The organism is Pseudoteredinibacter isoporae, assembly GCF_040372805.1.
In the GTDB taxonomy this organism is placed as follows: domain Bacteria; phylum Pseudomonadota; class Gammaproteobacteria; order Pseudomonadales; family Cellvibrionaceae; genus Pseudoteredinibacter; species Pseudoteredinibacter isoporae_A.
In genome coordinates this window covers 1-57,671 of the sequence record NZ_BAABWJ010000005.1, presented here as the reverse complement: position 1 = coordinate 57,671, position 57,671 = coordinate 1, and the positions used below count along the sequence as shown (strand labels likewise).

The 57,671-nt window shown below is 47.7% G+C and carries 49 protein-coding genes and 2 pseudogenes (1 of these 51 running past the window's edge); 31 read left to right on the top strand and 20 right to left on the bottom strand.

The features are described from left to right. Window positions 1-437, bottom strand: the 5' end (the start) of a protein-coding gene (hpaE, locus tag ABWW03_RS11565) for a 5-carboxymethyl-2-hydroxymuconate semialdehyde dehydrogenase (RefSeq protein WP_353408493.1). The gene continues 1,081 nt to the left of window position 1, outside the view; only the first 437 of its 1,518 coding nucleotides appear in the window; it begins with the start codon at window positions 435-437; its stop codon lies beyond the left edge, outside the window. 178 nt (window positions 438-615) lie between these two features. Between hpaE and ABWW03_RS11560 the strand changes: the two genes are divergently transcribed. From ABWW03_RS11560 to ABWW03_RS11545, 4 genes are all read left to right on the top strand, one after another. Further along, entirely contained in the window at window positions 616-1,476 is an 861-nt protein-coding gene (locus tag ABWW03_RS11560) for a fumarylacetoacetate hydrolase family protein (protein WP_353408492.1), read from the top strand. 37 nt (window positions 1,477-1,513) lie between these two features. After that, window positions 1,514-1,963, top strand: a complete 450-nt coding sequence (gene hpaR / locus ABWW03_RS11555; protein WP_353408491.1) for a homoprotocatechuate degradation operon regulator HpaR — start codon at window positions 1,514-1,516, stop codon at window positions 1,961-1,963. A gap of 138 nt (window positions 1,964-2,101) precedes the next feature. Beyond that, the gene (locus tag ABWW03_RS11550; RefSeq protein WP_353408490.1) at window positions 2,102-2,386 is read left to right on the top strand and encodes a hypothetical protein; all 285 of its coding nucleotides are present in this window, start codon (window positions 2,102-2,104) and stop codon (window positions 2,384-2,386) included. A 171-nt stretch (window positions 2,387-2,557) separates the two neighbouring features. Then, on the top strand, window positions 2,558-3,112 hold the full coding sequence (locus ABWW03_RS11545) for a CBS domain-containing protein (RefSeq protein ID WP_353408489.1): 555 nt from the start codon (window positions 2,558-2,560) through the stop codon (window positions 3,110-3,112). 74 nt (window positions 3,113-3,186) lie between these two features. Here ABWW03_RS11545 and ABWW03_RS11540 read toward each other — a convergent pair whose 3' ends face one another. Continuing rightward, window positions 3,187-3,624 (bottom strand): DoxX family protein, encoded by a 438-nt coding sequence (locus ABWW03_RS11540; protein ID WP_353408488.1) that lies wholly within the window; start codon window positions 3,622-3,624, stop codon window positions 3,187-3,189. A 320-nt stretch (window positions 3,625-3,944) separates the two neighbouring features. Here ABWW03_RS11540 and ABWW03_RS11535 point away from each other — a divergent pair, with 320 nt between their 5' ends. Further along, entirely contained in the window at window positions 3,945-4,724 is a 780-nt protein-coding gene (locus tag ABWW03_RS11535) for a CPBP family intramembrane glutamic endopeptidase (RefSeq protein ID WP_353408486.1), read from the top strand. Between the two features lie 50 nt (window positions 4,725-4,774). Here the strand turns inward: ABWW03_RS11535 and ABWW03_RS11530 are convergent, their stop codons facing one another. Then, window positions 4,775-5,707 carry a hypothetical protein gene (locus ABWW03_RS11530; RefSeq protein ID WP_353408485.1) on the bottom strand — a complete coding sequence of 311 codons (933 nt, stop codon included), beginning with the start codon at window positions 5,705-5,707 and terminating at the stop codon, window positions 4,775-4,777. A 370-nt stretch (window positions 5,708-6,077) separates the two neighbouring features. Here ABWW03_RS11530 and ABWW03_RS11525 point away from each other — a divergent pair, with 370 nt between their 5' ends. Next, complete coding sequence (locus ABWW03_RS11525) at window positions 6,078-6,749, top strand: DUF5694 domain-containing protein (protein WP_353408696.1); 672 nt, start codon at window positions 6,078-6,080, stop codon at window positions 6,747-6,749. 405 nt (window positions 6,750-7,154) lie between these two features. After that, entirely contained in the window at window positions 7,155-8,192 is a 1,038-nt protein-coding gene (locus ABWW03_RS11520; protein ID WP_353408484.1) for a GGDEF domain-containing protein, read from the top strand. A gap of 107 nt (window positions 8,193-8,299) precedes the next feature. Here the strand turns inward: ABWW03_RS11520 and ABWW03_RS11515 are convergent, their stop codons facing one another. From ABWW03_RS11515 to ABWW03_RS11485, 7 genes are all read right to left on the bottom strand, one after another. Next, on the bottom strand, window positions 8,300-8,797 hold the full coding sequence (locus ABWW03_RS11515; protein ID WP_353408483.1) for an SRPBCC family protein: 498 nt from the start codon (window positions 8,795-8,797) through the stop codon (window positions 8,300-8,302). Beyond that, complete coding sequence (locus tag ABWW03_RS11510; RefSeq protein WP_353408482.1) at window positions 8,794-9,135, bottom strand: ArsR/SmtB family transcription factor; 342 nt, start codon at window positions 9,133-9,135, stop codon at window positions 8,794-8,796. The genes ABWW03_RS11515 and ABWW03_RS11510 overlap by 4 nt, the downstream gene beginning before the upstream one ends. 175 nt (window positions 9,136-9,310) lie before the next feature. Then, window positions 9,311-11,494 carry a hypothetical protein gene (locus tag ABWW03_RS11505; protein WP_353408481.1) on the bottom strand — a complete coding sequence of 728 codons (2,184 nt, stop codon included), beginning with the start codon at window positions 11,492-11,494 and terminating at the stop codon, window positions 9,311-9,313. Window positions 11,495-11,844: 350 nt separating this feature from the next. Beyond that, window positions 11,845-12,432, bottom strand: a complete 588-nt coding sequence (locus tag ABWW03_RS11500) for a transglutaminase-like cysteine peptidase (protein WP_353408479.1) — start codon at window positions 12,430-12,432, stop codon at window positions 11,845-11,847. A gap of 257 nt (window positions 12,433-12,689) precedes the next feature. Then, window positions 12,690-13,184, bottom strand: a complete 495-nt coding sequence (locus tag ABWW03_RS11495; protein WP_353408478.1) for a chalcone isomerase family protein — start codon at window positions 13,182-13,184, stop codon at window positions 12,690-12,692. Further along, window positions 13,174-13,695, bottom strand: coding sequence for a DUF2878 domain-containing protein (locus ABWW03_RS11490; RefSeq protein ID WP_353408477.1), 522 nt, complete (start codon window positions 13,693-13,695; stop codon window positions 13,174-13,176). Before ABWW03_RS11490 ends, ABWW03_RS11495 begins: the two co-directional genes overlap by 11 nt. Before the next feature lie 179 nt (window positions 13,696-13,874). Continuing rightward, entirely contained in the window at window positions 13,875-15,851 is a 1,977-nt protein-coding gene (locus ABWW03_RS11485) for a lipase family protein (RefSeq protein WP_353408476.1), read from the bottom strand. A 292-nt stretch (window positions 15,852-16,143) separates the two neighbouring features. Here ABWW03_RS11485 and ABWW03_RS11480 point away from each other — a divergent pair, with 292 nt between their 5' ends. Continuing rightward, the gene (locus tag ABWW03_RS11480; RefSeq protein ID WP_353408475.1) at window positions 16,144-16,863 is read left to right on the top strand and encodes a hypothetical protein; all 720 of its coding nucleotides are present in this window, start codon (window positions 16,144-16,146) and stop codon (window positions 16,861-16,863) included. A 204-nt stretch (window positions 16,864-17,067) separates the two neighbouring features. Next, entirely contained in the window at window positions 17,068-17,994 is a 927-nt protein-coding gene (locus tag ABWW03_RS11475; RefSeq protein ID WP_353408474.1) for a NosD domain-containing protein, read from the top strand. Window positions 17,995-18,057: 63 nt separating this feature from the next. Here ABWW03_RS11475 and ABWW03_RS11470 read toward each other — a convergent pair whose 3' ends face one another. Further along, window positions 18,058-18,450: a VOC family protein gene (locus tag ABWW03_RS11470; protein ID WP_353408473.1), complete on the bottom strand. Its 393-nt coding sequence runs from the start codon at window positions 18,448-18,450 to the stop codon at window positions 18,058-18,060. A 94-nt stretch (window positions 18,451-18,544) separates the two neighbouring features. Then, complete coding sequence (locus ABWW03_RS11465; protein WP_353408472.1) at window positions 18,545-18,997, bottom strand: YHS domain-containing (seleno)protein; 453 nt, start codon at window positions 18,995-18,997, stop codon at window positions 18,545-18,547. Window positions 18,998-19,256: 259 nt separating this feature from the next. On the opposite strand from ABWW03_RS11465, the gene ABWW03_RS11460 reads away from it, so the two are divergent. From ABWW03_RS11460 to ABWW03_RS11445, 4 genes are all read left to right on the top strand, one after another. Then, window positions 19,257-20,192 carry an AraC family transcriptional regulator gene (locus tag ABWW03_RS11460; RefSeq protein WP_353408471.1) on the top strand — a complete coding sequence of 312 codons (936 nt, stop codon included), beginning with the start codon at window positions 19,257-19,259 and terminating at the stop codon, window positions 20,190-20,192. Window positions 20,193-20,306: 114 nt separating this feature from the next. Next, window positions 20,307-20,543 carry a hypothetical protein gene (locus ABWW03_RS11455; RefSeq protein WP_353408470.1) on the top strand — a complete coding sequence of 79 codons (237 nt, stop codon included), beginning with the start codon at window positions 20,307-20,309 and terminating at the stop codon, window positions 20,541-20,543. A gap of 182 nt (window positions 20,544-20,725) precedes the next feature. Next, window positions 20,726-21,079, top strand: coding sequence for a DUF1428 domain-containing protein (locus ABWW03_RS11450; RefSeq protein ID WP_353408469.1), 354 nt, complete (start codon window positions 20,726-20,728; stop codon window positions 21,077-21,079). A 402-nt stretch (window positions 21,080-21,481) separates the two neighbouring features. Next, window positions 21,482-24,607, top strand: a complete 3,126-nt coding sequence (locus tag ABWW03_RS11445; RefSeq protein ID WP_353408468.1) for a ligand-binding sensor domain-containing diguanylate cyclase — start codon at window positions 21,482-21,484, stop codon at window positions 24,605-24,607. Window positions 24,608-24,677: 70 nt separating this feature from the next. Here ABWW03_RS11445 and ABWW03_RS11440 read toward each other — a convergent pair whose 3' ends face one another. Continuing rightward, window positions 24,678-25,112, bottom strand: a complete 435-nt coding sequence (locus ABWW03_RS11440) for a hypothetical protein (RefSeq protein ID WP_353408467.1) — start codon at window positions 25,110-25,112, stop codon at window positions 24,678-24,680. A 169-nt stretch (window positions 25,113-25,281) separates the two neighbouring features. Here ABWW03_RS11440 and ABWW03_RS11435 point away from each other — a divergent pair, with 169 nt between their 5' ends. Genes ABWW03_RS11435 through ABWW03_RS11425 form a run of 3 tightly spaced genes read left to right on the top strand, consistent with a single transcriptional unit; the run spans window position 25,282 to window position 27,670 of the window. Further along, entirely contained in the window at window positions 25,282-25,614 is a 333-nt protein-coding gene (locus ABWW03_RS11435; protein ID WP_353408466.1) for a DUF4242 domain-containing protein, read from the top strand. Between the two features lie 23 nt (window positions 25,615-25,637). Then, window positions 25,638-26,987 (top strand): cytochrome-c peroxidase, encoded by a 1,350-nt coding sequence (locus ABWW03_RS11430; RefSeq protein ID WP_353408464.1) that lies wholly within the window; start codon window positions 25,638-25,640, stop codon window positions 26,985-26,987. Between the two features lie 11 nt (window positions 26,988-26,998). Further along, window positions 26,999-27,670, top strand: a complete 672-nt coding sequence (locus ABWW03_RS11425; protein ID WP_353408462.1) for a Crp/Fnr family transcriptional regulator — start codon at window positions 26,999-27,001, stop codon at window positions 27,668-27,670. Between the two features lie 62 nt (window positions 27,671-27,732). On the opposite strand, the gene ABWW03_RS11420 is transcribed toward ABWW03_RS11425, so the two are convergent. The 6 genes from ABWW03_RS11420 to ABWW03_RS11395 form a co-directional block, all read right to left on the bottom strand. Further along, complete coding sequence (locus ABWW03_RS11420) at window positions 27,733-28,788, bottom strand: alpha/beta fold hydrolase (protein WP_353408461.1); 1,056 nt, start codon at window positions 28,786-28,788, stop codon at window positions 27,733-27,735. 10 nt (window positions 28,789-28,798) lie between these two features. Beyond that, window positions 28,799-30,994: a TonB-dependent receptor gene (locus ABWW03_RS11415; protein ID WP_353408460.1), complete on the bottom strand. Its 2,196-nt coding sequence runs from the start codon at window positions 30,992-30,994 to the stop codon at window positions 28,799-28,801. Between the two features lie 120 nt (window positions 30,995-31,114). Next, window positions 31,115-32,158, bottom strand: coding sequence for a helix-turn-helix domain-containing protein (locus tag ABWW03_RS11410; RefSeq protein WP_353408459.1), 1,044 nt, complete (start codon window positions 32,156-32,158; stop codon window positions 31,115-31,117). Window positions 32,159-32,170: 12 nt separating this feature from the next. Continuing rightward, on the bottom strand, window positions 32,171-32,539 hold the full coding sequence (locus ABWW03_RS11405; RefSeq protein ID WP_353408458.1) for a hypothetical protein: 369 nt from the start codon (window positions 32,537-32,539) through the stop codon (window positions 32,171-32,173). 233 nt (window positions 32,540-32,772) lie between these two features. Beyond that, window positions 32,773-33,585: a hypothetical protein gene (locus ABWW03_RS11400; protein WP_353408457.1), complete on the bottom strand. Its 813-nt coding sequence runs from the start codon at window positions 33,583-33,585 to the stop codon at window positions 32,773-32,775. A 35-nt stretch (window positions 33,586-33,620) separates the two neighbouring features. Next, window positions 33,621-34,124 (bottom strand): DMP19 family protein, encoded by a 504-nt coding sequence (locus tag ABWW03_RS11395; protein ID WP_353408456.1) that lies wholly within the window; start codon window positions 34,122-34,124, stop codon window positions 33,621-33,623. Between the two features lie 498 nt (window positions 34,125-34,622). Here ABWW03_RS11395 and ABWW03_RS11390 point away from each other — a divergent pair, with 498 nt between their 5' ends. The 8 genes from ABWW03_RS11390 to ABWW03_RS11355 all read left to right on the top strand — a co-directional run bounded on the left by ABWW03_RS11390 (window position 34,623) and on the right by ABWW03_RS11355 (window position 47,366). Next, window positions 34,623-35,549 carry a restriction endonuclease gene (locus tag ABWW03_RS11390; protein ID WP_353408455.1) on the top strand — a complete coding sequence of 309 codons (927 nt, stop codon included), beginning with the start codon at window positions 34,623-34,625 and terminating at the stop codon, window positions 35,547-35,549. 14 nt (window positions 35,550-35,563) lie between these two features. Beyond that, complete coding sequence (locus ABWW03_RS11385) at window positions 35,564-37,909, top strand: type I restriction-modification system subunit M (RefSeq protein ID WP_353408453.1); 2,346 nt, start codon at window positions 35,564-35,566, stop codon at window positions 37,907-37,909. Further along, window positions 37,909-39,303 carry a restriction endonuclease subunit S gene (locus ABWW03_RS11380; protein WP_353408451.1) on the top strand — a complete coding sequence of 465 codons (1,395 nt, stop codon included), beginning with the start codon at window positions 37,909-37,911 and terminating at the stop codon, window positions 39,301-39,303. Before ABWW03_RS11385 ends, ABWW03_RS11380 begins: the two co-directional genes overlap by 1 nt. Then, a complete protein-coding gene (locus tag ABWW03_RS11375; RefSeq protein ID WP_353408449.1) occupies window positions 39,300-39,845 on the top strand; it encodes a hypothetical protein in 546 nt (181 codons plus the stop codon). Before ABWW03_RS11380 ends, ABWW03_RS11375 begins: the two co-directional genes overlap by 4 nt. Before the next feature lie 131 nt (window positions 39,846-39,976). After that, entirely contained in the window at window positions 39,977-41,086 is a 1,110-nt protein-coding gene (locus tag ABWW03_RS11370; RefSeq protein ID WP_353408447.1) for a hypothetical protein, read from the top strand. Next, on the top strand, window positions 41,083-41,439 hold the full coding sequence (locus tag ABWW03_RS11365; RefSeq protein WP_353408445.1) for a hypothetical protein: 357 nt from the start codon (window positions 41,083-41,085) through the stop codon (window positions 41,437-41,439). The genes ABWW03_RS11370 and ABWW03_RS11365 overlap by 4 nt, the downstream gene beginning before the upstream one ends. A 17-nt stretch (window positions 41,440-41,456) precedes the next feature. Then, window positions 41,457-45,245, top strand: a complete 3,789-nt coding sequence (locus tag ABWW03_RS11360; RefSeq protein ID WP_353408443.1) for a type I restriction endonuclease subunit R — start codon at window positions 41,457-41,459, stop codon at window positions 45,243-45,245. 318 nt (window positions 45,246-45,563) lie between these two features. Then, complete coding sequence (locus ABWW03_RS11355; protein ID WP_353408441.1) at window positions 45,564-47,366, top strand: C1 family peptidase; 1,803 nt, start codon at window positions 45,564-45,566, stop codon at window positions 47,364-47,366. A gap of 84 nt (window positions 47,367-47,450) precedes the next feature. On the opposite strand, the pseudogene ABWW03_RS11350 reads toward ABWW03_RS11355, so the two are convergent. After that, window positions 47,451-47,759: pseudogene (locus ABWW03_RS11350) on the bottom strand (DDE-type integrase/transposase/recombinase); the annotation flags it as partial. Between ABWW03_RS11350 and ABWW03_RS11345 the strand changes: the two are divergent. The 7 genes and pseudogenes from ABWW03_RS11345 to ABWW03_RS11315 all read left to right on the top strand — a co-directional run. Then, window positions 47,746-48,015: pseudogene (locus tag ABWW03_RS11345) on the top strand (integrase core domain-containing protein); the annotation flags it as partial. The pseudogenes ABWW03_RS11350 and ABWW03_RS11345 overlap by 14 nt on opposite strands. Before the next feature lie 51 nt (window positions 48,016-48,066). Next, the gene (locus ABWW03_RS11340) at window positions 48,067-48,918 is read left to right on the top strand and encodes a hypothetical protein (protein WP_353408439.1); all 852 of its coding nucleotides are present in this window, start codon (window positions 48,067-48,069) and stop codon (window positions 48,916-48,918) included. A gap of 587 nt (window positions 48,919-49,505) precedes the next feature. Next, a complete protein-coding gene (locus ABWW03_RS11335) occupies window positions 49,506-52,106 on the top strand; it encodes a LuxR C-terminal-related transcriptional regulator (RefSeq protein ID WP_353408437.1) in 2,601 nt (866 codons plus the stop codon). A gap of 141 nt (window positions 52,107-52,247) precedes the next feature. Beyond that, window positions 52,248-53,816 carry a hydantoinase/oxoprolinase family protein gene (locus ABWW03_RS11330; protein ID WP_353408435.1) on the top strand — a complete coding sequence of 523 codons (1,569 nt, stop codon included), beginning with the start codon at window positions 52,248-52,250 and terminating at the stop codon, window positions 53,814-53,816. Continuing rightward, the gene (locus ABWW03_RS11325) at window positions 53,803-54,891 is read left to right on the top strand and encodes a DUF917 domain-containing protein (protein WP_353408433.1); all 1,089 of its coding nucleotides are present in this window, start codon (window positions 53,803-53,805) and stop codon (window positions 54,889-54,891) included. Before ABWW03_RS11330 ends, ABWW03_RS11325 begins: the two co-directional genes overlap by 14 nt. A 22-nt stretch (window positions 54,892-54,913) precedes the next feature. Continuing rightward, complete coding sequence (locus ABWW03_RS11320) at window positions 54,914-56,971, top strand: TonB-dependent receptor (protein ID WP_353408432.1); 2,058 nt, start codon at window positions 54,914-54,916, stop codon at window positions 56,969-56,971. Window positions 56,972-57,342: 371 nt separating this feature from the next. Continuing rightward, window positions 57,343-57,671 (top strand): hypothetical protein (locus tag ABWW03_RS11315; RefSeq protein WP_353408431.1); only part of this gene is annotated, 329 nt, incomplete at its 3' end.

The window sequence follows — 57,671 nt, the reverse complement described above, 5'->3', positions numbered from 1 at the left end:
TGATGAAGTGCCAGACCATTCTGCGCCTCCGGGGCTTTGTCCGCAAAGAATCGGAAGTTCGCAGCACCACGAATTGCCGCCTGCTTCATAAAACGAATGGCCTGGCCGCAATCTGAGGATTCAACCAAGGCAATCTCCTCGGCTCGGGCCTCGATCAAGTCGGCAAAGTGGTTCAACAACTTCTTGCGTTCCTGGCCGGGCATATCCCGCCAGGCAGGGAAGGCGTCCTCGGCGGCTGTGCAGGCAGCGTCCATATCTTCCACGCGTCCTGCGACCACCCTGCCAAGGCTTTCATTGTTGATAGGGCTGAGGTTGTCGTAAGTCTCGGCGTTACCATTAGCCACCATTTGACCATTGATAAAATGGCCGGTGGTGCTCTGAAGGAACCGCTGCAAGTAGTGCTCGGCGGTTTCTTTGTTGTGGGAGAAACTGGACATATAGCCTCCAAAAAACGTCTGAAATGTCTATGTTTTTAAGTTAACATGTTAATTAATATTTTGGCAATAGATTATTTTTAATCCATTTTTTAACCGTTTTCATTATTTTTCTCTGTCTTTTGATTTTAAATAGACTTAACATGTTAATTATATTGGGTGTTTCAAAGTTGGAGGCGTTATGCGATTTATCAGTTTTAAGACCGATGCCGGGGAATCCTGGGGGGTATTACAGGATGACGGGGTTGTTGATGTAGGGGGGAAATTGGGCGGAACCCTATTCAGCATCCTACGAGAAGGGCGTCTTGAGGAAGCGAAAGAGTGTGCCGCAGGGAGTCGAATTGACTTCAAAGAGGCCGATGTTGAGTTACTTCAACCGATTCTTACCCCTGAAAAAATTGCCTGTATTGGTGTCAACTACGCCAATCGCAATGCGGAATACAAAGACGGTTCTGAGCAACCCAAGTTTCCAAGCCTGTTTATGCGTACCAGTGATTCGTTTACCGCACATGACCAGCCCCTGTGGCGACCGCCCGAATCGGAGCAGCTGGATTACGAAGGCGAAATTGTGATTGTGATTGGCAAGGAAGGCCGGCGTATCCCTGAGGAAAAGGCCTATGAGCACATTGCAGGCCTAAGTGTTATGAATGAAGGCACCCTAAGGGACTGGGTGCGCCATGCCAAGTTTAATGTGACTCAAGGGAAAAATTTTATCAATTCGGGCAGTATTGGTCCTTGGATGGTCAGTGCAGATGAATTCACCGCTGAGCAGTATGAAAACATGCGCGTGCGCACTTGGGTTAACGGCGAGTTACGCCAGGATGACACGACCGCTAGTATGATGTTCCCATTTAAATATATCATTAGCTATCTGTCCAAGTTCTACCACCTGAAACCGGGCGATGTCATCGCTACCGGAACGCCAAATGGCGCAGGCGCCCGCTTTGATCCTCCGAAATACTTACAGCCTGGAGATGAGATTAAAGTTGAGGTGGACGGGGTAGGTACTTTGATCAATGGGGTGATCGACGAGCCCCTGTAGCCGGCCAGGCCAAACTGGCACCAGTAACAGAGGTTTTATGTCCGACCATTTACGCAGTTTCGACCGCTCCCTGCCCATGTCCCTACTGCGGGCGAGGGAAGCGGTGATGAAGAAGTTTATGCCTGCTTTAAAGGCGCACAACCTTTCTGCCCAGCAGTGGCGAGTCATACGGGCACTTGAAGCGGCGGGGGATATGGATATCTCAGAGTTGTCTGAGGCGTGCTATCTATTGATGCCGAGCTTGTCTCGAATTATTCAGAATCTCGAATCCCGGGGTATAGTGTTGCGCAAAAGCTCCAATAGCGATCAGCGCCGCTCCTTAATTTCTTTGACTGAGCCGGGGCACGAGATATTCACCGAAATTGCGCCAAAATCCAGTGAACGTTATGAGTTTATCAGTGAACGCTTTGGGCCTGGGAAACTGGAACTGCTGTATGAATTGCTGGAAGAGTTGGTCGAAAAAATTGAAGAAGGCGACGCAGGCTGAATGAAGCCCTTGAGCTTTACCTTCCTTTATACCGCCATCTCGAACCAAGTGGCGCTCATTGTGTCAGAATAATGAAGGCTGGCTGTATAGAAATATGGCTAGTCCACGAAAAACATATGATTGGGTAGTGAGTTTACCGTGACTGTGTACCGGATTCTTCTGTATATCTGCTTGTTGTTGGCGATCAGCTCTGTATCCCTTGCGGAGTCGTTGAAACCCGCTCATTCCGCAGAAATCAGTATCGAAGAATGGCTGGAATGCAGTGAAAGTGAAGACAGCCATGAGTTTGACGAGGCACCACTTTGGCACTCGCTGCTCACCACCACGCCCACACCGAATAGACCCACGCGCGCGCCAGTTTCCTCAAGTGTTCTCTCTTTTGCGCTTTCCTATCCAATTCGGGCGCCGCCTGAGCTGTCTTAGGTTTCCGTTCTAACACCGATTTTCCTTCCATGGAGCGTCGAGTGTTTCCATCAAAATACTTTGACAGTCAGCCACCACACGCGGGTGGCCCCAATACCGACCCACAGAGCCGAATCTGAAACAGTATTCAGTGTATGAACCGGCAGGTGGGCGTTGATAAAGAGGTACGCTATGAAAAAACTCACTCTTAACCCAGCTGTTAGAAATCTTGGATTGGCCGAGCCCGAGCGCTTGTCCGGTCTTACCCGGCAGTCAGCCGCTCTCGAATTCTTCACAGATTTTACTCAAGTACAGCCCTTGCTTATTGAATCGTCCACCTCAGCCGTTGAAGCTCAACGGCTGATGCAACAAGCCCATGTGCGTTTGAAGCTTGTTATCGATCGGGAGGGCGCTTTTCAGGGAGTGGTAAGCCTCGATGATCTTAAGGATCGGAAAATTGTGCAAAAAGTGTCCGAAGGAATAGGGCGTGATGATATTTCTGTCCGAGACTTAATGACGCCCGTTAAAGATCTTTTCACCCTGGACTTTGGTGAAGTGGCCGAATCCACCATCTCCGATGTCATCGAGTTACTGAAAGACTACGGCCAGCAGCACATTCTGGTCGTGGATCAGCACATGCACCAAGTGCGAGGTATCTTCTCGGCCAGTGATATATCGAGAAAGCTCCACCTGCCCATCGATATTCAATCGACGTCAAACTTCTTTAAGGTGTTTGCGCATATGTAATGCGGCGTCGGAGCGGTGACTCACGAAAAAAATGCAGCCACCGCTCCCGTTTGATGCCTGTCGGCCATTCTAATTTACGTTTCAGACGCGACCGATGAATCAGATTTTAAGATATTGGAAAGGCTGAAGGCGCGTTTGCAGCTGGCGCCAGCCAAAACCAGCAGGCCGGCCAGGATGCCCAGGTTTTTAATAAAGTTTTGCAATTCGTGGCGAGCTTCGAGCCCCTCGAAATTCCAAAAATCGTGCAACATGAAGTTTACCAGAACGATGTAGACCACAAACCCAAGGGCCACTAGGCGGACATGACGATTCGTGGCCAGAAGCAGAGCGCCGATCACATTGGCGAGCCCGGCTATGATCAACATAAGTTCCGGTGCGGGCACGGCATGGCGGTTCATCAGTCCCAGATGCATTTCGAATTGAGCAAATTTCATTACACCTGGTAATAGAAAATACAAGGCCAGAAGAAGCCGGCCGGAGACCAATAAGGCGTTGGAATTTGGAGTAGGCATACAATTCTCTTCTTTATCGTTATTTACACAGCCCAAGAACAATACAGGCCTTAAGAGCGCCTTTCAATACAGCACGGTTAGCGATGTACATTGCTCGGCCGAGGAGGGCAGTGCTGGGCCTTTTATGACGCATTTATGTCACTTATCGCGTGTATTAAGCGGCATGCGGATTCCGTATCGAATAATGACAAGCCGAACTTGCCTCCCCGTGTCTAATTTCCTCGTCTAAGCATGTGAGTTCAAAAGAACTTGATTCGCTCTTGGAGGGCGTCACTTTTCAAATGACGTTTGAGTTTGGAACACAATATTTGGGGGAAACTATGCAGTCTAAGTTCTGGGGGCCAATTGGTATATTTACAGTAACGTTTATATCGGTGCTGTTGCTAAGGGAATACAGCTATCATCAACTCTTTGCCCAAGGTATTACAGACTATTCCATTCATACCAGCATTGGCATCATGGCCAATATACTGATTGTTGCCATTTCCTATTGGCTCATCAAAGCGAATGACTTGTTTGCTATTGCGGGGTTAAAGGGCAAAAAAACGGAAAAGTGGTATTTGCTGCTGTTTCCTCTGGTGTACCTCGTGTCTTTGAATCTGCTGATTGCCGATGAACCGAGTGCAGACACTTTATTCAGTCAAACTGCGTTATTTATTGTGTATTGCTTGTCTATCGGCTTTGCGGAAGAACTGAGTATTCGGGGTTTCTTACAGTCTTACTTTGTTAAGTACTTTGGGGGCAGTAAAAAGGGTGTGTTGATGTCCATTCTGCTTGCTTCTTTATTCTTTGGTGTGGTCCATTTGATTAAGTTTGACAGCGGGCTTTATGGGGAAATTGCACAACTGTTTTACGCAAGCTTTATTGGGCTCATGTTTGGTATTCTTCTGATTGTTTGCAAACGAATTTACCCTTTGATCATTGTGCATGCATTGATCGATTTTTTTGCCGACATTGGGGAAGTAGGATTACCTGTCCAGCAAACCGTCGCGGACCCGGTGTCGATGGAGAATGCGCTGTTGATCGTTATTTTGACCCTGCCATGTCTGATCTACGCGCTTATACTGATGTATCGATATCGGTATGAAGCCATCGAATAGGGGCTAGTGAATAAAAATGGGGCTATCTGTAGCCCCATTTTTGAAAGAGCCTATTCCCCAAGACCGATCAAGACGATGTTCTTTCTTCCTCCTTCGAAATCAGGGTGTTTCAATCGAATGGAAGCATCGAGCTGATAAATAAATTTCAGGTGATCAATGACATTGCTGTGTATCGTAAGAAAGGTGTAGTAGGAGCCTTCTTCCCTTCCATTATCGCAGTTATAGTCACCGTTACTATGCAATCCTTTATGAAAATTAAAGGTCACATCACCGTTTAGGGTGCATTCTCCGAGTTCTGGGTCGTTCAGGGTCATTGAGAAGGCCGTTTCACTCACATCATAACTCACCTCAACTTGATTCATGTCGGTGGCGGGCTTGCCGGTGTGTTTATAAGTACGTTGTATCCCGAGGAAGGTTCGGTTAATACCTTCAAGGGTTTGTTGCTTGCTAAAATCAGGGTTCCCTTTGAGAAGGCCTCCGGCGACAAAGTTCTGCAGCGTCTCGACCCAGTAGAGTGACAGCTGGTCTCCAGGTTCAGGAAATCCATGCACCACCGCATCGCCCTTCAATCCACGAGCGTATTCAACGTTTTCCCCTGCAATACGTGTAGTGAAAAAGGTGCGTGTCTCCAGAGTTTCTCCATCCGCAATTACTCGAAGAGTGTGAACGCCGTCTTCGAAGGCTCCGTAGTTGACTAATAGTGAAAAACCCGTGCTGCTGTGTCCACACACTTCGGCCGTGTCTTCTCTCAGTGTGCCTGTCCCTGCTTGCCCAAAAGATTTTCCGTCAATGTAAATTTCGATGTCATTCGATGTGCAATGCCAGCCACTGATTGTGGATATGCCCGAGTTAGGTGAATTCAGTGCTGGGGTTTCTACAAAGCCTTTTGAAAAGCTGGAACTGCATACCAATGTGCATACCAAAAACGTCAATGTTCCTAGATGGAACCGTCTACCATTCGTCTCAAATATTTTTTTAATCATGTTGCCTCCGTGTTGCTCGCTATGGTTGTTGGTGAAATTACATAATGTGGGAATTTTGCTGGCTTGCAATGGCGTTGATCGTTGTAATTCTGCCGGTGGTCGGCCGTGGTCGCTCAACAGCGCTCTGATAAGTTGTCTTTTTGAAGCGTGTTTGCATCTCGACTCACAACTTTATCGTCTAAGGACTTGTTCGCTGGAAGCCAGTCTGAACGACTCACAGAGAAGAGTAAAATAGAGGAGAATCAAAAACGTGAAGCAGTTAATAGTCGGCACCTTGATGTTTGTGTGCACTCATTGTTCTTTTGCCAGCAATCAGGCGGAAATATTACCGTTTGGCGTTTTTCATTTTGAAAACCCCGGCTTGGACAAAGTGAAAGCTAAAGTTATCGATGTGTCGGAAAGAAAAAATCAAACTTATTTGGAAGAGTTGTCGTTACGTATAGCAGAGGGCTTTAAGCCAACACAAGTACTGATTGAATGTCGTAAAGACCAAAGCGTGAACGTGAACGAGGCTTATCAGCGTTATCTGATTGACCAGCATACTCTCACGATAAATGAAAATGAGCAGCTTGGTTTTCGAGTGGCGAAAAAGGCTTCTTTAAAAGAAGTTATCTGTTACGACGAGCGGGAAATCAGCTGGCAATCCACAGCGGTCTTTTCAGAAATCCCCAACACTTCGCCAGAAGTGGGTAAGGAGGTGGAGAATATGATTAAGAGCCTAACCATGGAGATCAATGAGCTTCATAAAACAGAAACTTTGAAAGGCATTCTCCGGTACTGCAACGACTCGGAGACGGAAGAACAAAACAAGTCTCTGTATTTGCTTTTGAATGAAGTTGGGGCGTTTGCTGGATATTCAGGTGCCGATTCCACAGCCAGCTGGTGGCATAGAAATTTCAGAATGTACGCCAATATTCAAAAATACGCACAAAAAGGGAATAGGGTGATGGTTATCGGAGGCGTTGGCCATACTTCTATCATTAAGGATTTGATTCGACTGGACAGCAAGCGCACCGAAGTTAAGGCTGAATCGTTTCTTTGACTGAAGCCTAATGACGAGCAGTGGGCCTTAATTCGAATGCTAATTGGCATGCCGCTTGTTAGCTGAAATTCAAAAGTTAGGCGTTCAGTCGGCATTCAGTTTTGCCTGGCCGCTGACGGGTGGCACCCCATATTAAGGCGCGTATGTCGACCAAAAAATGGCGATAGAATTTGATGTCTGCGCACAGGGGGCCATCCGGCAGTTGATTGTCGGATTCCTGTATGAAATGATCTATACTTTGATATGAACAGAGTTGGTGCGGGCTGCAATACCAACTTGGAGAGGTAAGGTAATTTATGACGTAGCAGGCTCGGAATAGCCTTCGACTCATTTTCTTTGTAGGTAATCGGCGTATCTGGAAACGCTGATCGCCCATTGTAGTAATTGTGCGAAGTATTTCCCTCTATGTATCAATTTGAATTGTCAAAATGGAATTCTGCTCAGGCGTTTCAGAGAGAAAACCGATTCAAGATTCGCGTCTGGTTGTTCATTATTACAATTTGTTGTTGTGTTTATACCCCTCTCACGCTGATTAACTATGCGTCTGGTCTTTACGTTATCTGCGCATTCAATGTCGCGTTTATCGTAAGCCTTCTGACCACCGGGACGTTTGTCTATCTCACCAAAGAAGAGCCGCCGGCTTTGGTCGTCCTCATTACGCTCGTGACCCTGGTTTTTTCGGCCACCATTCCAATCTACTTTATGGGAATTACTGGGGCGTTATGGTGCCACCCTATTATTGCTGCGGTATTCTTCGTGTTGCCCTGGCGAGTGGCATTTTTCACAAATACGGCGATTTTTTCGTTTGCCTGTGCTTTCTGCATTATGGTTCTTGAGCCCAAACTGTCTATCCGGATTATCACTTCATTGGTGGCGACCTACTTGTTGGTTGGCTTCTTTTCAGCGCGAATCCGACGAATTCAAAGGCAGCTTCGAGAAGCCTCAAATGTTGACCCGATGACTGGTGCCTATAATCGACGCTTGCTGCCTGACATGTTGCAGGACAGTTTTTCAAAGCTGAAATACGATCAGGAAAGTTCGGTGATTGCCGTCTTTGATCTGGATTACTTCAAGCATATTAATGACAACAGGGGGCATGCAGCCGGTGATCTGGCCATCATTGAAATGGTGGAAGAGATCAAAAGCAATACGCGAAACGTTGACAATGTTTATCGCCTGGGGGGCGATGAGATCTTGTTGCACCTCAGAGATATTGGTGAAGCGGAGGGCTATCGTTTGGTGAGTAAGCTGGTCGTTATCCTGGGTAACAATGAGGTAATTGGGACCAGCAGCAGCGCGGGGCTTGCCAGTTTATCCTCCGATATCAATGGTGTGGATGAGTGGCTGCACCGGGCAGACGTTGCGCTATACAAAGCCAAGGAATATGGTCGCAACCGTGTGGTGGCTTGGCGGCCGGAGTTGGAATCCATGACACTTCAATAGGCGGCTTCACGCTTTCATTATAAAGGGTCAAGAAATATAGACTCGCAGAACACTTTAGGCAAAATATCGTTCCCACGAGCTCTCATGGCAAGTGGGAACGGGATCAATTACCTCGCGAGATGTGCGGCTAACAGCTCAAAGCTGCGAGCCCAACCACCGGCACCCTGAGCATGGGAGGCTGTCCAGGCTTCCGCTTCTTCTGGGGTAGGATTGACAGGCTGCCAAATGAATTTCATGTGAGTGACGCCGTTATTTTCGCTTAACTGAATAATGGCTTCTATTTCCTTTGGCCAATTTGGCATTGGTGGTGGAAGAATGTCACCCTCTTCATTGGAACGATACTGCCGAAAGACGATGGTCGTGAACGGGTCAAGTTTTTGATACCGGGTGAGCAGCCACATGTCATGGCCGTTGGGCATCGTCATTTTGTGCAGAGAGGAACCGCCGGCTTTAATGTCGGCGGATACGTATTCGCAAACGACCTCGGCATTTGGGACCTGCCATTGGCACAAATGTTCGGCTTGCGTCCAGGCTTCATACACCAGCTGCATTGGCGCATTAAAGTCTCGCGTCATTACGGCCGGTTCTACTGAAATGTCAGTCATTGATTATCTCCTTTATTTTGTAACTGATTCAGGTAGGCATCGAGTTGATCGAATTGTTGATTCCAATACTTCTCAAATTGTTTGATCCAAAGTTGGATAGGCTGTAATTCTTGCGCATTGACACGGTAAATACGCTGGCGTCCTTCTCTTCGTTCTGAAACCAGGCCCGCGGCTTTTAAAACGCCCAAGTGCTTGGAAACGACAGGCTGGTTCCACTGGGTCGTCTCAACCAGCTCGCCAACGTTCATTTCGTTGCCAATCAGCACTTCGATGAGCTGGCGACGCTTGGGCTCCGCAATCGCGGTAAAGGTGTCATAAGTGTTGGCTGTCTTTGGCATGAGCTAATTATATTCCTATATGGGAATGTGTAAAGCTATCAATGTAAAATTTCAAATAATCAATATAAAACAACATGTTAAAGTGAATACATAAAGTTATACTTTATGTAAAAAGGTAAGCGGCAAAGAAAAGGCAGCGAAGTGATTCGCTGCCAATTGGACGATATTCAATTGTTTATGGGCGGGGGAACAGGGTCAAACCGGCCTCCGTCAGGCAGTCATCACCAAACTTTTGTCGGGCAAAGCCTGCAACGGCATTAATTGCTGTCATATAGGCACCTTCGAGCCATCCTCCCAAATGACTGTAGCTGCAACCGGCGAAATACACCTTGTAGGCGACCGTGCTGTCCTGCAGTCGATAGTTGTCGTATAGCAGGGAAACCAGCGTGTGCTCCTTTGGGTAATCCAGCTTAAATCCGCCTCGGGCCTGGTCCATTGACCAGTTATAAGCGTAACCGTTATTGCCATCGAGATTCTCATCGGCGATGAGTGAAGCAAGCCACCATTGATTGTCATTGCCATCAATTCGATCAACGGATCGCCTGAAGCTGGCCAGTATCTCGCCGTTACTGTCTTCAAGGCCCGGTTGAGACTGGCCCTCCGCCATAAAATGGTAGCCGCCGTTACTGCCTTCATCACCCCAAACATATGACAAGAGCACGTTTTTGGAGTCGACACCATCAAGAATATAGGTGGCCGCACAATCCGTGTCGTGCACCAGTTGTTTGATTTGTTCACCGTTCACGGAAGGGGCAATGGCTCGCCAGGCATCTTCAGATACACTGACAAAGTACTTCCCACTGCGCATCATATGGACAGATTTTAGGGCATTAATAAGGCTGTACTCTGGATTCTTAAATCCGGAAAAGGGCAGATGAATGTCATCCAGCACTTCCAGACCATTCAACTTGTTCAGTTGGGTGCCTTTGGGAATGATGGATTTTGCCGAGAAGGCTTCAAACAATTCTTGGGCACTGTGATGGGCGGTGCATACAAACACCGAGTCGAATATCTGGTGATGAATGTTGTTATCCGTATTGCTGTGATCCCGGTAATACAGAAGATTACTGGATTCGCCATCTTCAAGCGCCCCCAACAGTAAAACCTCACAGCTGGGTTTGGGTACGTAATGTAAGCTGCTGTTACGCACCAGTTGCATCAAACGAATACCTAAGTCGCAGTTGCCGTTTGTACTGTCGCCGGCGGAGTTCGGAAGTAAATACTCATCGGCGTAATTCCAGACCAGCAAGCGCGCAATTTCGATAAACGATACTGCATTTAACGGTCGGAATCCCCCAGAGCCGAAACCATAACGGCCGAAGAGTTCCAAATAGTAGGAAACGCTATTGGGGTAGTTTTCTGTGTCGGCCTCCACAATCGTTCGGATAGTGGACTCCACCAAAACGTTTAAGGTGATATCGTGTTCGCGAACGTAAGTTTCCCAGGCATTCTTCACGGACTGGGAAAAAACTTGCCGCTCTCGAATATTCGAAGAGCTGGCGTAGTGTGTCTCGGCGTACTCCAGAGCGGTAATCACGTTGCCATCTTGGAACAGGGCGCCTTCAGGGAGGGCGCTGTAGGGGCCGCCGCCAGGAATGAGTAATTCCTGGAACAGCTGGGCGTTCCATTGGCCCGGATCAAGATCAAGGCGTTCAACATCAACAAGGCTGTAGAGCAGGGGGGCATTACCCAGATTGATTCCAAAGGCGCCCCAGTGATTCCCATCGTTTGATTTTACGTCTTCGGACAGTGAGGTGATGACCTTGATGACAAAGTCATTCACCTTTTTGTAATCTGGATTTGGGCTACCACTGTTGTCGTATTTAACATCAATGTCTCTCCAGCAAAACTGGCTGGCGACATCTCCAGGATTTGGAAACACGGTTAAGGCTGCATCGATGTCTTCAGGGAAAGCCTTGTTTGCCATATTCCAAGTGCAAGTTGCAATGGATGGAAATCGCATACAGCCTATTTCCCGGTAAATGTTCTCACCTTCGGTGTCGGAACCGTTATGTGAATAGATGCGACCGAACTTTTCATCGTATGTCGCATGGCCTTTTTCCACGGTGGGGTCGTAGTAGAAATTGTGAACGGTAAGAGTGAGATTGGGGTTCTTGTCTGAAAGCTCCGCAAGAAAAACCATGGTGGCCATTGCGCCTGCGCCTCGGCCAACAACGGCGATGTCGATATCACCGCTTATATCTTCCAGAGCGTTAAACAGTCCTTCCTGAAAAATGCCCGCGTAATCCCCGAGAGGACTGTCTGGGTATCGGGTTTTTTGTGTTGCAAAAGCCCGTGATGTGGCCTTGAGTTGTTTTTCGCACTGGTTTCTTCCGAGTGTTCGGATTCCGTGAGTCATAAATTCGTACCATAGGTATTGTGAAAGTCTCCAAGTTATTACACAGCTGTCCGTTTGCTGCGCGGCCACAGTACGAATGAGGCTATAGGCACTCAAGTGAAATATTTATGTTAGTTGATGACAGATTTATGTCTGAGAGTTAAGAAGCGTTTAAGATGCGAGAATGTTGATTGGTAATGTTGCGAATGGCTGAATGTTTGAAAAAACGTTCTGAATCAGGGCGGATTATAAGTGAAAAATACTCCGCTTGAACGAATATTGAATTCGTAACTTTTTAGATAGTGCTAACAAACATATTTATAAGTAAACATGTTTGTCGTCAAAAATTCTCATCAGAAAGTTTGATGTATTCACTTTTTGTCGATGGAATAAGGATGATAGGCATTCTGAATGGCAGCCCATTTGTCACCGTGTTGGGGGAGTCCATCAAAACGGGTTTGAACTGTCCAGTTACCATTTTTATGAACATAAATATTGTTTTTTGAAAAGCTCACAAAAGGCAACAGGTCCTTGCGGCGATGAAGTGGAATAATTCGGTCGGTTTCAGAGTCCAGCACCACGGTGCTGTTGTCAAACATGTCACCACTTGAATGCAGTAGCACGGCGTGGGGCATGTTTTGTCGATTTTTAACCAGAACAAGACGCAGTTGCTGAGCTGGAACGCCCTGAGAGCGAAGAATTTTCATTTTTGCCAGGGCATAGTCTTCACAGTCACCTCCTTGGGCAAAGAAGCGTGTAGATGCCTGCCAATCGTCCTCTTTTTCAAATCGATAGGGGACGCTGTTAACCCAGACGTTAACGGACTGCAGCCTCTGGCTCTTTTCCTGATACGCACTAAAGCTATCCTCAACCCATATGGCTTCATCGCGTGATACGGTATAAGGATCACCGCTAAGTGAAACAGAAGCCAAAAATAAAAACGATGCCCCCGGAAACATACACTTACTCCTCATAGATACGGCTAAGAATGCCCAAACCCGGATGTTGTTAAAGGATTCGAAACGTTGACCTTGTAATCCATGATAAGCGAGCAAACTTAATGTAAATTGAATACAGTTTTGTAGGGTTATTGGGGTTTTTCTTAACGGGACATGAATGAGCGATGGGTGTCCCTGGTCGTTAATTTTTAGTGTTTTTGAAAGGCATTTTTCTGCTTGGGCTAATCAATGCTTGATTAAACTTGAGCGGCCTACTTCTACGATTCCCCAATCAGCTTTTTAGCTTGACGGGGGTACTGGCTGTTCGGGCCAATCCAGATGTTGATAAACGCTCGTGCAAAGCCAGGGGATTCTATAATTCCCAAGGACTGTTCGAACAATAGAAACTCACCCCGATCGTCCGTGTGTAAAATAAAACTCAATCGATCTCCTTCAGATATGTCCGGCCAGATTTTTTCCAGTTCTTTGAGCCAAAATTGACGTCTTTGCTCGTTGATGCCGGGAACCGTCTTCCACTGTTTTCGAGTTTCCTCCAACAAATGCTTGGCCAAAATATCCCGTCGATAATCAAGACTAAGCTTCAGGGGCGCCTGGTTGCTCTGATGCCTCCCGTCTTCGCTAAATAATGTCGCGTCGTAGATATCAAACCAGAGAACCGAAAAACGGGTTTTGCCCACAGCCTGAAGCGCGGCTTCGGCGTTTGAAAGAAACGGGCAGCTAAGAAGCAACAGCAGTAATATTTTAGTGATCATGGGTTCCTGAGTCTCGTTCACAATATTGGCAGTATTTGATGCCCAGCGGGAAAATGAGAAACCAGAGAAATACACACAATAAGGTTGTACTCAGCAGATTGAACCCAAGAGACACGGCTCCCAGGGCGTGGGCAGCCAGGTAGCTGCTTGAACCGCCTACTGCCCCCAGCATGGGCAGAACGCGAGGATATTGCCAAAGGGGTCTCAGGCTATGGCGTAATGTTGCAGAGAAGCACAACCACAACACAGCCAGCCAAAGGGGCAGGACAGTTTCAGGAAATACCCAAACTGAGGACAAGCTTAGCAAGCCGTCGATGGCAATGCCGGTCAAGGCTGTGCCTGCAACAATACGAAATTCCAGCGGTTTATTCGGGACAACAGCGAAGTGCAAGGCCAGGAGGGTCAAAGCCAGAGGGATGGCGCTGTCGCCGAAGACCACTAACGTCCACCAGCTCAATTGAAATCCGGCAAAGTTAATGAGCAAGAACGCTGGGTTATGCGAAGCGGACATCATGGTCTCGTATTGTCTTCGTTTGTGTTTATACGCAAGGGTTGGGTGTTCAGATCAATTTCAGCGGGGAGCTGGGCGTTCGAATAGAGCACAGAATCGTTTGGGACAAGGCGTTAAGACAGTATGTTAAGAGGGCCTATGACGGGCGCAGCCCCGGAAGAGTAGGGGCTGCCATTGTTTTACAGCTCAATGCTGAAGGAAAAGTAGCGACCATAGAGCTGTAAATAATCACTCATACGATGATCTGAACCGAGTTCCTTCAGTTTCTCTGTTGACGCTGTGTGATTTACGCTCAGTCGATCCATGGTTTTATATGAGGCCGAGGCGTAGAGAACCGCTTCGCCGTTATCATTAAAGTAAATTTCCTGGCCCGCATGAACATAGCTAAGCTTGTGTTCGCCTGGTAAGTGTGGTGGTGGCACCATCGCGACAACATCACGGTTGTTTACCGAGCGTATGTATCGGCCATAGAGTTTTCGTTCTAGATCTTCCATAAATCGCTCATTCCCCACTCGGGGTTGTCCGAAGGTGTATAAGCCATTGATGATTGGTGAGGGCGAAGAATGTGTGTTTGAGTATTCCGTAAGCAGCCGGTGGCTCGCTAGCACGGCCAGGGCACCACCCAGGCTATGTCCGCAAAAGACAATGGTGTATTTCTGAGACACATAAGACTCAAGTCGCTCTGAGAGCTGAGGCCAAATTGCGTCAATGGATTCAGCAAAGCCTCGATGTATTCGGAATTGCTGATCGTCTGCTTCGGTTTCACTGTCCGGCATCCAGCTCGCTTCGGTTTGGAGAAACTTCGCATCCGTCAACATATCCTGCAGCTTTTGCTCCGTTCCTCTAAACGCAAAGGCAACAAGACCTTGTTCGGCGCTCTCGGCGACAAGACACTGTGTATCAGTAGCTCGGTGCTCCAGCAAATCGGCATTCAAGCCCCAGTTTTTTGCTACTTCCCGACAGACATCTCCCTCTTTATAGGAGAGCTCACTGAGCTTGGCGGCCCAGACAAGGTTGACTGGGCTGTAACCCGTTTTACTGGCATTAAAACTGGAAAAATCACTGAAATCGACGTCTCTATCGGCTGGGATTGGCAGTCTCCGAAGCCGCTGATTGATGGTTACCGCGTCTGCGTTCTCCGGCTTGGCTGGGGCGCCTTGGCCTGGAGGTGGCAGTGCGGCATTCGAATCGTTGCGGTTGCTGTGTGAACCGTTATCGCCGCGCAAGCGTCTTCTGGCGCCCAGCAACTTTTTGAGTAGATCAAACCAGAACGGCGCGCCCAAGGACGTGGCAAAAGCGGTGAGAACAAAGCCAGGGACTTTTAATAGGAGAAAAAGAACCGTTTCCAACGCGCTTTTTCCTCTGAAATCCTCACTGTCCCAGCCCACGACAGGGCCGAGGTCAATAACCAAAGATTTGATTTTTTTCTCACAGTTATCGATGTCTTGAACGTTATTGTCCGGGGTTTCAGCATTGAGTTGCTGAACACAAGATTGAATAATCTCCGGCCGTTTGGCGATATCTTCGGCAATTTCAATATGGGCCTGCCGGGCATGAGGGTCGGCCATTAAGCGTTGAAAGATATGCAGGGTATCCGCGTTCACAGCACAGGCGACAATAAAGCCCACCCCGAGAAGATAGACATTGAGTTTGCGCTTGAACCAGCCAATGGAGCGATCGATACAGTCCCCAAACCATAAGCACAGTGAGGCTTCAAAGTGAGCGATATCCATGGCGGACTCTTGCCAGCGGCCATAGATTTCTTTTTTCCATCCGTCTGTCTGTCGATCCAAGCCCACCGCCAAAAGTGCGTCATGGAGCTGAATGGGCCGAGTTCGCAGATAGGAATATTTCCCTTGCACCAAAGTATCCAGCAAGCAGAATACAAAAGTTGTGTCTTTCATCTGTGACGGACCGCGAGGTTGGTCCTGTGGGTTTTTAACGGGGCGGGAGAGGGCTCTGACTCGTGAGTGTTCGTAAATGAGCTGTTGGGTTTTCGAGTCTGTTAGGGTGGTAATCGCGGCTTTCAGATTGTTGCCGTGAAGTTTGCCTAGCTGAATGGCGAGTATTTCAACCATCGCCGAAACAATCAGGCTCAACACGAGAAATACAGTGATCAAACCGATAAAAGCGTCCAGCATATCCATTGCAGTCATCGTTGTCTCCGTACCGCTGGTTCTTGTGTAATCAAATGTAGCTACCTATTTCGCGTAACTATATCCGATTGCCCGGAACTCTCAACTGATTTTTGTCGCATGGAGTCATGGTGAGTTGGGGGCATCCGTGCTTTGGAACACACCAGTATTAGTGATTGAGCTGAAAGACATCAGCCTCTACTCTCCGCCCCGGACTCTCAAATCATTTAATAGCTACGGTTAAACGCCTGTTATGGCGGGTTTGCCTGTGGCTGTAATGTATTTGCTTTTGCTGCAGTGTTTAGGAGCAACAATGAAAAAGAGTCTTCGCGCTTTCCTTCTGGGGGCCTCCGCCCTCATCATCAGTATGTCGGGCTTTGCTCAGGGCATCCTGGTTAACGCCAGTGATAACGTGGCTGCCAATCAAATTGTCGGGAACGGGCCCAACCACTCGGCCACCGCTGCGTCAAACAGCGGCCTGGGCACGTATCAGCGCGTTCAATTAAATCTGGATTCAGAATTGAATCGCATCGTCAATGTCTCAACAACCGATCCCTTCCTGGGTGGACCATTTACTTTTGTTGTCAGCGTACGGTCGACTACCGCGCCGTTTGCTGAGTTGGAACGAGTTCCAGCAACGATTTCCGCGGTGGGCAATAACTTTCTGGTTACGGATTTCTCGCTACCGCCTCCAGGGAATCAGCGCACGATTTATCGAAACGAGTTTCACTTTATCACTTCGGTACTCCCCGCCGGCAGTTACTATGTGGCGGTGCTGGCGCAAAACCCGAATTACACGAGCACCCTTGCTGATACCAGCCTGGCGGGTATCAGTGGCACATCGATTTTGAGCAGTTCCGTGCCCAGTGAATCATTTGGGGCTTTGATGATGAATGTGTATGCCGTTACTGGGACAACACCTGCGGCACCCGCCGCATCGACGGTGAATGCTGTTCCTATGTTGCCGCTGCCTTTGTTGATGTTGTTAGGGGGTGTCTTGATTCTTGCCCGAAAGAAATATCGTGTTGGATAGGTGCGACTGGTCTTCACGGGCAAGGCGACATGCTTGGGTTGTCACGCGCTTGCAGAGGCGGGTCTTACTAGAAGTGGGGGTTGTTCCTAAGGCCTGCTTTTCCCCAAAATGGTAAACGGTAGGCTGCTCTGTGTTTGGTGAACAGCGCGCTGCCCATGTTTTCTTGGTCAGAGAACTCAATTTAGTTAAACAGGGAGGTGCAACATGCAAGGTTTTGCGAAAATAATGGCGATCATGTCATGCTTTTCAACAGCTCAGGTTATGGCGTTGAGCTGTGGTGATGTGATCAGCAGTAACACAACATTAAACGACGATTTACTGAATTGCCCGGTTAATGGGTTAACGATTGCCGCTGACGGTGTGACTTTGGATCTGAATGGTCACACCATTGATGGTAGTGGCAGCGGTAATGGTATTACCGTCATGCCGGGTGTGAATAAAGTGAACATTATTGGTGAGGGTACCGTTAAAGACTTTTATACTGGCATTGTCATCAGCGGTGGCGTTAAACACTCACTGAATAATATACGAATCTGGGGAACACAGCAGGGTGCCTATTTTCTCGATATGTCTCAGAGTGTTGTGCAGCAATTGGATATCATCGGTGGTTTGAACGGTATTATTCTGGATGGTGACAGTAATGACAATGAGGTCATTGACAATGACGTAACGGCTGTTGTCAGTGAAGGGATTTGGATTCGAAAAGGCAGTTACAATATTCTGAGCGGCAATTACCTCTTGAATAATGAAACCGGAGTGGTCTTTAACGGCGGCCTCAAAAATGTCTTCAAATACAATCATGTCATTGGCAATGCCAACGGTGTGCTGATCGGGCCTGGCATTTCTTCATCAGGCGATTCGATCAAGCACACTGTTTACCAAAATAAGATCTACAACAACCACACCGGCATCTGGTTGAACAGTTATGCGACCAGCAATCAAGTGGTTGAGATTACAATCCAAAAAAATGCCGTGTTCGGAGGCGCCCACGGCTTGTATATCGATGGGCCGAATAACGTTGATAATGATGTCATCAACAACTATTTTGCCGATCAATCTGTTTACCCTATTCAAGACATAGGGACATCAACCCAGCTGCTGGGCAATCAGTGTAACGGGGTGGCGTGTTAAATAAGCATGAGTTTTTAAATGTCAGCAAAAGCGAGTGTTCATTATTCCGTTGGCATGCTCATATTAAACACCATCAAAGCCGTTAAAAATAGCTTCGAGTTTATTGCCGAATGGGTCGCGCACAAACGTCGTATACACATCAGGAATTGGGTAGGCTTCTCGTGGTCCGGGTTCTCCGGCGCATTCGCCACCATGGGCAAGTGCATGGGCATGAAAATGCTTGACGGCTTCCTGAGAGGGTGCGACAAAACAAATATGCGTGCCGTTTCCAGTACTTGGGGCTTCCTGATTCTCAGGTTTGAGCAGAAGAAACTGAATCCGGTCTTGGCCGTACGCTACAAAGGCTTCGCTTTTGGCCAGACAATTAATACTCAAGGTTTCCAGAAGGCCATCGTAAAACGCAGCGGCTTTATCGATACACGGTGCACCTAAGCTGAGGTGATCAATGATATTCATACAATATTCCTTATGATGATGTAGAGAGACTCGCGCGCATCTGAACGGTGCCAGAGGAATCGCCGATCAGATGCGCAGCAGATCTTAAGTGGTATTACAACGCAGCGGGGGATGTATCTTTAATGCTGTTCCATTTGGCATTGGCGGTCTTGATGCGGCCAGGAACGTCCTTCAGCCAGGCATCTTGAATACCAGCATCCAGATTCAGGTATAAGGTTCCATCGACGATACGCCATACCTCTGGGTCACCAATAAACTTCTTGCCTACTGATACGCCGAAGGCACAGTAGCCACCGTAGGCCGGCACGTACTTATTTGGAGAACGTTGAAAGGTCTCCAGATTCTCCTTGCTGGAAAACTGGTACGTTGCACCGTCATGGGTGGCCACAAAGTTACCATTGCCGCGAAGGGGGCGTTTGCCCGTGTGGTACGACACCACATCATAGCCTTGCACGGCTGGTGTGCTGTAGCTATGTGGGCCAGCGGCAGCGCCAGCTGAGAAGAGCATGGTGGCCACGAGTGCCAGGAAGAATTGTTTTATGTTCATCGTAAGTTTCCTTAATTGCTGATTTAGAATCCTGCTCAGAAAGCCATAACTTTCTGGGACGCCATCATCAGCGAGAAAACCCGGAACCCAAATAATCGAAACCACTTATTTAATACTAAATCGTATAAAAACATACTAAAGATACTTTTTCGTCTCTATTCAATACTAAATCGTCTCAAACTTTGTATGAACGAGTGATTCGTGTGGGCGCTTGTGGTAGGTTTTCAATTCCACGAACACGCAATCAATTGGACGACTGATGGATGCACTCACCGATATTCTGAAAACGCTACGACTGTCTAGCAGCTTTTACTTTCGCACCGAACTCACGTCTCCTTGGGGCGTTGAAGTACCGGCAAAAGATAAGGTAGCCCGCTTTCATGTCGTCATACGAGGACAGTGCTGGTTGCGTGTGGAAGGTGAGGAAGAGGGGATCCACCTTTCAAATGGTGATCTCGTGGTGATTCCTCATGGCGCATCCCATCAACTTGCGGATAACACTGGAACTGAGATTCGGCCACTCGACGATGTACTCAATGACGTGTCTTACGTGGGGAATGGGCCCCTGATCTATGGCGGCGATGGGCCCGGCTGTTGCCTGGTTTGTGGTGAGTTTGCGTTCAGCGATTTGGGTCAACATCCCTTATTGGAAAACCTACCCAAAACGCTTTTTGTGCCTGGTAATCAAAGCTATAACAGCCAGTGGCTGGACAGCGCTATCGGTTTTATCTCTCATGAAGCCAGCAATCTGGAACCCGGTGCTCATGCGATCATTGATCGCCTGTCTGAAATCATGTTGATTCAGGTAATACGCGCCACCCTGGATGCCAGCGAAGAAAAGATTCCCTTTCTTTCTGCCTTTGTGGATGCGCGTATTAATCAGGTTTTGGCGGCTATCCATGCAGACCCGGCCCACGAATGGAGCGTGGAAAACCTGGGGCAACTGGTGAATATGTCACGCTCATCATTTTCAAGCTGCTTTACGGAACTCACCAGCATGACGCCTCTGCAATACGTTATTTTCGTTCGCCTGGATAAGGCGAGTCGCCTGTTGGTTGAAACCACCATTCCACTAATCAACGTGGCCGAGAGCATCGGTTACCGCTCAGAAGCGGCCTTCAGTCAGGCCTTTAAGAAACAATACGGAATGAGGCCTGGAGAATTTAGGCGAAGTCATTCTGAAAAAGCAGCGTGAAGTGAAACGCCTGTTGAACGGGCGGGAAGAGACGGTTGTTCATCTACTATTGCCTGCATAAAAAGGTGATCGTTGCGGTTTATCCAGGCTGCACAAAGTTAACAAGGTATTTTTATGAGATTCATACGACAATCCATTGAAAGAGTCGTAGCCATTCCAATTGGTGCGCTTATCGGCGCAATATTGTTGTTGCTTCTCTACTTAACTTTCTTTGACTCTATCGAGTTACTGCCACTGAGCGCTCTGGCTCTGCAGCTGGCTCCCGGTGCTCTCGTTGGTGGGGTGCTTGCCGGTTTCTTTCCTCAGCTGTTTTTGTGGGTTCTGGGTGTTGAGCTGTCAGGAGGTGCATAGATTCTTTTGAGTGTGAGCGAGTTGTCGACAGAAGGACTTAGGTATTCTAATTTAAACGCCAAGTTATTAAAATTCGGAAGGCGTTTATAGCATTGTCATAATCCTTACATACAATGCTTTACTGGATATCGCTGTTCTGTGTAAAGACAGTATTTGAGTTCATAGCATAAGAGGAATTGATCATGTCATACGTTGATGGCTTTGTAGCCGCTGTTCCAGTCCAAAACAAAGCCGACTATCTTGAGCACGCTGAGATTTCCGCTGAACTTTTTAAGGAATACGGCGCGCTTAACGTTGTAGAAACCTGGGGTGATGATGTGCCTGACGGTGAAATTACCTCATTTCCTATGGCGGTGAAGGCTGAGGCAAATGAAGCCGTGGTTTTCTCCTGGGTGATATGGCCTTCGAAAGAGATAAGGGATGCGGGCTGGCAATCCATGATGGAAGATCCGCGTATGCAGCCCGAAGATAACCCTATGCCATTCGACGGCAAGCGCCTGATCTATGGCGGCTTTAATTTGCTTCTGGAAAAGTAAACCCAGATGGGCAATGTTCAAGGCGAGCGTTGCCCTTCTTGTTTTTACAGGCCTTCCGGGTTTGTCGAGGGTTTCCGGCTGCCCATGCTTCAGAGCTCACAGGAAGCAATGCTCGGCCTTTTTTACGGCTGCGTTAGTTTTAAGTTTGTGTTTTTGAAGCCCTCCATTTTAAGAAAAGCCACCAACCTGTCCTGAGGCGTAAAAATTACGACCTGACAAGTAAAAGACTGAAGCCGAATACGCGGTTTCGTCTTTTAGTCACCACTTTTTCTTTTATTCCCGCAAGTTGTCAGTAGAATCACTTGGTACTATCGTTCCAGTTGGCTTCGATACCTGAAAGATGCTGGACTATACTGTTGAGCAATCAATTATCCGTGACTTATTTGGTACGTCGAATCGTTAATGAATAGATTTTTCTGTTGGTTTCTGCTGGTTCTGTGGAGCGCGAGTGCAAGCGCGGGTTTGTTCGATCGCGGACATTACTTCTTTAAAAGCCTGACCCTTCATGAGGGGGTGAGCAGTGACGCCATAACCAGCATCACCCAGGATGCGGAAGGTTATATTTGGTATGGAACTCAACACGGCTTGTACAAATACGACGGTTACAAGTTCACGGAATATCAAAGCCAAAAAAATGACCCGACTACGTTATCTGGTGATTACGTTCGCTCCTTGTGGCCCGCCCGTGATGGCGGGCTTTGGATTGGCACCTTGTCCAATGGCGTGTCGCGTTATCACCCGGAGTCGAATCGTTTTACTCGGTTTATGAAAACAGAAGGACAAGAGAATTCTCTTTCTAACAATCGGGTTGAGTTTATTCTTGAAGATGAGGGGCTGGGCGTCTGGTTTGCGACGGACGCGGGCTTGGACTATCTCGATTTAGAAAGTAGTGTCATCACTCATTACAATGCAAGTAATTCGGAGCTTCCTCACAACCGAGTTAGATCGTTGGCTTTGGACCATCAAAACAGACTGTGGGTTGGCTCTTTTGACGGCCTAAGTTTTTTCGATAAAAGCAGCGGTACTTTTTCAACGCCAACATTCAGATCGGCGCGTGGGCTTTCACTCGGCAATAAAATCATCACCGCACTCCATTTGAGTGACGGGCGTCTTTGGGTGGGAACCTACCGAAACGGCGCGTACGTAATCGATCTGGAAACATTTGAACTGATCGAAATTGGCTACCGCCCAGGCTTGTCCAATCAGCTGAGCCATAAATGGGTATCGTCAATATTAGAGGTAGGAAAAGACGAAGTTTGGGTTGCCACCTTTGGTGGTGGCATCAACGTTGTAGAACCTGACACGGGCAGCGTTATCCGGACCATTAAAAACAGTCCTTTTATTGATCATAGTCTGAATGCAAATGAAGTTCGTCGCTTATTCAAGGATCGAGCCGGTCTGATTTGGATTACGACCTGGGGAGGCGGTATTAATCAGTACTACCAAACCAATAATTTATTTCGTATATTGAAACATGATACCAGCGACAAACATTCCCTCAGCCATGGGGATGTCTATTCATCGCTTAATGTGAGCGAACATGAGGTTTGGGTGGGCACCAGAGGGCGGGGCATTGATATACTGAACCCCAAAACCGGCTTGGTTTCCGCCCACCGTCCTTTGCCCGAGAGCCCAGATCATTTGGGCGATGGCAATATCCTTACCATGATAAAGGTTCCGAGTGGTCATATCTGGGTGGGCACACGCGAAGGCTTATACGAATATTCCCCCTCACAGTCACGGTTTCGGCGTAGAGTGGCCAGGACAGGCACCAACAGTTTCCGGTCTCTTTTTTATCAAGCACCGGGCTTGTTGTGGATAGGTACCAACGATTCGCTGATCCGTCACCCCTTGGGCACTGATGAATTTGAGATAATCGCTAGCGAGCAACGCCCCGACTATATTGATGTTATTGACGAAACGGGCAGCGGTCATCTGCTGGTTGGGGCCAGCAACGGTGTTTTTGCGCTTTCCCATGGAAGCAAATCGCTTCGGCCTCTCGTATTGCAAGCTTCAGAGCGCAAAGACGAAGCTGCGCCTGGTTCTTTCAAAATCAGTAGAAGCAAGGAAACCTGGTTCTTTTCAAACGCCGGAATAGAAAAGCTCACAAAGCTAATAGTCAAGGATGATCGGCTTGTGGCGGAAACGGCCTTTGTGGCTGAACACAAACTGATATCCGATAAATACCCACTGGAAGATGCCAAAGGTCGATTCTGGTTTGACCGTAATATGTTCGACCCTGAAACCGGTCGCGTACATTCGGTTTATCCGGAAGATGGTATTCGCGCCGGGGTGACCTGGGCTGGTATCAATACGGAAACGTCCAGGGGCACTTTGCTCTTCGGCACCACCAAAGGTTTGCTGATGATCAAGCCTGATCTTTTTCAAGAGCGAGAAGAATCAACCCAGGTACTCATCACCGACATAAGCATTGATGGCCAGCGGCAATCCGCTAGAGAAACCCTTCAAGTGCCAGCTCACAGCAAGAGCCTCAGTATTGAGTTTTCATCTGACGATTATTCGGCGCCGACAAAAAACACATTTCGGTTTAAGCTCGGGGGTTTTGATGATCAATGGATTGAAGTTGACTCGGGCCGGCGTGTGGCAACCTACACCAATCTTCCCCCAGGCAGCTACCGATTTGTCATTCAAACTCGCAGCCGTGCAAAAGACTGGCTGCCGCCACATGAACTGCGTATCGAGAAACACGCCAAATGGCATGAATACCTCTTGTTTAAAGTTCTGGGGGTTTTAGGCCTACTGGCGGCTATATATTACATTTATCGGTATAGAATTCTTGCGCTGGAAAAGCGAGAGTGGGAACTGGAAGCACTCGTTAGCCAGAAAACCGCAGAACTGGAAGATAAAAACCAAAAGCTGCAGGACGCGATCATTGAAATTAAGGCCCTGAGCCTTACCGATCAATTAACCGGGGCATACAATCGCCGTTTCCTGGATAATCAGGCTGCCATCGAGCGTTCCAGTGTCGTTCGAGGGCACGAGGACAAGCACCCCGACAGACGCTACATAGGTTACATACTGATTGATATTGATAACTTCAAATCCGTTAACGACGACCATGGTCATGACATCGGGGATCGAGTTTTACAGGAGGTCACTCGGGCGATCAAGCAGAGTTCCCGGCCTGCCGATCACCTGATTCGACTCGGCGGTGAAGAGTTTCTGTTGATGGCTCGAGTGAAGCGGAGCGCAGAGCTTAAAGAACTCGCTGAGCGTACTCGCCAGAGTGTTGAAAGGAAGACCATTGATATCGATGGCAACATGGCGATCAGTCGAAGCTGCTCAATCGGTTATGTGCACTTTCCCTTGATTCATACCGATGAAAACATGAATGACATACTGAAGCTGAGTGATAAATTACTCTATGTTGCCAAGCAAACCGGGAAAAATAAATGCGTGGGAATCAAGCCGTTTCCTGGTACGACGCTGGCACTTTCGGTCGACCGTATTATTAAAGAATTCGATACGCTGATTGCCTCAAAAACGATACAGCTTGACGGTGTGTAGTGTATTCCTAAAACCGAGCGGTGGATGCTCCTTGTGACCGTCCACATCCATAATAAGGTTGCGGCGATGTTCACATTAGAAAACACATCGCCAGGCCGGCATTTAACACCATCAAGGCGAAGTCTGTTACAAAGATAAACAGCATTAGGCCTTTCACTTGCCAAACCCCTTCGCCACGTCGATTCTGCAGTGCTACCGGCACGTTATAAGCAAACTGTGAGCCGTGAGCAACAGCGATAACAAACAGCAAAATTGCCCATTGTATGTTTTTATCAAACACCTCGGTATTGAGCAGCAGTAACACACTGAGTACCAGAAAGGCAAAATTGAAACCTGCGACAAATTTCCCTGAGTACACAAGGGTTTCCATCACCGGTGTGTCTCGATGCGCCTTGGGCACGACAATTTTCGCAAAAACCCTGCCGCGAATGTCAAAGGTGTGAAAGCCTCCCAAAAACCAGAGGGCATTCAGCAGTAAAACGATTTTCAATGCGATATCGAGCATTATTTCCTTCCTTTTACACCGGATTCTTATGATGACGTCGATCTGACAGCATTATCGGCATTCCGGGTGCCTATAGGCAAGCACTTGGGTGGCTCTGTAACTAAAGTTACAGATGTTCACTGAGTAACTCCGTACAGTGAGGTCTCTTATTCACCAGGAGGCAAAAATCATGTCTGAGTTCAAAATGTTCGTTGATACCCATAACCGAGAAAGTGGAACCTTTCCCGAGAAGATTACCGCTGAGGAGTTTTCAGCTTTTTATCAAAACTACCAAGTCGCCTGCGCTGAAGAAGAGGTGATCTCGCTGAAAATACTGAGCGATATGGATGGTGGCAAAGCATTTTGCCTGACTCTGGCCAAATCTGCTGAGGCGGTGAAGCGTGCCCATGAACGCGTAGGCTTACCATTCGACAGTATCAGTGAGGTAAAAGCCATCAGTCCTGAAGCTATGTTTCTGGAAGCAACGTTTCTTGAAGCCACGTTTCTGGAAGCCAAAGCTTAAGGGCAACAACGGTTGTATTTCGCATGTTTGAGTTTATCTTTCTCATCGTTTTACTGGCAACAACAGCGTCCTTTCCGCTGTTGTTGCTGGCCATACTCAAGCGCCGTTCAATACAGACCCGAGAGGCCAGGGCGATCTCTCCACTCATCGTAGCGGCCTTAGGGTTTCTGGGCTTGGCGTTCGTTCTGAAGCTACTGCTGTTATTTCGTATGGCACCGGATACGATGCGAGCGTTTATCAAGCAAGAGCGTTCTGTGACTGCGCTATCAGCACAAGCATTGGCAGCACAAACACGGCCACAAAAAATACCAAGGCAAAGAGCGTCGACAATATCAAAGCCTTATTCTGAGATACTGATGAGTGCACCGCCTGAGCGTCATCGCTGGCAAGCACTGCCCGCAATGGCACCATACCCTGCGGACAACCCTCCCAATCCTGCTAAAATCGCCTTGGGCAAGCGTTTGTTTAATGACCGTAATCTATCTCTTGACCGAAGTGTGTCTTGCGCCAGCTGTCACAACTTGTATGTGTATGCCGGTGCCGATGGTAAAACCCAGGCCGAAGGTATAGGCGGGCAGAAAGGCGTTCGCAACACGCCAACGGTATGGAACAGCGCTTTTCAGAGAAGTTTGTTTTGGGATGGGCGATCCAACAACCTTGAACATCAAGCCTTGCAGCCTATCCTTAACCCGATCGAAATGGGGCTGCCTTCCGAGCAGGCTATCGTCGAACGCGTCCGAAGTCAGGCTGACTACCACGACCTGTTTTTTCAGGCGTTTGGTGAACGAAACATCAGCAGCGTGAACATCGCCAAAGCCTTGGCCAGCTACGAGCGCACTCTAATAACGAACGACAGTCCGTATGATGATTTCGTTCGCGGCGACAGAGGGGCCCTTAAGCAACAACAGCTGAATGGTATGGTTTTGTTTGAACAGCTGGGCTGTGTGTACTGCCACGCCGGACCCAATTTCAGCGTAGCCAGTGTTTATAGCGAGGGTTTGGCGTTGCGCCTGTTTCCGGCAAAGCCGACGTCACTGACCCAATCCTTGACGTTAAACAATCCTGAAACAGGCAAGCCGACGGTTTGGCGGGTGCCGAGTCTGCGCAATGTTGCCCTGACCGGCCCCTGGCTGCACAATGGCAGTGTCGACACACTGGAGGAGGTTGTCCGAATGATGGCGGAAAGCCAATTAGGGAAGAGCGGCCACAGACGGGTTGTCTGGTCGGACAATGCTCTGAGCGTTATTGACAGTTCGCCACTGACAGATTCCGAGGTCCGCGATATTGTCGCTTTCCTCAAGGCGTTAAGCAGCAAGCGTTTGTTGGCGGCTAGCGAGACGCAGAATCCACCCCCTAACATTTCCGAGCCGTAGAATAGAACACTATGTCAGATCAGGGCGCGCCATCACACAGTCTGCAGTTGGGTGATCATATGAATGTGTCGCAGGCAACACAGCAACACATAAATCAGCACAGTCATTCGCTTTCACTCAGCAAAGGGCAATTGGCAATACATAAAGGCGATTCGGTCGCCGGAGCTTATATCGTCACTTCCGGGCAGTTGAGGGTGTTCAGTTATTCTTCACGGGGCAGCGAGGCCACGCTCTACATCCTAAACCCGGGAGAGACCTGTGTGTTTGCCCTAAACTCCTTGTTTAAAAACCTGAGATACCCGGCCTGGGTTGCAGCGGAGCAAGACACCGAATTGTTAGTGATCAGCGGCAATGCCTACAAGGAGCTTTTTAGAAAAGACCCCGGTATTCAAGACTTGACTCTGAATGCACTTTCAACGGCGGTTTATCAGTTGATGCAGGAAGTTGAGCAACTCCAGGGCTGGAACTTAAAACAACGTTTAATCAACTACTTGCTGAATATCTCAAACGCCGATGGTGTGGTATCACTCACGCAACAACAGATTTCCAATCATTTGGGTACCTCCCGAGAGGTGACAGCTCGTTTATTGGGCGAGCTAAGTACGGACAAGCTCATTACCACCGGAAGAGGGCGTATTGTTCTGAATGATTCACGGGGCTTGAGTCGACATTTAACGCCCTGAGCGCATTTCACAACGGGACAAGTTTATCTGGCATTGGGAGCGCTCACAGGATGCTCTCACGCTTAACAGCTTGGAGGTGTCTCCAAAAAGCCTAAAAACTGATTTAGGAATATATCAGGTTGTTCAATGAAAGGGCTGTGCCCCACGCCTTCCAGGCGAACCTCTTTAAACCTTCCGTACCGTTCCAATAGAGCTCTGGTTTGCGAGACCATTGGTTGCGGTGGGCAGGTCTCATTGCCGGGCCAGTCGGGCACTAAACCCTGGGAGCCTAGAAAAGCAATATCAGAATACGATTGATCACTGATGATTTTATCGTCAGAGCCATGCAGCCATAGAATTGGGGGCTTGTCCGCGATGTCGAGCAGCTTTTGGGCGTTGAAATATTTGGCGCTGATGGCATTAATTGGGCCAAATTTCCCCGGTGCTACATACGGCCAGTTTGGGCTTTCGACAAAATCTCCCGGATACCGATCCACTGCAATTTTTTGCTTTAAGGAAGCGAGGAGCAGCTCATCCTCTCTCGGCATACGCCACGGCTTCGCGAAGTAGCCATTGCGAATAACATTGCGCGGCGAAAAATCACTGTCAGTACCGGTATCGTGCCGTTTGATCTGCGCAATGAACTCCTTCGCAACAGTGCCACCGCCGCAGCCTGCAAAATCGCTGTAATTTGGGTTGCCTTCAAGGTCTTTGCTGCCACCAAATCCGAAAGGGCTCACCGGCGCAACCAGGCTCAGAGAGCGGACGCATTGAGGATGGTCGATGGCCAGCTGCATGACGGCGCCCGCGCCGGCGGACCAACCCAAAAAATGGGCCGATTCAATACCGAGCGCTTGCAGGAGTTCAAAGAGATCGTCACTCCAATCTCGAGCCCCGCGTCGAGCATCAATCACTTTATCCTCGGTATCGCCATAACCTCGAAGGTCCGGCGCCACACAGTGGTATTGCTCGGGCATTTCCAGCATCAGAGCCTCAAAATAATCGGCGGCTGAAAAATTACCATGAATAAAAAACACCGGCTCCCCGTCACAGTTGCCGCAACTTAATAGGTGTTGCTTAAGTCGAGGCGTTTCTACCGTGATCGAATCAATGCCGGCCAAACGTGACGATTGCATCATTCATTCGCGCCTAGAAATTATAGCTGGCCGACAGGGCATAGGTTCTGGGTGCGCTGTAGTAACCGAGCATTACACCTGGGAACGCTGAAATATCAAAGGCGTGGCTGCGATAGCGCTTGTCGGATAGGTTTTTTCCACCCAGCATAATAGTCCAGCGATTATCTTCAGCCGCCAACATAAAGGCTGCGTTCACCAAGCTGTAGCCATTTTGAGCCAAGGTTTCCTGGCTGTTCACTTCCAGATAGGTTTTGCTGCGGTAGCTGATATCCGTTAAAAAGCTGAGCTGCCCCCATTCCCAGGCCGCAAAGTCATAGCGCAAACCCAGTTGAGTATCCCATTCCGGAGCGTTCACCAATTCACGTTGATCTGAAATATCGATCAGCTGATTCGTTGACGGGTCGCCGGCAATGTATTCGCGGTATTCGGCGTCCAGGTAGCCAACGTTTACGTTGATGGTGAGTGCGTCGCTGAGCAGTGCGGTTAATTCCAGCTCCGCGCCTTTCATCACCGCTTCACCCGCATTGGTAAAGACTGGCAAAATGGAACCGCCGTCCGCACTGGCTTCAAAACTGCTTAACTGCAAGTCATCGTATTGGTTTCTGAAGATGGCCGCATTGATTCGCAGGCGATCGTCCCAAAGCTGGGTTTTCAGGCCGGCCTCCAAACTGACCAAGGTTTCTTCATCAAATGGCGTCAATGCATCGGATGTTACCCGGCCATTAAAACCGCCCGCTTTAAAAGCGGTTGAATAGCTTGCGTAGAGGTTGCTGTCTTCACTAAGCTGATATTTCAGACCCAACTTGGGAGAAAAGTTATTGAAGTCAGCGTCGTCAGGGTTTCCAGAAGTGACAACTCCTTGCCCGCGCACTGTTCGCAATAGTGCACTGTCGGGATTCGCCAGGGCAGGGTTACCGGCAGCTAATGCTATCAAGTTAAAACTCTCAGCCACGCGGCGGTATGATTTGCTTTCCTTGGTGTAGCGGAATCCCGCAATCGCGGTAAGTTGCTCGCTAATATCATAATCCAACTGGCCGAAAACGGCGTAGCTGTCGGTTTCAAAGAAACCATCGCCTGAACTCGCACTGAAAATATTGGCGAAAACGCCACCGTCGAAGGTTTGTCCTTGCTCATTGAAATAGTACAAGCCGGTGACTAACGAGAGCTTATCGCTCTGATATTGCAACTGGAATTCCTGGCTGCTTTGTTCTTGTTTATTAAAATAGTAAATTCCAAAAGCATTGATCGGTGTGCCGTCCAAATCCAACTCGGTACCGTAATCCAGCTCGCGATACGAACTGATCGATTTCACACTCCATTGATCATTCAAAGCCCAACTGGCATTCAGGCTAATACCCTTAGTTTCGGTTTGTTCTACAGTATTAAAGTCGGCATTGACAACAAAAGGGTCTTCGTCCGCGGGAAAAGTAGGGCCCAACAGGATGGCTATAGGGGTTTCTTTTGCAGGTGTCCGTGAGCGCTTTGGATCACTGTCTGAATAATCCAATGCCAGTTGCACACTCACATCATCATTCGGATCGAACTGCAGAACCGCTCGGGCAAACTGAGTATCACGATCGCCATCGCGTTGCCCATCAAAACGATTCACGCCATAGCCTTCATGTTCCATACTGGCCAGAGTCAGTCGTCCTTTCAACTGATCAGAGAGAGGGCCGCTGATGCTCGCCTTCATATCTCGGCGATCATAATTGCCCAGGTGAGCGCTGATGTTGCCAGTGAACGTTTCGGTAGGGGCCGCTGAAACGTATTTGATGGCACCGCCCACGGAGTTACGGCCGTACAGACTGCCCTGTGGACCACGGAGTACCTCAATACGCTCTACATCCACCACATCAAGGAAAGCGCCTTGGGCACGTCCCAGGTAAATATCATCCAGATAAATGCCTACACCAGGCTCAAAAAAAGCGACCGAATCAATTTGGCCAATGCCACGAATATACACCACAGCATTATTGGCGTCTCCGGAATGCACACTCAGGTTCGGAACCATACTTTGCAAGTCTCCGAGGGTAGAAACCTGGGCTGATTCAAGGTTTTCCGATGAGAAGGAACTGACCGCGACCGGTACTTCCTGCAAATTGGCTTCACGGCGCTCGGCCGTCACGATGACTTCTTCTATCTGGGCATACAGTGGGGTGCTGGCCAAGGCTATGGTAAGGCCAACGGCATGCGCTAGGGGCTTACGCATCAATCTATCCTCTCGCTACTGTTATTATTTGATGTTGGACACTATAGGGGCTGGCAGACAAGGAAAATATGACGAATTGGTTCTATCGATAGGGTACATTTTCGCTCAGGAGGTGAAGGTTTATCTTGCTTGTTTTGAGTCAATTTGAGAAAGCTGCTTGAGATAAGCTGCCGGCGAGAGCTCGTGCCAACGTTTAAAGGCCCGCTTAAAACTGCGTTCATCGCTGTAACCCAATCGTGTGGCGGTATCGTTAATGCCAAGGCCAGCTTGCAAATACTGGCAGGCTAAAGTGCTGTTGCAAGCATCCAGGAGCTGTCGGTAGTTACTGCCTTGTTCCGTGAGGCGGCGCCGCAAAGTCGCAACGCTGATATTGAGTTCACTGGCAATCCATTCCTGGCTTACGAGAACGTGTTTGGCGCTTGCCTGATAAACTTTTTCCTCGCATATCTGAAGAAAGCTCTGGGCGTCGTCCTTTTCACTTAAACTCAGAAAATACTGGTAGTGGCGGTAGAGGTTTGCTGAAATATCTTCTTTGGATTCGTGTAGAAGGGGCAGCTGGGCTTGGTTGATATCATAAGCCAGCTCATATTGAGGCTGATTTAATTTCAAGGGCGCGTGGAAGATATTCAAGTGGTGATTGTGCTCAGGAATCCACTCTCGTTTACTGCAAACACGCTTGAGTTTTAATGGTTTTTTGCAAAGATAGGAAAGCGTGCAGTGAATACTGATCAATGCAAATTCGATCGCTAATGGAACAGCTTGTGTTTGGTAGTGGAATTCACTGTCGTCTACACAATAACTTAAACTACGTCCTTGTTTACGCACTAAGTTAAACTGGCCACCGTGAATGATATTGTAATTCTCAGCCAAGCTTTGTAAGCCTTCCTCAAGCGTTTCACATTGTTGCAAGCTGGAAAACACGAGGCGAGTGCTGCCACGTCGCAAAGGACGACTTGAAATCAAATGAGACTCTTCGTGCACCGCATTTTGGCTCGCCAGCATAATACGCCAAGCGTCACCCATGTCGACCAGTTGATTGGGTTCTTCCAAAAGGTTACTGGGAAGGTCAAGTTGTTCCAGGATATGGGCAACACTGGCGCCGGCCTCAATGGTTTTGGCCATTAAGCCCAGAAGGTCGGAAGCAGCGATGCAGTGAGGGCTCATGTTATTTGCATTCTACCTTTTGATCATAAATAGAATAAAAATCACCATTACCAATAAAATAAGAAAAGCAATGGCCTTATTTTTCGAGCTATCTTTCATTACGGGTAGTAGAAGCTCCTCTTCAATTGCGCGGTTAAGTTTTATTAGTTCGGATTCTGGAAGCTTTTCTTGAACGTAGTGGTTAGGATTTCTTGTCAATTCAACAGCACCTTCAAATTGTGCGTCTAATATGATCCAAAGACCAACTGATAGTGTTCCTGTAAAATTTCTATGCTGAAATCCATGTATGCCAGAAATATGTACTCCTATGCCATTCCTGAGCAAAGTGGCTGCAAGGTCTTTTGCCTCTTCAATGGTGGAAAAATTTTGTAGCAGTTTCACTGGACAGTACTTTTCAAGTATTCAATAGTAGAGTTGCCTATATTAGCGCATTCTAGCGTGTTATCTCCTCAATAATCTACTAAAGTGTGAGTGGATGGTTCTGTTGAAATTGATACATCTAAACTCTTCAGGAGAATGATTCGAGGGCTACATAACTGCAAGCTTAAGCGATAGTTGGGTCTTTCCATTCGAATAGATGATTAACGGCTTAAGAAGCCATAGCGTCGGTATCCTTAGTAAGACGAATACATGTCCACTTTATAAACCCACATAATGCCTTCAGGCGTTTCAGATACCCAAATCGAAACGGTGTATTCCCAGCTTCCAATACCATTGGGGCTCAGGCCGCATTGTAATTGAAAGCTCGATTTTCCGACTCTATCCTTACGTTTTACGCCTTTAGGTATACCTTCATCGTCGAAGAATTTCTTCTCACTGCCTTTCCCCCAATAAATCTCGTCTATAGAGATATCATCGAAGGTATCAATTTTCCCATTTTTCGTCTCGGAATCAACAAACATCGCTTCAAGAGCAGGTGTATCGTATTCATCGCCAACAGCAGGGTGTATGTAGGTGGCAAGCTCAGTGAAACGTCTTGTTATCAAAAGCTGGGCGAAAAGATTGGTGAAACTACGTAAGCGTGCCATTTGAGGTTTACACCCCTCAACATCACCATAAATTTGGAATGGATGCCCATTTAAAAAACACATATGCACGCTTTCGTCTATCTGGGATATATCCTCAGCTTTCCAGGTGAAATACGCACTGTTCACTTGTTCCAGCTCGTACTCACGTATATCAGACACTACAACGGAATAGGGCTGAGGGGAGTTGAACATCTCTTGCTGAATCTTTATATCCTGCCCGTTGTCATCCTGAACACTCAAAAAGTTACTGTTTTTAAGGTGCCTAAGAAGATCACCCAGAGCCTTTGTATTGCTCTTATCTTCTGGATAAAAAAAGTGTTCAACTTCAGTTAACGTCAGTGTTTTTTGCTTCAAAATATACAGTAAAAACTCCCGCTGTGCGGAGCCGCTAATAGGCATAATATTTCCTTACAATCCGGTAGTGAGAGAGGCGATTACGCTGTAAGCCTGATCTGGTCTCGATGATGCTTTATGTAATCAAACAATGCATAAGCGGGTGCTTCATCGGTCTCATAATAGGCATCATCCAATTCAGCAAGAATTTCCTCCAGCGCGTCGTCCTCACTGTTGGCTTTATCTTCCACCGCATCGATATCTGAAGGATTAACGCCAAGTGCATCAATCGACTGCTGAGCTATGTTGGCCAGCTTGTGACAGGATATAGCTTTTAGCGCATCGACAAGGATTGGGGTGTACTCAACAGATGAGTTGATGAAGAACTGGATAAAGCCGCCATTTCCGACCTCTCGCTCAAACGCTTCAACCGCTAGAATGCTTAACTCTGCCTCTGTCATGCTTTCATCGGCTTCTTTACGTGAATCCAGGGCGGATTCAATAGCCAATACCAAGGAGTCGATTCGATGTGTGGATTGGAGCTCAATCAGTTCTTTTAAGGATTGACCGCTGTATTGCTCTAGAAATATACCGCCTTCTTCCATTTTGGGTCCTTTTGAATAGAGTTTCTACCGTTGAAGGAATCGCCGATTATAGTGGGCACAGTTGCGGAATTCGAGTGCTTAGCTCACAGGCTTGCAGTGGCTTTAATAGTGTTGTGAGTGGCCCCGTTTTCTATCAAAAATGACAAGCTAGCGATGATGGTATATTGCCTGATGAATCATCCGCTTCATTCATTACTTTTTGGGGAACAATCAGGCTGTTATTTGTTTTTATAAGGTATTCCTGTCGTTAATTCCTGCTTGCAACTGAAGGCGTGGTGAGATTTAAAGGAAGTGGCCCACTTGTACAAAATTCGCACACCTTTGTCCAAAGGGTGATGGCTCCAAAATAAACCCAGAATGCAATCCTATCTCATTGAATTTGCTGTAAAAATTGATATCTACCGCTCATTAAGGTTTAATTGAACAATTTGCGTAGAGTGTTTGACATCCTGATAAGGACAAGCCGAAACAGGTAAAAACAAGTGGAAGTTAAGCGTTATGGCGATACCTGATTTTCAGTCGACAATGCACCCTCTATTGGCAGCAGTAGCCGATGGGGAAACACATCAATTTCGTGAGGTGATTGATACGGTTCGGGAGCATTTTCAGCTCACTCCTGAAGAAGCTCAAGAGAAAATTGCTTCCGGTAAACAAACCATCATCAAAAACCGTATTTCCTGGGCCAGAACCTATTTGACCAAGGCGGGCCTACTTGAATCACCTGGCCGAGGGTTAACTCGCATTACGCCCAGAGGGCGAGAAGCTTTAGCGCAAACAGAAGCCCCGGTTCGCGTGAAATACCTCAAGCAGTTCCCAGAGTTTAAGGAGTTCCACGCCGCCAAATCCAAACCAAACGTCCGTATTGCCTCGGAATCCCTTAATCGCGGTCTCGAAGACAATCAAGCGACACCTGAGGAGCGTTTGGAAGAGGCACATGAAGAGCTTAATCGGGCATTAGGTGATGAGCTGCTCGACACCATAAAATCATCTTCTCCCGAGTTTTTTGAACAACTTGTGGTAGATCTCATGTTGGCCATGGGCTACGGCGGATCACGAAAAGAAGCGGGCAGGGCGACTCAATACTCACACGATGGCGGCATTGACGGAGTGATTAATGAAGATCCCCTGGGCCTTGAGCAAATCTACCTGCAGGCAAAGCGCTACACAGATCACAACGTTCAGCGCCCCGAAATTGATACCTTTATTGGCGCCCTCACGCGCAATGGTGCTCGCAAGGGGGTGTTTATTACCACGTCCAGCTTTTCCTCTGGTGCCATTGAGGCCGTGCAGGGTCTTAATATCAGCGTAGTATTGATTGATGGTTCCAGATTGGCGGAGTTGATGCTTTACCACAGCCTTGGTGTTTCGGTAAAAGAAACCTATCAGGTCAAAGCCATAGATACCGATTATTTCAACGAAGATTAATGAGTTAACGCGAGATGTCAGATCAAACCTCAGCTTCCAATAATTTAGCCGCTTACTGTTGGTCTATTGCTGATTTATTGCGAGGTGATTTTAAGCAGAGCCAATATGGGCGTATCATTTTGCCATTTACCCTATTGCGCCGCTTAGAGTGTGTTTTAGAGGAAACAAAAGAGACTGTTCTGGGAGAGCATGAAGAGCTTTTAAAGCTTGACCTGCCCGAAGAGGCTCAGGAGAAATTGCTACTCCGTGCCACTCAACACAATGGAAACACTCTAAGTTTCTTCAACACCTCCAAAATGGATTTGTCCAAGTTAGGTCAGGCGGGCATAAAAGATAATTTGGAAAGTTATATTCAGAGTTTTTCAAAAGATGCTCGCGAAATCTTTGAATATTTCAATTTTGCCGAGTTTATTGCCCAACTTAACGATGCAGATCTCTTATTCAGTATTGTTAAAAAAGTCCGCCAAACCGACCTCAGTCCCAAGGCCATCTCCAACCACGACATGGGCCTGGTATTTGAAGAACTGATTCGCCGCTTTGCGGAAGGCTCCAATGAAACCGCCGGGGAACACTTTACCCCCCGTGATATTGTGCGCCTCACCACCTCCCTGGTATTTATGGAAGATGATGACGCCCTCACCAAGCCTGGCATCATCCGCACCATCTACGACCCCACCGCAGGTACCGGCGGCTTCCTCTCCTCGGGTATGGAATACGTGCACGAGTTAAACCCACAAGCGGTCATGCGTGCCTTTGGCCAAGAGCTTAACCCCGAGAGCTACGCCATCTGTAAAGCCGATATGCTGATCAAAGGCCAGGACGTCACCAATATCAAACTCGGCAACACCTTATCCAATGATCAGCTCTACGCCGACAAATTTGATTACATGCTCTCCAATCCGCCCTTTGGTGTCGATTGGAAAAAAATCGAATCCACTATCAAAGACGAAAACACCCTCAAAGGCTACGACGGCCGCTTTGGCCCAGGCCTGCCGCGTGTATCCGACGGCTCCTTATTATTCCTCATGCACCTGATCAGCAAGCTGCGTGATGCATCAGAGGGAGGAGGTAGAATCGGCATCATCCTCAACGGCTCGCCGTTGTTTACCGGTGGTGCAGGCAGTGGCGAAAGCGAAATCCGCCGCTACATACTTGAGGCCGACCTGTTAGAAACCATCGTCGCGCTACCCACCGATATGTTCTACAACACCGGCATCGCCACCTATGTCTGGGTGCTGTCGAATAAAAAGGCCGATGAGCGCAAAGGAAAAGTACAGCTCATCAACGGCGCAAACCTCTGCGGCAAAATGCGTAAATCCCTAGGCTCCAAACGCAACGAAATGAGCAGCGAAGATATCGCCACCATCACCCGCAGCTTTGGAGCGTTTGAAGTGGTGGATGCCCGCGAACTGGATAAACCCGCCGAGCAAAAAAGCAACCGTGGCCGTCAATCAGCCAACCCAAAAGCCGAAGCACCAAAAACCTTCGCCAGTAAAATCTTCGCCACTCATGAATTTGGCTACCGCCGCATCACCATCGAGCGCCCATTACGTGAGAGCTACCAATTCAGTGATGAACGCATCGCCGAGCTGCGCTTTGCGCCCAAACCTTTAAACGCGCCGATGAAGTGGGTGTATGAAGCTTACGGTGAAAGCTGGAGCGACGCAGCTGATTGCGAAAACTATGGCGTACTGGCCGAGCATGAAGCCGATATCCGTAAACACCTGAAAACCCATTTCAGTGATTTAAAAGAAGCCAAAATAAAAGAGCTGTTAGATCAAAAAATCTGGGCAGCACAAAAGCAATGCCTGCTAAAAGCCAAACAGCTACAATCAGAGATTGGCACAGCGCAGTGTGATGATATGAATGGCTATGAAGCCGCCATCAAAGCTGCCTGCAAAGCTCAAGGCATCACGTTAGAAGCCAAAGAGAAAAAACAAATCACCACCGCCGTGAGCTGGAAAAACCCAGCAGCTGAAAAAGTGATTAAAAAGCTGCATAAAAATACCGAAGCCAATCCGCTTTATGGCCTGTTTGATGTGGATGGCCAAACGCTGGAATACAAGCCCGATGGCGATCTGCGAGATAACGAAAACGTCGCGCTTGATCCATCACAAACCGTGAATGCACTCAACGAAGCCTACTTCAAAAAAGAAGTACAACCCCATGTGCCCGATGCCTGGATAGATGCCAGTAAGACCGATGATAAAGATCAGGAAGTGGGTATTGTGGGTTATGAGATTCCGTTTAACCGCCATTTTTATCAGTATCAGCCGCCGAGAGATTTAGAAGCGATTGATGCGGATTTGGATACGGTGTCTGCTGAGATTATGAATTTGCTGCAAGAGGTGCATTCGTAATGGGCGCAAAGTATCAGCCTTATCCTGAATATAAGGATTCAGCGGTCGAAGTTATAGGAGATGTGCCTAAAAGTTGGGTTGTTGGCCGACTTAAGCAGATAGTTGATCAGAATCGACAGATCACATATGGAATTGTTCAAGCAGGGCCAAATAAAAAGGGAGGCATTCCTTACATTAGACCTGCTGATATGACGGATGAAGGAGGAGTGAAAGATTATGATGGACTGCTTCGAACTTCACCCGAAATTGCTGCTGACTATGAGAGAAGCAAAATAAAACCAGGTGATATAGTTTGTTCTATAGGGCCGAGTTTCGGAAAGTTAATGATAACGCCCGAAACGCTTGATGGTGCTAATTTAACACAGGGAACAGCTAGAGTAGCCATTTCGTCTGCTTACAACGCCAGATACTTTTTCTGGGCTTTACGCGCGACTTCTTCATTTCAGCAATGGGAGAGTAGTGTAGGTGGTGCCACATTTAGGGCTCTTAATTTAGGCCCTCTCGCAGACACTTTTGTAGTTGTCCCTTCTAATACTGAGCAAGAAAAAATCGCCAACTTCCTCGACCACGAAACTGCCAAAATCGACACCCTGATCGAAAAACAACAACAGCTGATCAAACTGCTAAAAGAAAAACGCCAGGCCGTGATCAGCCATGCCGTCACCAAAGGCCTCAACCCCAACGCCCCCATGCGCGATTCAGGTGTTGAGTGGTTAGGTGAAGTGCCGGAGCATTGGGATGTCTGCAGAGTAAAGCAAATCACCAATTTTATAACATCAGGGCCTCGAGGATGGTCTGATTATTTAAGTGAAAATGGTGAAAATATATTTCTACAGAGTGGCGACCTTAACAATAAGCTTGGTCTTGAATTGTCGGGTGCTAAAAAAGTATCTCCACCAAATAATGCTGAGGGTGTTCGCACAAAATTGGAAAACGGGGATGTTGTTGTATGTATTACTGGGGCAAATACCGGTCGTGTTGCTATAACCCCAGAGCTCGATGGCACAGTTTATATTAACCAACACTTGAGCTTGATTAGGCCGATTAAGTCTTTAATGGATTCAGACTATTTGGGGTTAGTGCTTTCATCTAGTTCGGTTAAATCATACTTCTCTGTTACCCAATATGGGCTTAAAGAAGGTCTTAGTCTTTCAAATGTTGGAGAAGCTCCAACATGTAGACCGCTCCTAGCAGAGCAAAAAGAAATTGTTCAATACGCTAAAAATGCTAGCGATAAATATGATGACTTGGAAAGTTGCGCAGAGAGGCAAGTTGTACTTTTGCGTGAGCGCCGTACAGCTCTAATCTCAGCAGCCGTCACCGGAAAAATAGACGTCAGAAACTGGCAAGCCCCAGAACCATCCGATAATCAAAACAAGGAAGTAGCCATATGAGCGTTTACTCTAGAGTCAATCAAGCGTTAAAGGGATTTGTATTAGTCAGTTGTGCTATCTGTCAGCCATCCTGGGCGGATACAGATGAAGGGTACGATTTATCTAACCCAACCCCGCTGATCGGTATTACCGCTGTGGATGATGTTATGTCCGATATTCAGGAGCCCAATGCCAGTGAAGGTGGTGCGATGGGTATGCAACGTTTTTTTACCACAAAAATGGTGGCGGCTTTAAATAATTGTGTGTCTCAAACACAACAGGTCTATAGGGGTTGGTACAAGCAGTTTACGCTATTACCAGTATCAGAGAATATTGAAAAATTTAAAATGACCAGCAGAGTGTGGGATAAAGAAAAGAAAGGGTTATTTGAGGCGAGTTATATGCTAGATCAGGAGAAACGGTATATTCGTACGGCGTTGGATTATTACCGCATTACTGGTGAAAAAGTATCACCCGCTGCTATAGAGTCACTGATTTCTACCTATCAGCTAAATGCGTTATGGAATAAGTTATCGGAGGCAATGGAATGCGATACAAAATAGCGGTTTTAAGTGTTATTGGGGTTTTGGTCTGTACGGCTTTTATCAAGTCACCCAAAGTTGAAGCGAAAGAATGGCGCTTGGCACTGTGCTACGGAAAGGGTGCAACGGAGGTCGACAAACAGTACCGTAATGTGATTGCTGATACGGCCGCGAATGTGTTTGCAGGTGTTGATAAAAAGGCCGATACCAATGTGATGATTCGCCAATGTGGGCGAGAACCCGATTTTGCCTGTTATGCGGATCAGTCTGCTATCTATTGTCGAGAGGAGCCTTTAGCGCAACTGGCCAGGATGGCGGCCTGGCTTTCGGCAGAAACTGCATTTTTATTTGATAAGCACCGTGGTAAGAAAGGAGTGCTGAATGAAGTGCCGCAACTTTCATGGGTGGATGCGCTGCTACTGGCAGATGCTGAAGCCATTGATGGTGAGACTGTTTTTACTCAACGCGCCGAAATGATTATGGAGCGCCGTGATCTGGATGCGGATAGCTTAAATGCGATCTATTCATTGGTTGTGGATATCTATTCGCATACCAATAACCGTCAAGCGGTTGATCCAGATAATCAAGTATTACTTGTCGCCTCTGATATCTATCAACAGATTATGGAATATGCCTTTGCCTTTTTGCTGGGCCATGAGGGGTTTCACTATACCAAGGATGTGTGTGAAGTCAGTAGGAAATCCCGCATAGAGACCAATGGCTTGGTCAACGAAGTATCCAAAATGCAGCTTAAAGGGGGGTATTTTAATCCGGCATTAACACTGGACAAAAACGAGTTCCGGGCTGATATCTGCGGATTACGCTGGATGGAAAAGATAGCCGAAAATGCTGAGGCTGATATGCCTGCTGTATTTGATGCACTAAGCAAACGCCTGGCCATTGATTTGCTTTCAGCGCCACTACTGGCTGGTTACTTGAATTCCATTGCTGTTAATAAGCTGGGGCAGGCTGCGCCGAAAGCAAAATTGGTGAGTGGTTATCTGTACCCTCAGTCACGCCTGATTCTTACTTCTGCAGTTCTTAATCTTTCTGAAGCGGCTTATCCTGAAACAGTGAAAATTTGTAATGACAGTGCCAAGGCGATGGCAACGCTGATGCAGGATGCCTATCAAAGCTATCCAAAATCTTCCGGTATTATATCTGACCCGGTTCTTGCTCAGCTGCCACCGGGTGTCGAAAAGGCTTGGAATGGTGCTATGTGGAAAGAAGATTCCTTTAGATGTTATATGGAGAAGAAGTGATGCCGGTTATCGGGGCGAATGAGATTGTATCGATTTTACAACTCGGGTTTTCCGGCGTTGCATTTTTGTTTCTATATATGAGCTTTAGCCTGTTGAGTAAAGAACAGCAGCGCAAGGAAGAGCCCAGGGATAAAATCCTGAAATCCATTCGCTCTTTTTCTTTCTTTACCGTTGCCTTTGCTGTATTGGTTTTGGCTTCTACTGCACTGGATTACGTGTTGAAAGAAACGACATTGCCCGAGCGGTGTGAAAACGCAGTTCTGCGAGCAGCTGAGCTTTCTAATAATGACGGACATGATTTAAGTTCAATGCGAGACTTACTTAAAAACACTATTTCGCAGTGTGAAAAATAGTATAAAGGATTTTACTGATGGGGAAGGCAAGCGAGCTCATTTTCCAAAATGACATGATACGCCAGCTAGTGGCTAACGGCTGGTTACTAGGTAAGCCTGAAGGTTACAATCGTGAACTGGCCTTGTATGAAGAAGATGTTTTGGGTTTTGTTAAAGAAACCCAAGATGAGCAATGGCAAAAGTTCTGTGGCTTGTATCCCCCCCAAGAAAATAATAAAGAGTACCCAGAGCAAAAGTTGTTAGAGCGCGTCGCTTCCCAATTAAATAAGGCCGACCCCAACGCGGCTAATAAGGAAATGCGTACCTTTGGCACCTTGGGTGTATTGCGCCACGAGCTGCGTGATCGCGGTACCCGTTTTAGTTTATGCCAGTTTAAGCCCGAACATGATTTAAACCCGGATACCTTAGCGCGTTACAAGCAGAACCGTTTACGGGTAGTTCCAGAGCTGGTGTATTCCCCCTGGGCTACGGATGAACATGAGGCTGAAACAGGTGCTCGCGCCAAGAAATGGAGAATCGACCTCGTATTGTTTGTAAATGGCTTGCCGGTGGCCACGCTAGAGCTAAAGTCTGAATTTAAACAGGCAGTGCAAAACGCCATTAAACAATACAAAACCACACGCTTTGCCATAGACCCTGCCACCAAAAAGCCCGAGCCCTTATTAACTTTTAAACGCGGTGCGTTGGTGCATTTTGCCGTTAGCCAATATGAAGTGTATATGGCTACCCGTCTGGAAGGCGATAACACCTTCTTTTTACCGTTTAACAAAGGCACCAAGGAAGGCGGGGCCGGTAACGATGTACCTGAAGATGTTAACCAGTATGCCACCGATTATTTGTGGAATGATGTATTACTGCCCGATAATCTGTTGAATATTCTTGCCCGTTTTGTGCATTTACAAATCGAAGAGAAAGAAGACTGGGAAGGGCGTAAATACAAGAAAGAAACGCTGATCTTCCCTCGGTACCACCAATGGGATGTGGTAACTAAACTGGTCGATGCAGCGAAAACTGAAGGCCCGGGTAATAAATACCTGATACAACACAGTGCCGGTTCTGGTAAATCCAACTCCATTGCCTGGTCGGCCCATCAGTTGTCCGCCATTCATACGGCCGCGGGTAACAAGCTGTTTGATTCGGTGATTGTGGTTACCGATAGAACCGTGCTGGATGATCAGCTGCAAGAAACCATCTCGCAGTTTACTTCGGTTGAAGGGGTAGTGGGGCGTATTAATCGCAGTGAGGGGGATGGCTCTAAGTCGGAAAAGCTGGCCGCCGCGCTGGAAGGCGCAACGCCGATTATTATCGTGACTATTCAAACCTTCCCCTATGTATTAAAAGCCATAGAAAACAGCACTAACCTGAAAGAGCGTAATTATGTAGTGATTGCTGATGAGGCCCACAGCTCTCAAGCCGGCAGCACCGCACGCCAACTCAAAGAAGTGCTGATGATGGATGGAGAGAAGGCTCCGGATGAAGAACTGAGCACTGAGGATATTCTCGATGCTGCCGTTGCCTCACGCCGTGCTTCCAGCAACCTGAGTTACCTGGCCTTTACCGCAACACCTAAAGATAGGACATTACAGCTTTTTGGCCGTTTGCCCAAGCCAGATGAAGAACCTCGAAAACCAGATAATCTGCCCAAAGCCTACCATGTGTACACCATGCGCCAGGCCATTGAAGAAGGCTTTATCCTGGATGTGCTGAAGAATTACACCAACTACAAAGTGGCCTATAACCTAGCGATGAAAATCGAAGGTATCGATGAAGAAGTTGAAAGCAAAAAGGCCACGGTGAAACTCAACCAATGGGTGCGCCTGCACGACTACAACATCAGCCAGAAAGTGCAGGTGATTGTGGAGCACTTTAAAGACAACATTATGGGGCTATTAGGTGGTCAGGCCAAGGCGATGGTGGTGACCAGCTCTCGTAAAGAGGCGGTGCGTTACAAGCTGGCCTTTGACAAATACATCACCGAAAAAGGCTATCAAAAAATACAAGCCATGGTGGCCTTCTCTGGTGAGTTGGAATTTACCGATAAAGACCCTAATGCCCAAGCTTTAATTGGCGAGAAGTTTACAGAAATCAGCATGAACCCAGGCCTTAAAGGCCGTGATATGCGCAAAGCTTTTGATAGCGAAGATTATCAGGTGATGATCGTAGCGAATAAATTCCAGACCGGCTTTGATCAGCCTAAGCTATGCGCCATGTATGTGGATAAGAAACTGGGCGGTGTGGAGTGTGTGCAAACCCTGTCGCGTTTGAATCGTATCTTCCCAGGCAAGGCAGAATGTGGCACTTATGTGCTGGACTTCTTTAATGACCCTGAAGATATCCTTGATGCTTTCCTGCCGTATTATCAAACCGCCGAACTGGCTGATGTATCTGATCCCGACCTTATCTTTGATTTGTTTGATAAGCTGCGTGCAGCCGGTATTTTCCTTTGGCAGGAAGTAGAGCAGTTCTGCGATGCTTTCTTTGTGAAAAGCAAAAGTAATGCTGCGATAGCGAATATCTGTAAGCCAGCGGTAGAGCGCTGGAATATTCGATATAAATCAGCCAATGCGGCTTACATACAAGCCAAAGAGATGTTTGAGCGCACTAAAAAAACTGATGATGCGGTGTTGATTGCTAACGCCGAGAACAGCTTTAAAGAGTGTAAGCAGGAAAAAGATGCGCTGGAAATCTTTAAGAAGGATTTGGGTACGTTTGTACGCTTCTATGAGTTTATATCGCAAATTGTTGATTATGATAATAAACAGCTTGAAAAACTAAGCCTGTATGCTCGCAATCTTCGACCAATGTTGCGTGACGTTGTAGAAGAGGAGGATGTTGATCTTAGCAATATATCACTCAGCCATTATCGTCTCTCCAAAATCCGTCAACAAGACATTCAGCTGAAAGAAAAAACTGCTGAATACAGATTAGAGCCCGGAGACGGGCTAGGCAGCGCCAAGCCAAGGGACCGTAAAGATGAGCTGCTTTCCCAATTAATCAGCCGCCTTAATGAGTTGTTTATTACGGATCAACTCACTGACAGTGATATGGTTAATTACGCCTTTACCATCAGGGATAAGGTGCGTGAAAATGAGTTGGTCATGCAGCAAATCTCCAACAATTCACCGGAACAGGCCTTGCTTGGAGGTTTTGGTAAAGCTGTTGATGATGCGGTACTGGGGAGTGCTGAGGCCCACAAGAATCAAATGATGCAGCTTCTGTCAGACCCTGCAAGAGCTCAAGATTTTGGCCGTCTAGTTTTTGATTTATTAACCGTGCCTGCTAGCTTGGGCGAATCGATAGGCGATACTAGCGTAAGCGCATCGATGGGCTCGCTTAATGTCTGTATTGACCGTTTTGAGATACAACCTCAACAGGAAGATTATTCAGCCGTAGAGCGAGAGCTCACACAATACCTTGATCAAAAGCTGAAGTCAGCAATGAGTGAAATCATTGGCGTCGGGGTGAAGCTTAATCGAAAGTCTATTCGACCTGGATCGCTTTATATTGACTACGAGATATTATTGTTAGTCGGTAGCTCATTTGCATTGGGTGCAGGTGCATTGGCAAGTTATCCTAAACTCAAACAAGCCTTTGAAGAACTGAAAGCAGATATTAAGGCTAATGGTAAAAGGTGGGCTGAGAAGATAGAGTACGCAATGGGCTTGCTTAAGCCCACACAACTTTCATGCGTCGAGCTTAGGCTTCTTACACAAGAAGAGGTGGAGCAAGACCTTTATGTGAGAGGACTTATCCCGAAACCACCGAACGATACAAAACCAGGCACAAATGAACGGCCGAGAAAATAAGTATGGCCGAAAAGTAAGTGTTCATAATGGCCTCACTAATGGTAGACCAGTGCCATTCTTATTTTCAGCTGCTGAAAAATCTGGTTGTGACATCTACGTTCAAATACCAAGCTAATCAAAATCGAAGCCTGAGCATTCTTTATTCTTCAGGCTAAACACTAAAATTCCAAAATAGATAGCTCCCGCAGCGCTTATTACACACTATTACATCCGTGTTGTGCGCAACACCAAGCTTAATTAGACTCCTTGAAGATTGGTTTATTCTTCAAAAAATTTCCGGAGAGGGATGCCCCTCTTGGGGTCTAAAGGTGGAACGATATGCCAAAGCTTAGTAATCTTACCCTCAACGTCACCTCAGATGCGCCCGACTTTCGCGATCGTTACTACGAACCCACACTGGCTCCTTTGCGAACAACGTTTCACCCACCGGGAAATTTGTTTATCTTGGATCAGGGTTCTGAAGGTGCCTGCACCGGCTTTGGCCTGGCAGCTGCCATTAATCTGCTTTACCGCCAACGCGATGACGAACACAAAGTCAGTGCGCGCATGCTCTACGAAATGGCTCGCCGCTACGATGAATGGGCCGGGGAAGATTACGAGGGTTCGAGCTGTCGTGGTGCCATTAAGGGGTGGAAAAACACAGGCGTGTGCAGCGATACCTTGTGTCCATACCGACCTAAAAGCCGCTTCAGGATCACCCCGGAGATCAGCGCTGACGCAAAATCTCGTACTCTAGGTGCATACTACCGACTGCGTCCTGTCGTGTCTGATTGGCACGCGGCAATCAATGAGGCCGGCGTAGTTTACGCTTCCGCTCAGGTACACAGTGGTTGGTCTAGTCCCGTAAAAGATAGTGACAACGAAGCCGTGATTCCTCATCGAGACATGCTCGAGGGTGGGCATGCGTTCGCTGTCGTGGGTTATAACGCCAAGGGGTTCTGGGTGCAGAATTCCTGGGGAGACGAGTGGGGCGATGACGGCTTGGCGTTATGGCTCTATGAAGATTGGGCAAATAATGTGATGGACGGCTGGGTAATACAGCTGGCCTTACCCACACCTCAAGTATTCGATTTAGGCCTGAATGCCGGAGCTGCATCCAGCGCAAATAACAGAGCGGAGAAGGGGGCACCGGCTCGCTTCGCCATCGAAGAGCACTTTGTCCATTTGGATGACGGAAAATACCACGACAGCGGCCGCTATTGGAGCAATAAAGATCATATGTCGGTGGTGCAGAGTGCTTTGGCCAACAGCGGTTGCCAGCATCTACTCTTGTACGCACACGGTGGGCTCAATTCAACCAAAGCGTCTGCTACGCGTATTGCAGCGATGAAACCGGTGTTCCTTGCCAACGGAATTTACCCGTTTCACTTTATGTATGACACTGGCTTGCTAGAAGAACTGAAGGACGTCATCTTTGGTAAAAGCAGGAGGGCAGAGCGAGTAACGGGTGGAGTGAGAGACTGGTTCGATCGACGTATTGAGAATGCCACTCGCAAGCCCGGCCGAGCCCTCTGGCGTGAAATGAAGTTCGGTGCTGAAGCGCCTTTTCGGCGGACATCTGACGACGGTACCGACGTACTTGAACGCCTGCTGTCGAGCTTACCCCAGGGCATGCAGATTCATGTTGTCGGACACTCAACAGGAGCCATCTTGCACGCTCATTTATTGGCGAGGCTTGCACAAATCGATCCCGCGCAGCAGGTATCCACATGCGCCTTACTCGCGCCCGCGGCGACAAATGCGCTATTCGAAGCTAAATACCGCCCGCTACTGGAGGCTGGATTGATTGGCCAGTTAAACATCTACAATCTAACCGACAAGCTCGAACGAGACGATACCGTAGCGAAAATCTACGGTAAGTCGCTGCTCTATCTGGTATCCCGTGCTTTTGAAGAGCGATACAAGGCCCCGATACTCGGGATGGAGAAATATAACAAACAGATCGATGGAAAAGGGCACCCTCTAGAATTCGTGTACGCACGAAGCACCGACCGCGGCCGCTCACGCAGCGACACTCACGGCGGCTTCGACAATGACCCAGCCACAATGAATGATGTTTTGAAGCAGATCCTTGGTGGAAGCCCAGATCGGCCATTCAAAAAGTCTGATCTGGAATACTAATTCTTGCCTCAGGCGGCGAGCGACTCGGAGAGAAACAAGCTGGCAAGTTTGATCGATTATAAATAGCGAGGCAATCCAGCTTGGGTTGAAGCTTTCGATATAAGCATTTTGGGTTGGCTTGCCTGGCTGAATCAGTTTTAAGGCAACTCGGTGTTCGTATGCCCATTGATCCAAAGCCTTACTGGTAAACTCTGGCCCCTGATCGGTACGTATCGCAGATGGATAACCTCGAAACTGCGCTATAGCATCCAATACACGAGCAACATAATCACCGCTGATACTGTGGGAAACCACCAAATCCAATGACTCTCTGGTGAAGTCATCCACAATTGTCAGAATCTTAATTCTTCGGCCATTGGCTGTAGCATCCATCACAAAATCACCCCAAACCAATGGTATCTGCGAGAGGTTTCATAAAACAATTTTGAACGTGTTCTATCAGGTAACTTTTAGGAAAAAGCTCTATGGTGATATTGCTGAACTTCAAAAAGACCTGGACGAATGGGTTGATTACTATAACAATGAGCGAACTCATCAAGGAAAAATGTGCTGCGGCAGAACGCCAATGGAAACTTTGTTTGATGGTAAATCGATCTGGGTAGAAAAGAATTTAGCCCAGATCAGGTCTGAGCTACTACAACTTAGATAATATGATAACTGGGCCTGGCTGGCCTTTAACCTTGTAGGAACAGGAGATCAAGTGAACGCATTTAAAGGCTTTATAAGCTTCATTTTTCTTTTAGTGTCATTACCGCTATTCGCACAACCATCCGTTGTCAGTATCGACCGCCAAACTCCAGCAACATCACCAACCAATGCCAATGCTGTCGCATGGCGTATTATTTTTAACGAAAACGTTACGGGAGTCGGGAGCGCAGATTTTAATCTCACAGGGCCAACGGGGGCGTCTCTTGGAGTTGCAGGTTCCGGAACAACTTACGATGTGACAATTTCAGGAGGAAATCTAGCCTCGTTAAATGGGACGGTTAGTCTGTCAGTAGCACCCGGAGCCACCATTAACTCGGTTTCAGGCGGCCAAGCGCTGGTCGATGGAGTGCCGACTGGTACTAACGTCAACACTTACCTGATTGACAACATTGCACCGAGTACCCTTAGCTTTAATCGCGGCGTACCAGCCAGTGAGTTTACCGATAGCGACAGCATAACGTGGTTGGTAAGCTTTAACGAAGATGTAAGCGGAGTAGACCTGAACGATTTCGCCGTAACTGGCCCTACAGGGGCAAGTATTGCTGTTACTCAACTTACTGCCTCTACGTATAATGTTCAACTGAGCGGAGGGAATTTATCAGGGCTCAATTCTGCTGTGGGCCTGAATCTGAATACGCCAAGCATTACCGATATAGCAGGCAATAGCTTGCCTAATGCTGAACCTGCGCTAGATCAACTGTATCAATTGCAGAACCCACTAATCGTTGCGGCTCCTGCAGTCGCGGTTAGCGCTGGGGTTGGTAAGGATCAGCCTCTTGGGCTTTTGGCCATGATAACCCTACTGCTTTCGCTTGCTTGGTTTGGTGTTATGCGAACTCGCTAATGCGTACCGTTAATGACCCCAGGAGCCATTAGCGATGGCTCTTGTATTTTAGGTAGTAGAGAGAAGTCTACGTCATGTACGTCTAAAAACCGCCTTGGGGATGTGGCGGTCAATTTTTGTTGTGGAATAACTGGACGCCCAAGTTAATCCCTAGACAATCCTTGGCAGAAATCCTCCAATTCTCAGAGAGTTAACTAAGCCAGCGTACAGCTAAATCTGCAAACTGTCAGATTTTCCATACGAGTTTCAATAGCTTCCTTTTTTCCTAGTAAATTTAAAAATTATTCGTCCATATGTGTCTCAAATCTGAGAGAACTATAGGAAAGTTACATCGGCCAAAATTTTGTAGGAGCAATATCGTATCCTTGTTTCTTTTATATCGTTTAATTACGTGTGGGATGAAACAATTCCTCAATTAGATGGTATCTGGCAAGCTGAACGAGATTCACCTATTATGGTGCCATTGTGTGTATGTCGAGGTATATCCGTTGGACTCGAACGATTCTAGAGATCAATTTACAGGTTGGATTGCTCAGGCTAAGTTTAGAAGGCCAAAGCATGCTATTGAGCTTGTTCGGCGAGACGCCTTGCTCCAATGCCTTCAAAGTCAGCTGAACAGTGCGACTCAACTTGTGCTTTTTACCGCGCCTGCTGGTTTTGGTAAAACCAGCAGCATTTCCCAATGGCTTGATGAATTTGACGAGAGAACCCAGATAGCCTGGTTGCAGCTGGATTCTGCCGATAGAGAATCGAAGGCATTATTGGCAAACATCATTTTGGCACTTGCAGAGGCCGGTTGTGATATGTGCGAGTTGGAACTCGCGGCAAGACAGGGTGCTCTCGATGCACCCAATCGGGTTGTGATCTCTGCGATTGTTGCCAAGCTGGATGATTGTCTTGAAGATAAGCAACGTTTATTCCTCATTCTGGATGATTACCATCTTGTAGACAATGAAGCTGTGAATTCCTGTATTGATTTGCTGCTTCAGTTGGCAAGCCCCAAGCTATGCTTGATCTTATCTTGTCGATATAGGCCGGAATTGAAAATCTCTAAGCTTCGTTTGCAGGGTAGAATCATAGAGCTTGGGGATGACATACTTCGTTTTCTTCCGTCCGAGATAGATTGCCTATTTGGCGAGAGCTTTCCCCCTGAATTCCAACAACTATTAATTGATAAAACCCAGGGTTGGGTTGCTATGTTGCAGCTTGCCAAAATTTGGGGGCAGCCAGCGTTATTGGAACATTTTGATGGCGCCGTCGATGGGTTGGCAGAGTATATGACGGAACAGGTGATTGCTGATCATACCGATGATGAACAACAGTTTTTGCTCGATACTTCCGTATTAGAACAGGTCAGCGTTGATCTGGCTGATTATATTAGAGCAAGCAACGACAGCCATTATTATTTTCATCGCCTGGTAAGGCTGACCCCCTTAGTGTCAAATTCGGGCGGAATTCTCCGATACCATCCCTTGTTGAGAGACTTTTTGCAACGACGTTTGCAACACCAAAATCCTGAGCGCTGGCAAAACAAGTCTCAAAAAGCAGCAGAGTGGTTCGAGAATCAAGGGGATATTCTTAATGCTGTTAGGCTATACACCCAGGCAAGCTCCTATGAAGAAGCGTATCAGTCATTTTCTCGAGTCGGCGGCTGGCAAATTATGACTAGCCTGGGGCATCAATTGATGGGGCAGTTGCTTTCTTATTTCCCCGCGCAATGGCTTGATAAAAAAGCAGATTTGGTCCTATTTAATGCCTATTTATCGATCAAGCAAGGCGAGCTGAGCAAAGCTCAGGCCCTGTTTCAAAGAGTGTTGCGTCAGCAGGGGGCTGACATTGAAGCTTCGGCAGCTTTACCATTAAATTCTGATTTGGGAATGGTTTCTCTCATTCTCAGTTTGTATGCCGATGAGGAGGTTGACCAGCTTACGCTGAATCGCTTGGAAGAGGCTTTGGCTTCAATCGGAAGGGATGAAACCGACGTCGAAGCTGTACTGCTTTCAGGCCAGTTTCTTTGTGAGTATTACCTGGGCAATATTACTCGTTCCATCAATTTGGCCAAGCGAGCGATACAGACGCTCCAAGCCCTTGAGTTGCCGTATGCGCAAGATTACTTTTACCTCCACCTTGCAAACGGCCAAATGTATATGTTGGAGCTCGAAGAATGCCGCGCCAATATTGAACAAGGCATCCAGTTTGCAGAGGAAAACTTTGGTAAGTTGGGAAATCTTACCGCAGCGGGCCAGGTTGTATTGGCGCAAAGCCACTATATGGCAAATGAAATTGAGAAAGCACAAACTCTTTTGGATAAGGCATTGCCTACAGTTTGCGATGGTGATAGCTGGCATGAAATTTTGGTGCCTGCTCTTACGACCGCTATGCAATGTGCAGCCGAAAGAGGTGGAAAGGAAGAATTGCAAAACGTTTTCGAATCAGGCGTAACCCTTGCTAAACAACGCAAGCTGTCAAGGCTTCAGGAATCTCTAACAATTACTCATGCGGAAATATTGTGTCGTCTTGGTGATATAGAAGACGCAGCGGACTGGATGTCGAATATCGAAATTAAAGATTATTCAACCGCTTTTTATTGGCAACTGGAGGCCCAGCGTTGTTTGTGTCGTTGTCGCTACTGGTTCATCAAGGGGGAGCTTTCCCAGGCCAAAAGTTGTTTACAGAATTGGGAGAGTTTCCGTCAACGCTTCAGTCTGGAGAAGCTTCCTTTGCTGGAGCTTCAATACAGCATCTGGAATGGTTTGCTGGACTTTGAAATGTCTGAAGGGGTCGATGCGAGACAAGCATTATTTCATCATTTGAATGAGCATTGGCTTAAGATGTTGAGTAACCTGAATTTACGTCTTGTGCTGGAAGTGGGTGAACCTATTGTGCCGTTGCTGAGAGGCTGTCTGCAGCAAGCAAAACATTCCATGCTTAGTAGTCGCTATAGCCAGTTACTTAAGCATATAATCAGCAAGATAGCGATCAATGACGTTGCCGGCGAGCTATTCAGTACCAGAGAGCTCGAAGTCTTACGATCCCTTGCTCAGGGAAACGTTAACAAACGAATTGCCCGGGAGCTGGACATGACGGAAAATACCGTTAAATTTCATCTGAAGAAGATTTACAAAAAGCTTGGTGTTGACAAGCGCATCGCTGCGGTGAATGAAGCGAGGCGTTTAGAACTACTTTGACAGCTGTTTGTCTGGACTACCCATTCGGGTAGTCATCTGAATTTTAACTACCCAAAAAACACGGGTTGTTACCCCTTTTATCCTTTGTTGTTTTCCTGCTAGACACTTACCATAAAAATCTCACAAACAAGAGGTTTTGCTATGCGTTTGGGTATTGACGTAGGGGGTACCAACACGGATGCCGTGCTCATCTGTGATAAAAAGGTACTGGCATCGACCAAGCAGCCAACCAGTGAAGATATCGCTGGAGGTATTATTGCGGCGATTCAACAAGTGGCGACCGATGCTGGGATCACTTACAGCGAGATCAAAGCGGTCATGATCGGTACAACTCAGTTCACCAATGCCTTCGTTGAGCGGAAACGCCTGGATCGTGTCGCGGCAATTCGTCTGTGTTTGCCGGCTAGCCAAAGTTTGCCTCCCTTTTCCGACTGGCCTTCCGATCTGCTTGAGGCGATTGATGCGCGTTACTATTTGAGTGCGGGAGGTTACGAATATAACGGTGAACAAATATCTCCGCTGGATACTGGAGATCTGGAGAATATCGCCAGTGACCTGAAAAAAAGAGATATTCACTCAGTGGCTATTAGCAGTGTTTTTGCGCCTGTGCAGTCCGAGATGGAAGAGAGGGCCGCTGAAATTCTCAAGCGCTACAATCCCAACTTGGCGATTACTTTGTCAAAAGACATTGGCCGAATTGGCTTGTTGGAGCGTGAAAACGCCGCGATTATGAATGCTAGCCTTGCCAGTCATGCTAAAAAGGTCGTAGCTTCGTTTAAAAAGGCTCTTCTCGCGCTGGGAATTTCTGCACCTTTTTACCTCACTCAGAATGACGGAACCTTGATGCAGGCTGAGCAGGTCGCTCAGTTCCCAATTCTTACGTTTTCCTCCGGCCCAACCAATAGCATGCGTGGTGCCGCTTGGCTTTCCGGGATCAATAGCGGTCTGGTTGTGGATATTGGCGGCACCACAAGCGATATCGGTGCTCTTCTAAATGGCTATCCTCGTGAGTCCTCCGTTAGTGTCGATATCGGCGGTGTGCGCACCAATTTTCGAATGCCTGATGTGTTGGCGCTTGGGGTCGGCGGTGGAAGTCTGGTGGCAAAAACGGGTCAGGTTGGCCCGAAATCTGTCGGCCATGAGTTGCTGAGTGCCGCTAAGGTTTTTGGTGGTGAGACACTAACTGCAAGCGATGTGGCTGTTGCCTCGGGCAGAGCCCGCTTTGGTAACAAAGAAAGACTCAGTGATATTTGTCCAACATTAATTGAGCAGGCCCTTGTATCCATACAAGAGCAGCTTGAAGAAGGGGTTGATCGTATGAAAACCCAGGCGGGTGAACTGCCTGTAATTTTAGTCGGCGGAGGCTCCATTCTGCTTGGTGATGTATTGGAAGGGGCTTCAGACATCGTACGTCCGCCTCATTTTGCTGTCGCAAATGCAGTTGGCGCCGCTATTGCCCAGGTAGGTGGTGAGGTTGATAAGGTCTATGGCTATGCAAGCACTCCCAGAGAGGAGGCCATTGCCGATGCGAAGGCAAAAGCGATTTCCTCAGCGTTCGAAGCTGGGGCCAGTGAAGACTCAATTGCCATTATTGATATCGAGGAAGTTCCTTTAGCGTATTTACCGAACGGTGCAGTGAGGGTCAGGGTAAAAGCCGTTGGAGATTTGGCGGACCAAGCAGTGAGTGAGGGACAAAATGAAAATTCGTAAGCAGGATCTGGAGCCAATTGCAGAAGGGGCTGCATTTCTGGGAACAGGGGGTGGCGGAGACCCCTATATTGGTCGTTTGGTTGCGGAAGCATTGTTTGAACGCTATGGCGAACCGGAAATGATCGAAGCATCGGAACTGGATGATGACGCGAATGTATACATTTCCGCAATGATGGGGGCGCCCACTGTATTGGTGGAAAAAATTATTGGTGGTCCGGAATTGGATCTTGCTATTTCCGCACTCGAAAAATACACAGGTCGCCAGGCTGATGCGATTCTCCCGGCTGAAATGGGGGGATGCAACTCTATGCTGCCGCTAGCGGTAGCGGCAATGCGTGGTCTACCTGTCATCAATGCGGATGGCATGGGGCGAGCATTTCCAGAACTGCAGATGGTAAGTTTTAACGTCCACGGCGTTAGCGCCAGCCCGATGTCAATGGCAAACGAACATGGCGAATCGATCATTATTAATGCCCGCGATAGTCATGAAACAGAAAACAAAGCCAGGCAGCTGATCATTGGCATGGGGGGGAGTGCAGCGATCTCCTGCTACCCCATGAGCGGGGCCAAGGTAAAACAAACTGCGATACCAGGTACGTTGAGCCTTGCTAAGGGCATTGGCGAATCGTTGAGTCAAGGCCGAAAACAGAATAAGCCCATTGATAACCTAGTTGATTATTTGGCGGGTACAAAATACTACTCACAGGCGCGCCGATTATTCAGTGGGAAAATTGAGAGTATAAGCAATAGGGTGGAAGGAGGGTTCACCTTGGGCGAATGCCATATTCGTGGAATTGGCGAGAAATCTCAACAAATCCTGACGGTCGAGTTTCAAAATGAAAATCTAATCGCGCGTCTGGATGGCCAATTGATTGCCATGGTTCCCGACTTGATTTGTCTGGTGGATACCGATACTGGAACACCCATTACCACCGAAGCCCTTAAGTACGGCCAACGCTTATGCGTTATCGCGGCTAACGTACCGCCTATTATGCGCAGTGAGAAGGCGCTCAATATTTGGGGGCCAAGGGCATTTGGGTATGATTTTGACTTTACACCAATAGAAAAACTATAAAACTTTAGGGTAGGAGAGTGGTATGAAAACGAAAAGAACACAGTTGGCAACGGCTGTCGGTTTGGCTCATTTAAGTGCAATTGCCCACGCCCAGCAAGAGCTTGCATTGGAAGAAATTGTGGTTACAGCTGAACAGCGTGAGGAAAGCTTGCAGGAAGTGCCTGTGTCAGTAACCGCCTTTGGTGAAAACGACATCGCCTCGGCGGGTATCGAAAGCAGTCAAGATTTTATTAACCTGACTCCAAATGTCACTCTCGACGATTCATTTACGGTTGGAAACACTTTTGTCACGATTCGAGGTGTGGCTCAGATTAATAATGCGGATTCTCCAGTGGCAGTGGTTATTGATGGTGTACCACAGGGTAATCAGAAGCAGTTCAAACAAGAGCTGTTTGATATCGAACGCATCGAAGTGCTACGGGGACCGCAAGGCGCCCTGTATGGGCGTAACGCTATTGGCGGTGCCATCAACATTGTCACCAAGCAAACCGGCAATGAGCTGGACGGCTTCCTTCGACTTGGCGTGAGTAATGGGAGTGGCAAAAAACTATCGGCAGGAATCGGAATGCCCCTGGTGGAGGATACACTTTTTCTGCGCTTAGCCGGGAATTATAAAGATAGCGACGGCCTGATCGAAAATGTGACGCTTAGGCGTAATGTCGATGAAAGTACCTCAAAGGACGCCAGGTTAAAACTACTTTGGCTTGCCTCCGACTCTATCAGTGTAGATTTTCGATACAACTATTCGGATTTGGAAGGCGGCGCTATTTCAGATTCAGCTCTCGGCCCAGGAGCTCAGCTTAATAGCAATCGTATATTACAGCCAAGTTCGAATATTCTAGGCCACAGTCAACGTCAAATCGACGGCTTCAGTGCGAAGCTTGACTGGGAAGTAGGCGAGGGAACGTTGAGTTACATCGCCGCTTACACGGACCTGACGGAAAACTACTTCGGTGATTTAGATTTTACTGCTGCGGAGTTCCTTGATCAGGCTCAGGATCTTGACGTTAAGCTTAAGAGCCAGGAGCTGCGATATACCTCTGCAGATGAGGAATCATTTCGCTGGATTGCTGGTGCTTATTATCAGCAAACTGACCGCAGCTTGAGTACCGTTGCTAGGGTAGAGCCGGCATCTGCAGGTTTGTTTGGCGGGAGCGGCTATATCACCCTAGTTAACACGCTGGACGACAACGACAATACAGCAACGGCAGTGTTTAGTCAGTTTGAATACGATCTTAGTGAAGAAACTGAATTGTCATTTTCTTTGCGGTACGACAGAGATGAGCGAGATCAAATTTCTTCGGGCAGAAGTGCAACTTTCAGTGCCTGGCAACCTAAACTGACCTTAACACATTTGCTTAATGACGATCACATGGTCTATGCGACTTACAGCACGGGATTTCGTTCTGGTGGATTTAATGCGGACGGCAGTTTGTTCAGTGATGAAAATCTTAGCAACTACGAGCTGGGTTTCAAAAGCAGCTTATGGCAACAACGTATACTCTTGAATGGTGCCGCCTACTTTTCACAGAGCAAAGATTTTCAGTTCTTCTTTATTGACCTAAATCGTGGCGGAGCGCAGGTCATTGACAATATCGATAAGACGGATATTAAAGGACTGGAGCTGGAATTTCAGATGTTGCTAGCAGAGAATCTTCGAGTGTTTGGTGGGCTTGGCATTACCGACAGTGAAATTAAATCGTTCGGAGATTTCCCTGATCAAGTCGGAAATCACACACCAAAAACTACTCGATTTACTGGGAATCTGGGTATTCAGCATACGATAGGCATCAATAGTGATTGGCAAATAGTTAGCAGACTTGATGCGGAACGGCGAGGAAGGAAGTTCTGGCATCCCGATAACATTGAGAATCAGGACCCTCTGACGCTATTATCAGCACGCTTATCTTTGCAGTCGGATGATGTCAGTTTCAGTTTGTGGGGCCGAAACTTGAGCAATGAGCGATACTATGCAGACTTCAACGACTTAAGTTACACGGGCTTACCGTCGGGTCAGGATATCGGGTTTTTGGCTCAACCACGCAGCTACGGACTGGATTTCGAAGTCAGATTTAAGTAGAAAACATATCCAATACGCTGTGATTTTTGTGATAAGCAAATGGATCTGCAGAGAAATCCTGGAATGGACATTAGGCTACTAGGATTGTTAACTTGAGGTGCTCTTTAGAGAGTCGTCTGTTACTCCGACTCTCCCTTTTTTGCGAAGCTAGAAATCAAAGACATATGACTCTGTAATCAGTCAGAGGGGGATTCTGTCAGCCCCATGTGGCGCAAATAGCCTAAGTGGACAAGGACAAGCTAACGTCGTTCAAACACTTATAGCCGGGGGTATGCTCGCTATGGTGTCTTGGACGGTTTTCACCACTCACGAACTTACCAAGAATCAAACCTTGTTGTTATGGCGTGTCCAGCAATTGGCGCTAGCGCAAGATGACGATCGATAACGAATTCGAACTCGTTAAACAATGGATCGCTGGCCGCCAGGAAAACGGCCAGGGTGACCCCGAGCTCGAAACCCTCCTACTTGACGCCTATCAGAATGGCGAACACAAAATCAGCAACGGTTGTAACTTTGTTAACGAATTGCGTTGGCCGTGGCCGCGCCATCCTGCTTGTGTCGTTCATGATCGCTTGTACAGACTGAAGGCAGGGCGCTCGTATGCTGATCGCATGATGCGTCGATTGAATGGATATTTCGGCCGCCCTGGTCGCGGCTGGATTCGCTGGGCAGGTGTGCGTGTTGGCGGCTGGTGGGCATA

What these genes read in the sequence shown, in the direction of transcription:
- ABWW03_RS11505 (WP_353408481.1), bottom strand. Translation starts at nt 11,494, where the DNA reads ATGACTCACGGAATCCGAACACTCGGAAGAAACCAGTGCGAAAAACAA.
- ABWW03_RS11395 (WP_353408456.1), bottom strand. Translation starts at nt 34,124, where the DNA reads ATGGAAGAAGGCGGTATATTTCTAGAGCAATACAGCGGTCAATCCTTA.
- ABWW03_RS11475 (WP_353408474.1), top strand. Translation starts at nt 17,068, where the DNA reads ATGCAAGGTTTTGCGAAAATAATGGCGATCATGTCATGCTTTTCAACA.
- ABWW03_RS11430 (WP_353408464.1), top strand. Translation starts at nt 25,638, where the DNA reads ATGTTTGAGTTTATCTTTCTCATCGTTTTACTGGCAACAACAGCGTCC.
- ABWW03_RS11495 (WP_353408478.1), bottom strand. Translation starts at nt 13,184, where the DNA reads ATGATCACTAAAATATTACTGCTGTTGCTTCTTAGCTGCCCGTTTCTT.
- ABWW03_RS11560 (WP_353408492.1), top strand. Translation starts at nt 616, where the DNA reads ATGCGATTTATCAGTTTTAAGACCGATGCCGGGGAATCCTGGGGGGTA.
- ABWW03_RS11380 (WP_353408451.1), top strand. Translation starts at nt 37,909, where the DNA reads ATGGGCGCAAAGTATCAGCCTTATCCTGAATATAAGGATTCAGCGGTC.
- ABWW03_RS11500 (WP_353408479.1), bottom strand. Translation starts at nt 12,432, where the DNA reads ATGTTTCCGGGGGCATCGTTTTTATTTTTGGCTTCTGTTTCACTTAGC.
- ABWW03_RS11535 (WP_353408486.1), top strand. Translation starts at nt 3,945, where the DNA reads ATGCAGTCTAAGTTCTGGGGGCCAATTGGTATATTTACAGTAACGTTT.
- ABWW03_RS11415 (WP_353408460.1), bottom strand. Translation starts at nt 30,994, where the DNA reads ATGCGTAAGCCCCTAGCGCATGCCGTTGGCCTTACCATAGCCTTGGCC.
- ABWW03_RS11530 (WP_353408485.1), bottom strand. Translation starts at nt 5,707, where the DNA reads ATGATTAAAAAAATATTTGAGACGAATGGTAGACGGTTCCATCTAGGA.
- ABWW03_RS11545 (WP_353408489.1), top strand. Translation starts at nt 2,558, where the DNA reads ATGAAAAAACTCACTCTTAACCCAGCTGTTAGAAATCTTGGATTGGCC.
- ABWW03_RS11385 (WP_353408453.1), top strand. Translation starts at nt 35,564, where the DNA reads ATGTCAGATCAAACCTCAGCTTCCAATAATTTAGCCGCTTACTGTTGG.
- ABWW03_RS11520 (WP_353408484.1), top strand. Translation starts at nt 7,155, where the DNA reads ATGTATCAATTTGAATTGTCAAAATGGAATTCTGCTCAGGCGTTTCAG.
- ABWW03_RS11330 (WP_353408435.1), top strand. Translation starts at nt 52,248, where the DNA reads ATGCGTTTGGGTATTGACGTAGGGGGTACCAACACGGATGCCGTGCTC.
- ABWW03_RS11540 (WP_353408488.1), bottom strand. Translation starts at nt 3,624, where the DNA reads ATGCCTACTCCAAATTCCAACGCCTTATTGGTCTCCGGCCGGCTTCTT.
- ABWW03_RS11470 (WP_353408473.1), bottom strand. Translation starts at nt 18,450, where the DNA reads ATGAATATCATTGATCACCTCAGCTTAGGTGCACCGTGTATCGATAAA.
- ABWW03_RS11515 (WP_353408483.1), bottom strand. Translation starts at nt 8,797, where the DNA reads ATGACTGACATTTCAGTAGAACCGGCCGTAATGACGCGAGACTTTAAT.
- ABWW03_RS11440 (WP_353408467.1), bottom strand. Translation starts at nt 25,112, where the DNA reads ATGCTCGATATCGCATTGAAAATCGTTTTACTGCTGAATGCCCTCTGG.
- ABWW03_RS11420 (WP_353408461.1), bottom strand. Translation starts at nt 28,788, where the DNA reads ATGATGCAATCGTCACGTTTGGCCGGCATTGATTCGATCACGGTAGAA.
- ABWW03_RS11460 (WP_353408471.1), top strand. Translation starts at nt 19,257, where the DNA reads ATGGATGCACTCACCGATATTCTGAAAACGCTACGACTGTCTAGCAGC.
- ABWW03_RS11425 (WP_353408462.1), top strand. Translation starts at nt 26,999, where the DNA reads ATGTCAGATCAGGGCGCGCCATCACACAGTCTGCAGTTGGGTGATCAT.
- ABWW03_RS11325 (WP_353408433.1), top strand. Translation starts at nt 53,803, where the DNA reads ATGAAAATTCGTAAGCAGGATCTGGAGCCAATTGCAGAAGGGGCTGCA.
- ABWW03_RS11465 (WP_353408472.1), bottom strand. Translation starts at nt 18,997, where the DNA reads ATGAACATAAAACAATTCTTCCTGGCACTCGTGGCCACCATGCTCTTC.
- ABWW03_RS11355 (WP_353408441.1), top strand. Translation starts at nt 45,564, where the DNA reads ATGCCAAAGCTTAGTAATCTTACCCTCAACGTCACCTCAGATGCGCCC.
- ABWW03_RS11480 (WP_353408475.1), top strand. Translation starts at nt 16,144, where the DNA reads ATGAAAAAGAGTCTTCGCGCTTTCCTTCTGGGGGCCTCCGCCCTCATC.
- ABWW03_RS11510 (WP_353408482.1), bottom strand. Translation starts at nt 9,135, where the DNA reads ATGCCAAAGACAGCCAACACTTATGACACCTTTACCGCGATTGCGGAG.
- ABWW03_RS11375 (WP_353408449.1), top strand. Translation starts at nt 39,300, where the DNA reads ATGAGCGTTTACTCTAGAGTCAATCAAGCGTTAAAGGGATTTGTATTA.
- ABWW03_RS11400 (WP_353408457.1), bottom strand. Translation starts at nt 33,585, where the DNA reads ATGCCTATTAGCGGCTCCGCACAGCGGGAGTTTTTACTGTATATTTTG.
- ABWW03_RS11360 (WP_353408443.1), top strand. Translation starts at nt 41,457, where the DNA reads ATGGGGAAGGCAAGCGAGCTCATTTTCCAAAATGACATGATACGCCAG.
- ABWW03_RS11435 (WP_353408466.1), top strand. Translation starts at nt 25,282, where the DNA reads ATGTCTGAGTTCAAAATGTTCGTTGATACCCATAACCGAGAAAGTGGA.
- hpaR (WP_353408491.1), top strand. Translation starts at nt 1,514, where the DNA reads ATGTCCGACCATTTACGCAGTTTCGACCGCTCCCTGCCCATGTCCCTA.
- ABWW03_RS11455 (WP_353408470.1), top strand. Translation starts at nt 20,307, where the DNA reads ATGAGATTCATACGACAATCCATTGAAAGAGTCGTAGCCATTCCAATT.
- ABWW03_RS11410 (WP_353408459.1), bottom strand. Translation starts at nt 32,158, where the DNA reads ATGAGCCCTCACTGCATCGCTGCTTCCGACCTTCTGGGCTTAATGGCC.
- ABWW03_RS11490 (WP_353408477.1), bottom strand. Translation starts at nt 13,695, where the DNA reads ATGTCCGCTTCGCATAACCCAGCGTTCTTGCTCATTAACTTTGCCGGA.
- ABWW03_RS11450 (WP_353408469.1), top strand. Translation starts at nt 20,726, where the DNA reads ATGTCATACGTTGATGGCTTTGTAGCCGCTGTTCCAGTCCAAAACAAA.
- ABWW03_RS11390 (WP_353408455.1), top strand. Translation starts at nt 34,623, where the DNA reads ATGGCGATACCTGATTTTCAGTCGACAATGCACCCTCTATTGGCAGCA.
- ABWW03_RS11445 (WP_353408468.1), top strand. Translation starts at nt 21,482, where the DNA reads ATGAATAGATTTTTCTGTTGGTTTCTGCTGGTTCTGTGGAGCGCGAGT.
- ABWW03_RS11485 (WP_353408476.1), bottom strand. Translation starts at nt 15,851, where the DNA reads ATGACTGCAATGGATATGCTGGACGCTTTTATCGGTTTGATCACTGTA.
- ABWW03_RS11320 (WP_353408432.1), top strand. Translation starts at nt 54,914, where the DNA reads ATGAAAACGAAAAGAACACAGTTGGCAACGGCTGTCGGTTTGGCTCAT.